This is a genomic window from Glycomyces paridis (assembly GCF_004912155.1).
Classification (GTDB): domain Bacteria; phylum Actinomycetota; class Actinomycetes; order Mycobacteriales; family Micromonosporaceae; genus Glycomyces; species Glycomyces paridis.
Window position 1 is genome coordinate 83,383 of record NZ_STGX01000010.1, and the last position, 57,671, is coordinate 141,053.

49 protein-coding genes, 1 tRNA gene and 2 pseudogenes (2 of these 52 only partly in view) are annotated in these 57,671 nt (G+C 70.7%); 36 read left to right on the plus strand and 16 right to left on the minus strand.

Translation table 11 applies throughout. The features are described from left to right. From E9998_RS14385 to E9998_RS14400, 4 genes are all read right to left on the minus strand, one after another. A protein-coding gene (locus E9998_RS14385) for a PIN domain-containing protein (protein WP_136530396.1) crosses the window boundary here: on the minus strand, positions 1-357 show its 5' portion. The gene continues 81 nt to the left of window position 1, outside the view; 357 of the gene's 438 nt are visible here — the first part of the coding sequence; it begins with the start codon at positions 355-357; the stop codon falls past the left edge of the window. Next, the gene (locus tag E9998_RS14390; protein WP_136530397.1) at positions 354-620 is read right to left on the minus strand and encodes a ribbon-helix-helix protein, CopG family; all 267 of its coding nucleotides are present in this window, start codon (positions 618-620) and stop codon (positions 354-356) included. The genes E9998_RS14385 and E9998_RS14390 overlap by 4 nt, the downstream gene beginning before the upstream one ends. Positions 621-714: 94 nt before the next feature. Beyond that, positions 715-1,032: an FmdB family zinc ribbon protein gene (locus tag E9998_RS14395; RefSeq protein WP_136530398.1), complete on the minus strand. Its 318-nt coding sequence runs from the start codon at positions 1,030-1,032 to the stop codon at positions 715-717. 110 nt (positions 1,033-1,142) lie between these two features. Next, positions 1,143-1,775: a 5-formyltetrahydrofolate cyclo-ligase gene (locus E9998_RS14400; protein ID WP_204745443.1), complete on the minus strand. Its 633-nt coding sequence runs from the start codon at positions 1,773-1,775 to the stop codon at positions 1,143-1,145. 158 nt (positions 1,776-1,933) lie between these two features. Between E9998_RS14400 and E9998_RS14405 the strand changes: the two genes are divergently transcribed. From E9998_RS14405 to E9998_RS14420, 4 genes are all read left to right on the plus strand, one after another. After that, positions 1,934-4,171, plus strand: coding sequence for a diguanylate cyclase (locus tag E9998_RS14405; protein WP_136530400.1), 2,238 nt, complete (start codon positions 1,934-1,936; stop codon positions 4,169-4,171). Positions 4,172-4,343: 172 nt separating this feature from the next. Continuing rightward, complete coding sequence (locus tag E9998_RS14410) at positions 4,344-5,234, plus strand: UTP--glucose-1-phosphate uridylyltransferase (protein WP_136530401.1); 891 nt, start codon at positions 4,344-4,346, stop codon at positions 5,232-5,234. A 54-nt stretch (positions 5,235-5,288) separates the two neighbouring features. Further along, positions 5,289-6,527 carry a molybdopterin molybdotransferase MoeA gene (locus tag E9998_RS14415; RefSeq protein WP_420842436.1) on the plus strand — a complete coding sequence of 413 codons (1,239 nt, stop codon included), beginning with the start codon at positions 5,289-5,291 and terminating at the stop codon, positions 6,525-6,527. A gap of 72 nt (positions 6,528-6,599) precedes the next feature. Further along, positions 6,600-7,250 (plus strand): GNAT family N-acetyltransferase, encoded by a 651-nt coding sequence (locus E9998_RS14420; protein ID WP_136530402.1) that lies wholly within the window; start codon positions 6,600-6,602, stop codon positions 7,248-7,250. Between the two features lie 4 nt (positions 7,251-7,254). Here E9998_RS14420 and map read toward each other — a convergent pair whose 3' ends face one another. Then, positions 7,255-8,022, minus strand: a complete 768-nt coding sequence (map, locus tag E9998_RS14425; RefSeq protein WP_136530403.1) for a type I methionyl aminopeptidase — start codon at positions 8,020-8,022, stop codon at positions 7,255-7,257. 177 nt (positions 8,023-8,199) lie between these two features. On the opposite strand from map, the gene E9998_RS14430 reads away from it, so the two are divergent. Together E9998_RS14430 and purE are read left to right on the plus strand one after the other, a co-directional pair. After that, positions 8,200-9,333 carry a 5-(carboxyamino)imidazole ribonucleotide synthase gene (locus tag E9998_RS14430; RefSeq protein WP_136530404.1) on the plus strand — a complete coding sequence of 378 codons (1,134 nt, stop codon included), beginning with the start codon at positions 8,200-8,202 and terminating at the stop codon, positions 9,331-9,333. A gap of 2 nt (positions 9,334-9,335) precedes the next feature. Further along, positions 9,336-9,851, plus strand: a complete 516-nt coding sequence (gene purE / locus E9998_RS14435; RefSeq protein WP_136530405.1) for a 5-(carboxyamino)imidazole ribonucleotide mutase — start codon at positions 9,336-9,338, stop codon at positions 9,849-9,851. 80 nt (positions 9,852-9,931) lie between these two features. Here purE and E9998_RS14440 read toward each other — a convergent pair whose 3' ends face one another. Continuing rightward, the gene (locus tag E9998_RS14440) at positions 9,932-10,651 is read right to left on the minus strand and encodes an N-acyl homoserine lactonase family protein (RefSeq protein ID WP_204745444.1); all 720 of its coding nucleotides are present in this window, start codon (positions 10,649-10,651) and stop codon (positions 9,932-9,934) included. A gap of 292 nt (positions 10,652-10,943) precedes the next feature. On the opposite strand from E9998_RS14440, the gene E9998_RS14445 reads away from it, so the two are divergent. The 5 genes from E9998_RS14445 to E9998_RS14465 all read left to right on the plus strand — a co-directional run bounded on the left by E9998_RS14445 (position 10,944) and on the right by E9998_RS14465 (position 12,558). After that, positions 10,944-11,348, plus strand: coding sequence for a RidA family protein (locus E9998_RS14445; protein ID WP_136530407.1), 405 nt, complete (start codon positions 10,944-10,946; stop codon positions 11,346-11,348). 21 nt (positions 11,349-11,369) lie between these two features. Beyond that, positions 11,370-11,657, plus strand: coding sequence for a hypothetical protein (locus tag E9998_RS14450; protein WP_136530408.1), 288 nt, complete (start codon positions 11,370-11,372; stop codon positions 11,655-11,657). A 65-nt stretch (positions 11,658-11,722) separates the two neighbouring features. After that, positions 11,723-12,049: a hypothetical protein gene (locus E9998_RS14455; protein ID WP_204745445.1), complete on the plus strand. Its 327-nt coding sequence runs from the start codon at positions 11,723-11,725 to the stop codon at positions 12,047-12,049. Positions 12,050-12,066: 17 nt separating this feature from the next. Further along, positions 12,067-12,270: a type II toxin-antitoxin system HicB family antitoxin gene (locus tag E9998_RS14460; protein WP_136530410.1), complete on the plus strand. Its 204-nt coding sequence runs from the start codon at positions 12,067-12,069 to the stop codon at positions 12,268-12,270. Positions 12,271-12,276: 6 nt separating this feature from the next. Further along, entirely contained in the window at positions 12,277-12,558 is a 282-nt protein-coding gene (locus E9998_RS14465) for a HigA family addiction module antitoxin (protein ID WP_136530411.1), read from the plus strand. Here E9998_RS14465 and E9998_RS14470 read toward each other — a convergent pair. After that, positions 12,555-13,709: a class I SAM-dependent methyltransferase gene (locus E9998_RS14470; protein ID WP_204745446.1), complete on the minus strand. Its 1,155-nt coding sequence runs from the start codon at positions 13,707-13,709 to the stop codon at positions 12,555-12,557. The two genes, E9998_RS14465 and E9998_RS14470, sit on opposite strands and share 4 nt — an antisense overlap. Positions 13,710-14,122: 413 nt before the next feature. Between E9998_RS14470 and groES the strand changes: the two genes are divergently transcribed. Both groES and groL read left to right on the plus strand, forming a co-directional pair. Continuing rightward, entirely contained in the window at positions 14,123-14,422 is a 300-nt protein-coding gene (groES, locus tag E9998_RS14475; RefSeq protein ID WP_136530413.1) for a co-chaperone GroES, read from the plus strand. Between the two features lie 61 nt (positions 14,423-14,483). Continuing rightward, on the plus strand, positions 14,484-16,121 hold the full coding sequence (gene groL, locus E9998_RS14480; protein WP_136530414.1) for a chaperonin GroEL: 1,638 nt from the start codon (positions 14,484-14,486) through the stop codon (positions 16,119-16,121). Between the two features lie 322 nt (positions 16,122-16,443). Here the strand turns inward: groL and E9998_RS14485 are convergent, their stop codons facing one another. Continuing rightward, entirely contained in the window at positions 16,444-18,180 is a 1,737-nt protein-coding gene (locus E9998_RS14485; RefSeq protein ID WP_136530415.1) for an ABC-ATPase domain-containing protein, read from the minus strand. A 187-nt stretch (positions 18,181-18,367) separates the two neighbouring features. Between E9998_RS14485 and E9998_RS26340 the strand changes: the two genes are divergently transcribed. Further along, on the plus strand, positions 18,368-18,988 hold the full coding sequence (locus E9998_RS26340) for a helix-turn-helix transcriptional regulator (RefSeq protein WP_081912923.1): 621 nt from the start codon (positions 18,368-18,370) through the stop codon (positions 18,986-18,988). Between the two features lie 352 nt (positions 18,989-19,340). Here E9998_RS26340 and E9998_RS14495 read toward each other — a convergent pair whose 3' ends face one another. Continuing rightward, positions 19,341-20,477, minus strand: a complete 1,137-nt coding sequence (locus tag E9998_RS14495; RefSeq protein WP_136530416.1) for an amidase — start codon at positions 20,475-20,477, stop codon at positions 19,341-19,343. A 120-nt stretch (positions 20,478-20,597) separates the two neighbouring features. After that, positions 20,598-20,975, minus strand: a complete 378-nt coding sequence (locus E9998_RS14500; RefSeq protein ID WP_136530417.1) for a DUF5319 family protein — start codon at positions 20,973-20,975, stop codon at positions 20,598-20,600. Positions 20,976-21,154: 179 nt separating this feature from the next. Here E9998_RS14500 and E9998_RS25380 point away from each other — a divergent pair, with 179 nt between their 5' ends. The 5 genes from E9998_RS25380 to E9998_RS26780 all read left to right on the plus strand — a co-directional run bounded on the left by E9998_RS25380 (position 21,155) and on the right by E9998_RS26780 (position 25,162). Further along, on the plus strand, positions 21,155-21,322 hold the full coding sequence (locus E9998_RS25380; RefSeq protein ID WP_158299808.1) for a hypothetical protein: 168 nt from the start codon (positions 21,155-21,157) through the stop codon (positions 21,320-21,322). Positions 21,323-21,553: 231 nt separating this feature from the next. Then, a complete protein-coding gene (gene guaB / locus E9998_RS14505) occupies positions 21,554-23,044 on the plus strand; it encodes an IMP dehydrogenase (protein ID WP_136530525.1) in 1,491 nt (496 codons plus the stop codon). A 57-nt stretch (positions 23,045-23,101) separates the two neighbouring features. Continuing rightward, on the plus strand, positions 23,102-24,223 hold the full coding sequence (locus E9998_RS14510; RefSeq protein WP_136530418.1) for a GuaB3 family IMP dehydrogenase-related protein: 1,122 nt from the start codon (positions 23,102-23,104) through the stop codon (positions 24,221-24,223). A 311-nt stretch (positions 24,224-24,534) separates the two neighbouring features. Continuing rightward, positions 24,535-24,750 carry a hypothetical protein gene (locus tag E9998_RS14515; protein ID WP_136530419.1) on the plus strand — a complete coding sequence of 72 codons (216 nt, stop codon included), beginning with the start codon at positions 24,535-24,537 and terminating at the stop codon, positions 24,748-24,750. Between the two features lie 289 nt (positions 24,751-25,039). Next, on the plus strand, positions 25,040-25,162 hold the full coding sequence (locus tag E9998_RS26780; protein WP_275669516.1) for a PIN domain-containing protein: 123 nt from the start codon (positions 25,040-25,042) through the stop codon (positions 25,160-25,162). Between the two features lie 50 nt (positions 25,163-25,212). Here the strand turns inward: E9998_RS26780 and E9998_RS14525 are convergent, their stop codons facing one another. Beyond that, positions 25,213-26,157, minus strand: a complete 945-nt coding sequence (locus E9998_RS14525; protein ID WP_136530420.1) for a hypothetical protein — start codon at positions 26,155-26,157, stop codon at positions 25,213-25,215. Then, on the minus strand, positions 26,154-26,747 hold the full coding sequence (locus E9998_RS25720; protein WP_192907096.1) for a hypothetical protein: 594 nt from the start codon (positions 26,745-26,747) through the stop codon (positions 26,154-26,156). The genes E9998_RS14525 and E9998_RS25720 overlap by 4 nt, the downstream gene beginning before the upstream one ends. Before the next feature lie 284 nt (positions 26,748-27,031). Here E9998_RS25720 and E9998_RS14535 point away from each other — a divergent pair, with 284 nt between their 5' ends. Together E9998_RS14535 and E9998_RS14540 are read left to right on the plus strand one after the other, a co-directional pair. Further along, on the plus strand, positions 27,032-30,421 hold the full coding sequence (locus tag E9998_RS14535; RefSeq protein ID WP_136530421.1) for an adenylate/guanylate cyclase domain-containing protein: 3,390 nt from the start codon (positions 27,032-27,034) through the stop codon (positions 30,419-30,421). Positions 30,422-30,869: 448 nt separating this feature from the next. Further along, positions 30,870-32,738, plus strand: a complete 1,869-nt coding sequence (locus tag E9998_RS14540) for a serine/threonine-protein kinase (protein ID WP_158299810.1) — start codon at positions 30,870-30,872, stop codon at positions 32,736-32,738. Positions 32,739-32,833: 95 nt separating this feature from the next. Here E9998_RS14540 and E9998_RS14545 read toward each other — a convergent pair whose 3' ends face one another. Together E9998_RS14545 and E9998_RS14550 are read right to left on the minus strand one after the other, a co-directional pair. After that, positions 32,834-33,829, minus strand: coding sequence for a ribonucleotide-diphosphate reductase subunit beta (locus E9998_RS14545; protein ID WP_136530423.1), 996 nt, complete (start codon positions 33,827-33,829; stop codon positions 32,834-32,836). A 99-nt stretch (positions 33,830-33,928) separates the two neighbouring features. After that, entirely contained in the window at positions 33,929-36,295 is a 2,367-nt protein-coding gene (locus E9998_RS14550) for a ribonucleoside-diphosphate reductase subunit alpha (RefSeq protein ID WP_136530424.1), read from the minus strand. A 396-nt stretch (positions 36,296-36,691) separates the two neighbouring features. Here E9998_RS14550 and E9998_RS14555 point away from each other — a divergent pair. The 15 genes and pseudogenes from E9998_RS14555 to E9998_RS14630 all read left to right on the plus strand — a co-directional run bounded on the left by E9998_RS14555 (position 36,692) and on the right by E9998_RS14630 (position 56,471). Next, a tRNA-Arg gene (locus tag E9998_RS14555) sits at positions 36,692-36,764 on the plus strand. A gap of 357 nt (positions 36,765-37,121) precedes the next feature. Then, entirely contained in the window at positions 37,122-38,123 is a 1,002-nt protein-coding gene (locus tag E9998_RS14560; protein WP_420842437.1) for a glycoside hydrolase family 11 protein, read from the plus strand. 197 nt (positions 38,124-38,320) lie between these two features. Continuing rightward, a pseudogene (locus E9998_RS14565) lies at positions 38,321-38,859 on the plus strand (LppX_LprAFG lipoprotein). Further along, positions 38,846-40,318 carry an MFS transporter gene (locus E9998_RS14570; RefSeq protein WP_136530427.1) on the plus strand — a complete coding sequence of 491 codons (1,473 nt, stop codon included), beginning with the start codon at positions 38,846-38,848 and terminating at the stop codon, positions 40,316-40,318. Before E9998_RS14565 ends, E9998_RS14570 begins: the two are co-directional and overlap by 14 nt. 28 nt (positions 40,319-40,346) lie before the next feature. After that, positions 40,347-40,637: a GNAT family N-acetyltransferase gene (locus tag E9998_RS14575; protein WP_136530428.1), complete on the plus strand. Its 291-nt coding sequence runs from the start codon at positions 40,347-40,349 to the stop codon at positions 40,635-40,637. Positions 40,638-40,821: 184 nt separating this feature from the next. Continuing rightward, positions 40,822-41,301 carry a hypothetical protein gene (locus tag E9998_RS14580; protein WP_136530429.1) on the plus strand — a complete coding sequence of 160 codons (480 nt, stop codon included), beginning with the start codon at positions 40,822-40,824 and terminating at the stop codon, positions 41,299-41,301. Positions 41,302-41,502: 201 nt separating this feature from the next. Beyond that, the gene (locus tag E9998_RS14585) at positions 41,503-43,500 is read left to right on the plus strand and encodes a HelD family protein (protein WP_136530526.1); all 1,998 of its coding nucleotides are present in this window, start codon (positions 41,503-41,505) and stop codon (positions 43,498-43,500) included. Positions 43,501-43,660: 160 nt separating this feature from the next. Next, on the plus strand, positions 43,661-45,349 hold the full coding sequence (locus tag E9998_RS14590; RefSeq protein ID WP_158299811.1) for an ABC transporter substrate-binding protein: 1,689 nt from the start codon (positions 43,661-43,663) through the stop codon (positions 45,347-45,349). 242 nt (positions 45,350-45,591) lie between these two features. Next, positions 45,592-47,292 carry an ABC transporter substrate-binding protein gene (locus tag E9998_RS14595; protein ID WP_136530431.1) on the plus strand — a complete coding sequence of 567 codons (1,701 nt, stop codon included), beginning with the start codon at positions 45,592-45,594 and terminating at the stop codon, positions 47,290-47,292. A gap of 330 nt (positions 47,293-47,622) precedes the next feature. Then, positions 47,623-49,317, plus strand: a complete 1,695-nt coding sequence (locus E9998_RS14600) for an ABC transporter substrate-binding protein (protein WP_136530432.1) — start codon at positions 47,623-47,625, stop codon at positions 49,315-49,317. A 462-nt stretch (positions 49,318-49,779) separates the two neighbouring features. Beyond that, positions 49,780-51,513, plus strand: coding sequence for an ABC transporter family substrate-binding protein (locus E9998_RS14605; RefSeq protein WP_136530433.1), 1,734 nt, complete (start codon positions 49,780-49,782; stop codon positions 51,511-51,513). Between the two features lie 237 nt (positions 51,514-51,750). Then, the gene (locus tag E9998_RS14610; RefSeq protein WP_136530434.1) at positions 51,751-52,776 is read left to right on the plus strand and encodes an ABC transporter permease; all 1,026 of its coding nucleotides are present in this window, start codon (positions 51,751-51,753) and stop codon (positions 52,774-52,776) included. Beyond that, complete coding sequence (locus E9998_RS14615; RefSeq protein WP_136530435.1) at positions 52,769-53,677, plus strand: ABC transporter permease; 909 nt, start codon at positions 52,769-52,771, stop codon at positions 53,675-53,677. The genes E9998_RS14610 and E9998_RS14615 overlap by 8 nt, the downstream gene beginning before the upstream one ends. Before the next feature lie 2 nt (positions 53,678-53,679). Beyond that, a pseudogene (locus E9998_RS27090) lies at positions 53,680-55,871 on the plus strand (ABC transporter ATP-binding protein). Between the two features lie 114 nt (positions 55,872-55,985). Beyond that, positions 55,986-56,471, plus strand: a complete 486-nt coding sequence (locus tag E9998_RS14630) for a hypothetical protein (RefSeq protein ID WP_136530437.1) — start codon at positions 55,986-55,988, stop codon at positions 56,469-56,471. A gap of 46 nt (positions 56,472-56,517) precedes the next feature. On the opposite strand, the gene E9998_RS14635 is transcribed toward E9998_RS14630, so the two are convergent. After that, the gene (locus E9998_RS14635) at positions 56,518-57,570 is read right to left on the minus strand and encodes a GrpB family protein (RefSeq protein ID WP_204745448.1); all 1,053 of its coding nucleotides are present in this window, start codon (positions 57,568-57,570) and stop codon (positions 56,518-56,520) included. Positions 57,571-57,589: 19 nt separating this feature from the next. Beyond that, a protein-coding gene (locus E9998_RS14640) for an HNH endonuclease signature motif containing protein (RefSeq protein ID WP_136530438.1) crosses the window boundary here: on the minus strand, positions 57,590-57,671 show its end. The gene runs 1,829 nt beyond the window's last position; only the last 82 of its 1,911 coding nucleotides appear in the window; its start codon lies off the right edge, out of view — the gene reads right to left on this strand; the stop codon is at positions 57,590-57,592.

Sequence of the window (57,671 nt, forward strand, 5' to 3'; positions counted from 1 at the left end):
CAGGATCGCGTCGGTCTCGTATTCGGCGGCGATCACCACGTTCACCGCATCGGTCAGGTCGAGGTCCAAGTCGCGGTACTGCCTGCGGATGTCCTGTGCGAGGGCGAGCATTCGCGAAGTGATGAGCGGCATCTCGGCGCGGCGGTCGTCCAGTCGAGCACGGAGGTCGTCGATCGCGTGCATCGCTTCGGGCCGACCGAACTCGCGAGTGGCCAGGTGGTCGAACTCCGAGAGCAGCAGCGGAGAGATCACCAGATGGCCTGCTTGCCGGAGCGCCTCCCGAGAGCCGGGGCCCGCCGGGTCGTCGGCGCTGCGTGCGGCGATGAGCCCCGAGGTGTCGGCGACTACGACGATCAACGCTCGTCCCGCATCCGCCGGTACTTCTCGTACTGCTCGTCCCAGACCGCTTCCCTGGCCTCGCTGAAGGTTTCGTCGCGCTCCACCAGCCGCTTGGACGTCCGGGTGAAGAACGGCTCCTCCCAGATGCGGCTCGACATCGCGGCGCGGTGGATCGCGTTGCGGATGATCTCCGCCTCGGACACGCCGTACCGCTTCGCGGCCTCCTTGATGATCGCGAGGTCTTCCTCGTCCGCGTAGACCATGGTGCGCTTCTTAGCCATATTCATATGCTACCACCGGCATACGTTGCCATGCTGCTTCTAAGACGCGAAAAGACCGGCCCCGCCAAGCGGGGCCGGTCGTGGTCTGAGGGTGCTACGCCGCCTTGGCGGCGCTGCCCGAGCCCGACTTCGCGTCGGACTTCGCGGCGGGCTTCGACTCGGACTTGGGCTTCGAGTCGGCCTTCGCGCCGTTCTTGGAGCCGTTCGAGCTGAGCGAGCTGGAACCGGTGGAGCGCGAGTCGGTGCGGTAGAAGCCGCTGCCCTTGAAGGTGACGCCGACGTTCCCGAAGACCTTGCGCAGCGAGTTCACGGCCTCGCAGCTCGGGCAGTCGGTGAGGCGGGCTTCCGAGAACGACTGGTGCTTGTCGAACTCGTAACCGCACTCCTTGCAGCGGTATTCGTAGACGGGCACGTCCAACCTCCAGCATTCAACACGGATCCCGATCGACATTAGCAGTCAACAACCGGGAGTGCTAATCCCATCCGTCCGGCTCACACGCGCCCCGCGATCCGCATCACCCCTCACCGCAGCGAGACGAAGCCCCGCCCGGGGGTGACCACGCCGGTGACCGGGCGGTCGTGCGGCTCGGCGGGGACCGGGACGCCGAACTCGTCGTCGCGCAGCAGCGCCACCACCGGCACCCCCGGACCGACCCGCGCCAGCGCCCGGTCGTACGAGCCCCCGCCGCGACCGAGCCGCATCCCGTCATGTGAGACGGCGAGCCCCGGGACGATCACCGCGGCGACCTCGCCGACCGCCTCGGGGGCCAGTCGAGCGTTCGAAGGACCGCCGTTCTCCCCGTCCGGCCCCGCGCCGCCCGCCGCGGGCCCCCCGAAGGGTGAATCCGCGCCCTCCTCCTGCGTCCCAAGCGGTCCGACAGCCTCCCAGGCGAGGTCGTTGTCGGGCAACAGCACTGGCAGCAGCACCTTGTAGACCACCGTGAGCCGTTCGGGCAGTTCGGGTTCCAGTGTCGCTCCCGGTTCCGCGCCGAAAGGCCGGTAGGCTGCGATGGTCGCACCCTCGTCGACCGATTCGATGAGGAAGGCCCGCAAGGCCTTCCAGGTCTCCAGGTCGGCCCGGCCGCGCTCGGCGCCGGGCGTCGAGGTGCGTGCGGCGAGCAGTCGCGTCCGCGTCGCGGGCTTCGTCTCCAGCATCGAAAATCCCTTCCTTGGCGTCATTTACCTGGGAGGATTCCACCGAACAGCCGACCATGATCGTACTTTCGGCCAGACCGTGGGAAAACCTCATGCCGGGTCGTATCCGATCGGTTGCTCTAGGTAGTCTTCTAAGCAGTGAACTTGAGGGGGCTTCGGTGTCGCTGCGCTCACGGCTCACCACGGCGTTCCTCGTCGTCGTGCTCGGGCCGGTCCTGGTGGGGGCCGTGTTCGTCGCTGCCGTCATGTCCCATCTGGCGGACTCCCGGGGCGAAGCGCTGGCGAACTCGGCGGTGACGATGGTCGATTCGACCCTCGGCACGGTGTGCGAGCGCATCCAGGCCTCGGCCGCGGCGGTCGCGCTCAATTACAGCAGCGGCGGCGAGCGGACCGCCGTGGAGATGGCGCAGCTCGTGGTCGGCCGCAAGGTCGTCGACGGCGTCGTCTTCACCAGCCTCGACGAGGCGGGCACCGACCCCGGCAAGGACGTCGGCGCGGAGGCCCCCGAGGGCGCCTGGGTCGACTGCGGCGAGTCGGCCGCCTACGCGGGCGAGGGCCCGATCGTGGCGCTCGGCGCGCAGGCCGAGGTCCAGGGCACCGACGGGACGACCGCCGTCTTCAGCGCCTTCCGGATCGTCGACCGCGAGTTCCTGGGCCGCCTGGCGCTGGTCGCCGACGCTGACCTGGTCCTCCAGGACAACCGCGAGCGTCCGCTCCACGCGGGCGCCGAGGAGGTCGGCCGCTGGGACTACACCGACTCCTTCCTTCCCCTGCGCATCGGCACCGTCGCCACCGACGTCACCCCCATGTACTGGACGCTCGCGGCCATGGTGACCGCCTCGACCATCCTCGCGATGGGCCTGGCGACCTGGCTCGCGCGCTCGACCACGCGCCCCCTGGCGGAGCTCTCGGCGGCGGCCGAGCGCGTCAGCGAAGGCGACCTTGACGTCCGGGTGCCGGTGCACGGGCGCGACGAGGTCGCGCAGCTCGCGCTCTCCTTCAACCGCATGACCGCCCAGACCCAGGCCTACGTCCAGGCCCTCACCTCCTCCCGCGACCAGATGCGCGGCCAGCTCGGCCGCCTCGGACAGACGTTGACGGCCACCCTCGACCTCGACCGCATCCTGGAGGTCATCCTCGACACGGCGATGGTCACCGCCGGCGCCGAGGCCGGCGCGATCCTCCTGGTCGACGTGGACGACGCCGACCAACTGCGCGAACGCGCCGGCGAAGGCGACCTCGGCCTGGACCAGCCCGCGACCATCCGCATCGGCGAGGGCATCCTCGGCTCCATCGCCGCCAGCGGCGTCCCCGCCCACGGCCGCATCGTCGACGGCCGCTTCGGCGAGTGGCACCGCGTCGACACCGAACCGGACGCCCGCACGGTCGTCGCGGTGCCGTTCAACGGGCGCCAGCCCGTTGACCATGAGCGCAGTAGCGGTCGCCAGTCAATCGACCAGGACCGCACCGGCCGCCAGTTCGTCGATCCTGACCGCACCACTGCGCGACCCGTCGACCGCGACCGCACCACCGGTCGCCACACCGTGGACGCCGACCGGGCCGGCCGCCAGTTCGCCGATCCCGACCGCACCACGGCCCGTCCGCCCTCGGGCGACCGGGCCGCGAGTCGCCTCATCGAAGCGGACCGCGACAACGGGGACCGGCCCGCCGAGCATCCCGCCGTCCCGTACGGCGACGGCCGTGCGCCCGGCGAGCCCGAGTTCGGGAGCGCGCCGCGGACCGACGGGGGCGTCCTCGGCGTCCTGGTCGTGTACAACCGGGTCGCGGGGGAGGACTTCGAGCCGGGGGACGTCGACACGCTCCGTACCTTCGCCGGTCAGGCCTCGGTCGCGGTCGAGAACGTCCTGCTGCACCGCCAGGCCCAGCGGCTGAGCCTCACCGACCCGCTCACGGGCCTGTGGAACTACCGGGTCATGCAGACCTCGCTGCGCCGCGAGGCCGAGCGCACCCGCCGCTACCAGCGGCCCTCGGCGCTGCTGGCGATCGACCTCGACCGCTTCAAGACCGTGAACGACACGTACGGCCACCCGGTCGGCGACCAGGTCCTCGTGGAGCTCGCCCGCCGCATCACCGCGCAGATCCGCGAGGTCGACCTGGCCTTCCGCCACGGCGGCGAGGAGTTCATGGTGCTGCTGCCCGAGACCGACGCGGTGGGCGCCGAGGTCGTGGCCGAGCGGCTCGGGCGCGCCGTGGCCGCCCGCCCGTTCAAGGTCCACGACGGCGCCGACACGCGCGAGCTGCGCATCAGCGTCTCGATCGGCATCGCCGTCCTCGGCGAGCACGCCGACACCGCGACCGCCGTTCTCGCCGCCGCCGACGAGGCCCTCTACGCCGCGAAGGCCGCCGGGCGCGGCACGTGGCGCGTCGCGGTCTGAACCCGCCGCCGGTCCCGCGACGCTCCGGAGCGGCACCTGGCACGTGGCCGTCTGAGCCCGCCACCGGCCCGCAATGCTCCTAACTCGACGGACGCTCGAACGCCGAAGGTTCACCCGCTGTTCGGCAGGGTGGCCGACATCTGACGGAGCGTGTGCACGATACCCTCGCGGTATGTCTGCAACCTCGCCTCGCGCCGTGAAAGCCGTCATCCCCGCGGCCGGCTTCGCCACCCGCTTCCTGCCGGTCACGAAGGCCATCCCCAAGGAACTCCTGCCGATCGTGGACAAGCCGGTCCTCCAGTACATCGTCGAAGAGGCCGCCGCCGCGGGCGCCGACGACGTCACCCTCGTCACCGCGCCGGGCAAGGACGCCATGGTCGACTACTTCGACGCGCGCGCCGACCTCGACAACGCCCTCCGCGCCAAGGGCAAGGACGCGATGCTCGCGACCGTCAAGGCCCCCGAGTCCATCGCCGAGATCACCGCGATCCGCCAGGGCGGCGCCAAGGGCCTCGGCCACGCCGTCGGCCGCGCCGCGTCCCATGTGGGCGACGAGCCCTTCGCGGTCCTCCTCGGCGACGAGTTCTACCCGCTCGAAGACCGCCTCCTGCCGCGCATGATCGACCTCCAGGCCGAGACCGGCGGGATCGTCCTCGCGCTCGTGGAGGTCCCCGACGACCAGGTCTCCCGCTACGGGGTCGCCGCCGTGCAGGCCACCGACGACCCCGACGTCGTCGAGGTCACCGGTTTGGTCGAAAAACCCGCCCTGGAGGACGCGCCCTCCAACCTCATCCTCATCGGACGCTACGTCCTGCCCGGCTCGATCTTCCCCGTCCTGGAGGGCACCGGCCCCGGATCGGGCGGCGAGATCCAACTCACCGACGCGATGGACACCATGCGCGCCAAGGGAACCCCCGTCCACGCGGTGGTCTACCGGGGTCGGCGGTACGACACCGGAGAACCCGTCGCGTACCTCCAGACCCTGGTGGAACTCGCCAGCGAGCGCGACGACTTGCCCGGCTTCAACGCCTGGCTGCGCGCATTCAGTGCGACACTTGACTGAGCCGGCGGCCGCGATGCGCCGCAGATGAGGAACTGACCGACGGGGGGAAGCGGAGTGAAGGGGACCGGCGAGGCGACGCCATTGGCCGACTTCCTGTCGAAGGCACTGGCCCTGGTCCGACCCCTGCCCCCGGTCGACATCGACATGACCCAGTCGACCGGGTCGGTGCTGGCCGAGAACGCGGTCAACCCCGGCCCGCTCCCCGCCTTCGACTACGCCGCCATCGACGGCTACGCGTGCGCCGCCGACGACATCGGCGGCGCCAGCGCCGAACGCGGCGTGGGCCTCAAAGTCCTCGGCGACCTCTCCGCCTCCTCCTGGCGCCCCGTGCGCCTGGTGGCCGGCACCTGCTTCTCCGTCGCCGCCGGGGCACCGCTCCCGGTCGGCGCCGACATCGTCGTGCCCCTCGCCTGGACCGACGAGGGCATGGCCACCGTCGAGGTCCGCCAGGTCCCGCGCCGCGGGCACGGCGTGCGCCGCATGGGCTCCGAGCGGCCCTCCGGAGAGATCCTCGCCTACGAGGGCCGCCGCGTCACCCCGCAGCTCGTCGGGCTCTTGGCCGCGGCCGGGATCGCCGACGTCGTGGTCCGCCCGACCCCGCGCGTCGTCGTCATCGCCACCGGCGACGAACTCGTCGACACCGGCCGGCCCTCCCAGCCCGGCCAGCTCATCGACGTCAACTCCCACCTCGTCACCGCCGCCGCCTCCGAGGCCGGCGCCCACGCCTACCGCGTCGGCATCTGCGACGACGAGCCCGACGCGCTCCGCTCGGTCCTCGACGACCAGATCCTGCGCGCCGACCTCGTCATCACGACCGGCGGCACCGGCACCGGCCCCGGCGACATGGTCCGGCGCACCTTCTCCCGGGACGGCGCCGTCGACTTCGCGCCGATCGCCGTGTACCTCTGCGAGACCATGGGCTTCGGCACCATCGGCCCCGAAGAGGTCCCCGTCGTGTGCCTGCCCGGCGACCCCGTCGCGGCCACGATCGCCTTCGAGGTGATCGCCCGGCCGCTCATCCAGCGCCTCGCCGGGGCCGAACCCGTTTTCCGGCCCAGCGTGCGCGCCAACCTGACCGAGCCCGTATCCTCACCGAGCGGGCTGCGGGAGTTCCGTCCCGTCCGCGTCGCCGAGCGGCGCGGCGGCGGCTACACCGTGGCGCCACTGGGATCCACCTCCTACACGCTCTCCGGACTCGCCGAGGCCACCGGCCTGATGACCGTCGGCGAGAACGCCACCCGGGTGCCCGCCGGGTCGACGGTCGACGTGCTGCTGCTGGATCGGAACCGATGACCCACCCCATAGACACGCAGGCGGACGGCCACTGATGGCCGGACGCCGTGAACCGCAGTTGGACCCAGACCGATGACCCTTTCCAACCCCGGATGGCCGGTGCACCTCGACCACGGCGACGTGAGCGTCAGGCCCTTTCGACGCTCCGACGCGGCCCGCTGGTCGAAACTGCGCCGCGCCAACGAAGCCTGGCTCGCCCCTTGGGAACCGGGCACCGGCACCACCTGGCACGAAGCCCACTCCCCGGCCGCCTTCCGCGCGATGGTCCGCGGCCTCAAACGCTCCGTCAAGGACGGCACTAGCTGGCCGCTCGCCGTCTGCTGGCAGGGCGACCTCGTCGGCGGGCTCACCGTCGGCAACATCGTGCGCCGCGCCTTCGGCTCGGCGTACGCCGGCTACTGGATCGACCGCGGCCACGCCGGGCGCAACATCACCGCGACCGCGCTGGCGCTCGTGGTCGACCACGCGCTCACCGTCGGGCGCCTGCACCGCGTCGAGGTGAACATCCGGCCCGAGAACGGTCCCTCGAACCGGGTCGCCGAGAAGCTCGGGCTGCGCCGCGAGGGCCTGCACAAGCGGTACCTGTACATCGACGGCGACTGGCGCGACCACTACGGGTACGCCGTCACCGCCGAGGAGATCGCGTCCGAGCGGATGATCGACCGCATGGAGCGCCTCAAACGCGCCGAGGCCGAACGGCCCCAGCACCAGAGCGACGTCTGAGCGCTCAGTCCCGCGCGGTGAGCACGATCGGGCCGTCCTCGGTGACCGCGATCGTGTGCTCCATGTGCGCGCCGCGCGAGCCGTCGGCGCTGCGCAGCGTCCACCCGTCCGGGTCGTAGCGGATCTCGTCGGTCGTGTGCAGGAACCACGGCTCGATCGCGATGACCAGGCCCGGCTTCAGCTTCATGCCCCGGCCCGGACGCCCGTCGTTGGGCACGTGCGGGTCCCCGTGCATGGTCCGGCCCACGCCGTGCCCGCCGAACTGGGTGTTCACGCCCAGGCCGTCGCCGCGCGCGACCGTGGCGATGGCGTGCCCGACGTCGCCGAGCTTGTTCCCGACCACGGCCGCGGCGATGCCCGCCTCCAGCGCCCGCGTGGTGGTGTCGATGAGCCGCAGGTCCTCGGGGCGCGGCGTGCCGACCACGACCGACAGGGCCGAGTCGGCCACCCAGCCGTCGACCTCGGCGGCGAAGTCGACGCTGAGCAGGTCGCCGTCCTGGAGCGCGTAGTCGAACGGCAGGCCGTGCAGGACCGCGTCGTTCACCGAGGTGCACAGCACCTTCCCGAACGGGCTCGCGCCGAACGACGGGTGGTAGTCGACGTAGCAGGAGACCGCCCCGGCCTCCTTGATGCGGCGGGCGACGAGTTCGTCGAGCTCCAGGAGGTTGACGCCCACGGCGGCGACCTTCGACAGCTCGGACAGCGTCGCGGCGACGAAGCGGCCGGCCGGTCGCATCGCCTCGATCTCGGCGGGGGAGTACAGCTCGATCATGGCGGCCCTTCGGGAGTCTGCGGCGGGTACGCCTCCATCATGGCCGCACCGGCCGCACCGCGTCGCCAGGCCCCGGAAACTGCGACCGCCGAGACATCCCATGATCCCCTCAGGGCCCAGGTCACGCCGCGTCCCGATGAGCCCGGCCCCCGCCCGCCCCCGCGTTAGGCTCTCGCCGTGGACGCCGCGACGCAACTTCCGACGGTGGGCATGATCGGCGCCGGTCAGCTCGCCCGCATGACCCACCAGGCCGCCATCGCCCTCGGCCAGAGCCTCAGAGTGCTCGCCGGCGACCCCGGCGAGAGCGCCGCCGTCGTCGCCCCCGCGACCACCCTCGGCGACTACCGCGACCTCGACGACCTCCGCGCCTTCGCCAAGGACTGCACCGTCGTCACCTTCGACCACGAGCACGTCCCCCAAGACGCCCTCCGCACCCTCGTCGCCGAAGGCGTCGACGTCCTGCCCCGGCCCGACGCCCTCCTCCACGCCCAGGACAAGCAGGCCATGCGCACCCGCCTCGGCGCCCTCGGCCTCCCCCAGCCCCGCTGGGCCCCCGTCGACTCCATCTCCGACGTCGAGGCCTTCGGCCTCCCCTGCGTCCTCAAGGCCGCCACCGGCGGCTACGACGGCAGAGGCGTCTGGATGATCGACACCCCCGCCGACGCCCAGACCGTCCTCGCCTCCGGCATCCGCCTCATCGCCGAAGAACGCATGGCCCTCCAACGCGAACTCGCCGTCCAGATCGCCCGCTCGCCCAGCGGCGAGACCGCCGTCTACCCCGTCGTCGAGACCGTCCAGACCGGCGGCATCTGCACCGAAGTCCTCGCCCCCGCACCGCACCTCGACCCCGCCACCGCCGACCAGGCCCGCCGCATCGCCGAGACCGTCGCGACCGAACTCGACGTCTGCGGGATGCTCGCCGTCGAACTCTTCCAGACCTCCAAGGGCCTCTTCGTCAACGAACTCGCCATGCGCGCCCACAACTCCGGCCACTGGACCATCGAAGGCGCCCGCACCAGCCAGTTCGAACAGCACCTGCGCGCCGTCCTCGACTACCCCCTCGGCGCCACCGACCTCGCCGCCCCCCACACCGTCATGGCCAACGTCCTCGGCGGCGCACCCGGCGGCCCCCGCCTCGACGAACGCCTCCAGCACCTCCTCGCCGACGACCCCGGCGCCCGCGTCCACCTCTACGGCAAGGCCGTCCGCCCCGGACGCAAGATCGGCCACGTCACCGTCTGCGGCGACGACCCCGACCTCCTGCGGCGCCGCGCCCTGCGCGCCGCCAAATGGCTCCAAGAAGGCGAATGAACATGGCAGAGCAGCACGCGCCGCGCGTCGGCGTCATCATGGGCTCCGACTCCGACTGGCCCACCATGGAACCGGCCACCACCGCGCTGGCCGAGTTCGGCATCCCCTACGAGGTCCGCGTCGTCTCGGCCCACCGCACCCCCCAGGGGATGCTCGCCTACGCCGAGTCGGCCGCCTCCCGCGGCCTCCAGGTCGTCATCGCCGGCGCGGGCGGCGCGGCCCACCTGCCCGGCATGGTCGCCTCCGCCACGACCCTCCCCGTCATCGGCGTCCCGGTGCCGCTCAAGCACCTCGACGGCATGGACTCGCTCCTGTCGATCGTCCAGATGCCCGCCGGCATCCCCGTCGCCACCGTCTCCATCGGCGGCGCCCGCAACGCCGGGCTCCTCGCCGTGCGCATCCTCGGCGCGAGCGACGAGGCCCTGCGCGAGCGGATCGCGAACTTCCAGGTCGACCTCGAACGCATGGTCGCCGACAAGGACGCGGCCCTGCGCCGCCGCATCGCCGACGCCGAGTAGCGCGGCGGGCGCTCAGCCTCCCCTTCCGGAGCGGTGTCACCGAAGCGGCGCCCCGCCCACGCGTTCCAGCAGCGCCGCCGTCAGCCTTCGCTTGCACGCTCCAGCAGCGCCGCCGCGTTCGGATCGTGCGCGGCGAGCACCGCCAGACCCGGCAGGCGCCGCCGCAGCTCGTTGACCTCCGCTGCGGCCCTTGCCATCCGCCGCCGGTCGCCCAGCCCCGGCAGCGCGCCCGCCGCCAGCAGTTCGGCGTCGTACGTCAAGTCGCCGACCATGAGCAGCGGGGCGCCGCCCTTGCGGCGCACCAGCATCGACATCGACCCCGGCGTGTGCCCCGGCGTCGGCAGCATCACGAGCGCGCCGTCCCCGAACAGGTCGAACCCGGCCGTGAACGGCGCCAGACCCGCATCGCCGAGCGGCTCGAAATCGACAGGGCGCCAACGCGCTCCATCATGGAGCCGCCCTGGCAGCAGCCCGCGCGCCACCGGGAACGGCGACGTCAGCGAGTCCAACTCCGCGCGGCTCACGAGGACCTCGGCCCGCGGGAGGTCCCGCAGCCCGCCGACATGGTCGTAGTGCAGATGCGACACGACCGCCTTCGCGACGTCCTCGGCGCGCAGCCCGAGCGCCGCGAGCCGCGCAGGCACGGTCTCCCCGGCCCCCATGCGGCCCTTCGCCACCCGTGTGAAGACGAGCCCCATCGGCCCGGCCGGAAAGTACGTCGGATCGACCGTCGCCGCCCGGTCCTGTCCGGTGTCGAAGAGCACCAGGCCCTCCCGGTGCTCCACGACGAACACGTTCACCGGCCGCGGCGCCGTCCACCTCCGCGACGTGAACAGCCACAGGTACGGGTGCTTGCGCGTCGGCCCGACATGTTCGGGCCGCACCGCGACCGAGCCGGTGCTGAAGACCGACACCCGGCCGACCGGGTCCTGCGATGCCACGGCCACTCCCCTCCATCACGCCCCGACCGCCCTGCGCCGCACCCGGAGCCGCCCGGCAAGTCTCCGCCATCGCCCGCACCCGCCCGCGCATCGACACCCGGCCCCCGCAAACCTCGTTGTGCCGCACCGACCCCCCGCCTACCCTCAGCCCATGCCGAACGACCAACTCCACCCGACCGGCGGCTACCGCCACGTCACCATCACCGAACCCGGCCGCACCGCCCACCTCGCCGGGCAGTGCCCCGTCGACCAGGACCAGCAGGTCGTCGGCATCGGCGACCTGGAGGCGCAGATCGAACAGGTCGCGGCGAACTGCATGGCGGCGCTGGCGGTCGCCGGAGCCGAACCAAAAGACGTGGTCCGCTCGGTCGTCTACGTCGTGAGCGCCGACAGCCGCACAATCGGCAACGCCTGGCACCGCCTCCACGACCACCCGAAGCTAGGCCCCGCATTCAACAGCGCCAGCACGGTCCTCGGCGTCACCGCTCTCGGCTACAAGGGCCAACTCGTGGAAGTAGACCTCACTGCCGAACTCCCCGACGAGCCCATTTGTTAAATAATTTGCTAAACTCGGACCATGAGTGACGACACGATCTCGGAAATGCGACGCGGGGAGGGCCCGGCGGTCAGTGTGAGCGCCTCCCTGCATCGGGGGACGGTCAACGAGGTTCGCCGTCGAGTCGGCAAGCGGGCCTTCTCGGCATACCTTGAAGATGCGCTGTTGAAGCAGATGCGTCGGGAAGACCTCCGCGAATTGCTGGACGACCACATTGAAAGGCACGGAGAGTTCAGTGCAGGGGAGCTCGCCGAGGCTCACGATGCGCTCTACGGTGAGGCCGACGAGATGCGAGGGCACGCCGCGTGAACCTTCGAACTGTCCTGCTCGACAGTGAAGGGCTGTCTCGACTGGTCCGCTACGACCGTCGAGTCATGGCGATCCTGGAACAGGCCTGGCGAGATGACCTCGTTGTGGCGGCCAGCGCGCTGACGCTGGTCGAAGCCCGCGATCCACGGCTCCAACAGGCGCGATTCGATTGGGCGGTGAGCCGAATCGACGTCATCCCTGTTTCCGAGGAGATCGCCCGGGCCGCTTCGAAACTGCTCGGACAGACCGGAAGACACGGCCATGCCGATGCAATCGACGCGGTTGTCGCTGCGACGGCGATTGCCGTCCCGGTCTCGACCGTGATTCTCACGAGCGACCCCGATGACATGGCGGCTCTGACCCAGGGCAAAGCTCGCATCGTCAAGCTCTGAGGTGAAGGGAAGTGCAGATGACGACCTACACCGCGATGGTCGGGCCCCGAGACGGCGACTGGTTCCCGGTCGAGATCCGCGAAATGCCGGGCGTGTTCACCCAGGGTCGGGATCTGGCCGAGGCCGAATCGATGGCCCGCGAGGCCATCGCCCTCATGCTCGATGTGCCGATCGGTGAGGTCGCCATTCGCATCGAGGACCGTCGCCTCCAGGTCGCGTAGGCGTTGATGCGGATTCATCCGGGGGAGATCCTGTCCGAGGAGTTCCTTGCGCCGCTCGGGATCTCGCAGTACCGGCTCGCGCTGGAGATCGGGGTGCCGGCGCGGCGGATCAATGAGATCGTGCACGGCAAGCGCCGCATCAGCGCCGATACGGCGCTGCGGCTCGCCCGCTACTTCGCGACTTCCGACAGGTTCTGGATGAACCTTCAGAACCGATACGACCTCGAGATCGAGCGCGACCGCCTCGCCGGTGACCTGCTTCGGATCAAGCCGTTCGCGGCGGCTTAGGCCTCGTTGCACAAGAGGGCCGCGTGGGCTTCTCCGATTCGGGTCGCTATGAGGGTCGCTTCATAGGGGCCCTTCAGTTTCAGCTGCTTTCGCAGGGCTGCGGGGTCGATGCCGGTGCCCCTCTGCTTGATGGTGAGGCGGCCGATGCCGCGTTCGGCGAGGAGCGCTTTGAGCTTCTTCGGGTGGAGCGGCCAGACCTCCTCGATTTTCCAGGCGCGTGCGAACGGGGTCTCGCGGAGGTCGTCGCCGTAGAGGTAGGCGATGCGCTCGCTGGCCGTGTGCGCGTCCAGCGAATCGGCGAGTTCCGCGACCAGGCCCGCCCTGATCACGGCGCCGTCGGGTTCGTAGAGGTAGTCGGCGACCGGGCCGACCTCGGCGAGGCGGTCGCCGGTGCCCGTCAGCTCGTGCCAGGTCCCGGCCTTGCAGACGCTCGCGCGCCGGGACACTTGCGCCGCCTCGCCGAGCCACAGGCACGCCTCGACCACGTCGCGGTCCACCGAGACCCACTCCGCTTCGGCGCCCTCCGGAATCCAGTCGTGGCCGATCCCCGGGCCGAGCTTGACGGCCGCGAAGCGGGCCCCGCCCAGGTGCGACAGGAGCGGGTCGAGCGGCGGCGAGTAGTCGGCGGGGTTGAAGTTCCTCGTGCCCCCTGAGCGCCGCGCCGGGTCGGCGAAGGCCGTGGGGGACAAGGGGGTCGTCAGGGCGTTGCCCACGCGCACCTCCACCGGGAGGCCGAGCGCCTCAGCGTTCGCGCTCGCGTACGCGGCCGTCGCCGGGTCCATGTCGACCGCCTCGACCGCCAGGCCCGCCTCGGCGAACGCCAGGGCCTCCGTACCGAGGCCGCAGCACAGGTCGGTGACGCGGTCACCGGCGGCGGCGAAGCGGGCCGCACGGCGCACCGCGACGGGCCAGCGCGTGGCCTGCTCCAGGCCCGCGCGGGTGAAGTACAGGCGGTCGGCGAGGTCGCCGAACTTGGCGCGGGCGCTGCGGCGCAGGTCGGCCAGCGTCAGGGCCGCCGCCGCCAGGGCCGGGTCCACGCCGGCCTTCCGCAGCGCGAGCGGCGCGCGGTCGCCCTCGCGCGACAGGGCCTCGGCGGCGGCCGACTGGAGGCCGGGATCGGCGCGGAGGGCTTCGAGCAGGCTGGGTTCCACGGCGTCCATGATCCCTCGGCGAGGGCGAGGGCGAGGGCGAGGGCGAGGGCGAGGGCGAGGGCGAGGGCGGAGGCCCTGCCCGGCCGCCGCCCGGCTCCCCGCGTCCCGGCTCTCCGCGTCCCGGCGCCGTCCGGGGCGTGCCGCCCGCGGCTCGCGGCCCCCGGGTTCGTGTTCGGCGGGTGTTCAGCGGCTTGCCGCTATGACGTCGGAGACCCGTCGTTGACGCTCCGACCTGGGCGAACTAACCTCTGGGTTAGCACTCGCAGAGTGAGATTGCCAAGCGCTATGATCGCTTTGGCACTCTCACCTGGAGAGTGCCAACAGCCACGGGCCGGTGCCTCGGCACCCGCGACGACGAGACCCGCGCTGTCGTGGCGGACAACCGTTCTGAACACCAGGTTTGGAGAAACCAAGTGAGCAAGGCTGCCATCAAGCCGCTGGGCGACCGCATCGTGGTCCAGGCGAACGAGGCCGAGACCACCACCGCCTCCGGTCTCGTCATCCCCGACACCGCCAAGGAGAAGCCCCAGGAGGGCACCGTCCTGGCCGTGGGCCCGGGCAACATCGACGACAAGGGCAACCGCATCCCGATCGACGTGAACGTCGGCGACGTGGTCATCTACTCGAAGTACGGCGGCACCGAGGTCAAGTACAACGGCGAGGAGTACCTCGTCCTGTCCTCGCGCGACGTTCTCGCGGTCGTCGAGAACTAGCACGCGTCGGGCCCTCAGCCGCATCGCCGAGGGCCCATTCGTGTCCTAGGAAGGGACTTTCATGCCGAAGATTCTCAACTTCGCCGAGGACGCGCGGCACAACCTGCTGCACGGCATCGACGCGCTCGCCGACACCGTCAAGGTCACGCTGGGCCCGAAGGGCCGCAACGTGGTCCTCCAGCGCTCCTTCGGCGCTCCGCTCATCACCAACGACGGTGTCACCATCGCCAAGGAGATCGAGCTCGCCGACCCGTACGCCAACCTGGGCGCGCAGCTGGTGAAGGAGGTCGCGACCAAGACGAACGACGTCGCGGGCGACGGCACCACCACCGCGACCGTGCTGGCCCAGAAGATGAGCCACGCCGGCATCAAGGCGGTCACGGCCGGGGGCAACCCGATCGCGATCCGCAAGGGCATCGAGGCGGCGGCGAACGCCGTGTCGGACGAGCTGCTGAGCCAGGCCATCGAGATCTCCGACCACGAGCACATCGCGCAGGTCGCGGCGGTCTCGGCGCAGGACCCGGAGATCGGCGAGCTCATCGCCAAGGCCATGGACGCCGTGGGCGTCGAGGGCGTCGTCTCCGTCGAGGACGGCTCCAGCCTGGAGACCGTGCTCGAGGTGACCGAGGGCATGCAGTTCGACAAGGGCTTCATCTCGCCGAACTTCATCACCGACCAGGACTCGCGCCAGACGGTGTTCGAGGACCCCTACATCCTCATCTCCAACTCCAAGGTCGGCTCGATCGAGGAGCTGCTGCCGGTGCTGGAGCGGGTCGTGGAGACCTCCAAGCCGCTCCTGATCATCGCCGAGGACGTCGAGGGCCAGGCCCTCGCGACCCTGTCGGTGAACGCCCTGCGCGGCACCCTGCGCGTGTGCGCCGTCAAGGCCCCGGCCTTCGGCGACCGCCGCAAGGCCATCCTGGGCGACATCGCGACCCTGACGGGCGCCGAGGTCATCTCCTCGGAGATCGGCCTGGAACTCAAGCAGGCCGACCTGTCGCACCTGGGCCGGGCCCGCCGGGTCACCGTGTCCAAGGACGCCACCACCATCGTCGACGGCGGGGGCACCAAGGACGAGGTCAACGCCCGCATCGCGCAGATCAAGCAGCAGGCCTCCACGACCGAGTCCTCCTGGGACCGCGAGAAGCTGGAGGAGCGTCTCGCGAAGCTCTCCGGCGGCGTCGCCGTCATCCAGGTCGGCGCGGCCACCGAGGTCGAGCTCAAGGAGCGCAAGCACCGCATCGAGGACGCGGTCAACGCGACCAAGGCCGCGGTCGAGGAGGGCATCGTCGCCGGCGGCGGCGCGGCCCTCGTGCACGCGATCGCCGGTCTCGACAAGATCGAGCTCGACGACGCCGAGGCCCTCGTGGGCGTCCGCATCCTCGCCGCCGCGCTCTCGGAGCCGCTGCGCCGCATCGCCCTCAACGCGGGCGAGTCGGGCGACGTGGTCGTGAACGCGGTCGCCGGCAAGGGCTGGCGCGAAGGCTGGAACGCCGCCACCGGCGAGTACGAGGACCTGGTCGCCGCCGGGATCATCGACCCGGTGAAGGTCACCCGCAACGCGCTGCTGAACGCCGGCTCGATCGTGGGCATGCTGCTCACGACCGAGGTGACGATCGTGGACAAGCCCGAGGAAGAGGAAGAGGCGGCCGGCCACGGCCACTCGCACTCCCACGGCGGGCACAGCCACTCGCACTAGCGTCGAGCCCCGGAGCACCGCTCGGGGACGAGACCCGAAGGGGCCGCCGACGGAAGTCGGCGGCCCCCTTCGCGTTTCGCCGCAGGTCAATCACGTGTCTGGAATTCGAAGTGTCAACATCCCGACAGTTACTCGCGCGACTGTCGGGAAACCGATAGAGTTCAAGTGCCTTCGCGGCCTTTGGGGATCGGAGCCGCGAAGGCACTTTTACGCCTGGATTCAGTCGATCCGGATTCAGATCGACCGGTTCGCAGTGATTCCGGTCTCAGACCGTACGGCACCACCGTGACGACACCGGTTGCGGCGCAACCGGCCCCGCCCTTCACTCCTCGCCCGGCGACACCCGCAGCTCCCGCATCCGGTTGAGCGTCGCCGCGATCTCGAACCGCCGCGGCACCGCGAGGTCCACGTCCCGCACCCGCAGCAGCTCGGCCGCGCCCTCGGTCCCGAGCCCCTCCTCGATGCGGTCCAGCGCCACCGCCACGGTCGCCTTCCCGTCGATCCAGCCGCGGCGCACCGCCGCCTCGATCGCCAGGCCGATCCCCGAGGTCATCGAGTGGTCGGTGATCTGCTCCACCGACCGAACATCCACTTCGGACTCGCCGAAGCGGAGCCCGTCCGTGCCGTCGGCGCGGATCTTCTGGCGCCCGCGCGACTCCGAGGACACCGACCGCGGATCCACCACCCGCGCCCGCGGCATCGCGAACCCCTCCGCCTCGACCCGCCGACCGGTCGGCCTGGCCGCCAGCGCCTTCGCCCGCTCCGTGACGTCCTCGGGCCGGTAGGCGTCCATCAAGACGACCCGGTCGGCCACGTCCATGTAGTCGCCCGAGCCGCCCATGACGAGCACCGTCGACACCCCGTGGTCGTCGGCCATCGACCGCACCAGGTCCACCAGCGGCGTGAGCGGCTCGCGGTCCTTGGCGACGAGCTCCTGCATCCGCGCGTCGCGGATCATGAGGTTCGTCGCGGCGGTGTCCTCGTCGATGAGCAGCACCCGCGCGCCCGCTTCGAGCGACTCGACCACGGCCGCGGCCTGCGAGGTCGAACCCGAGGCGTTCGCGGTCGTGAAACGCCGCGTGTCGTCGCCCGAAGGCAGGTGGTCCACGAAGGCGTGCACGTCGACGCCGGTGACCGCGCGCCCGTCCTCGGCGCGGACCTTCACCGCCGAGCGGTCGGCGACGACGAGCTCCCTGCCGTCGCCGGGCACGTGGTCCCACACCCCGGCCTCCAGGGCCCGCAGGAGCGTCGACTTGCCGTGGAAGCCGCCGCCGACGATGAGGGTGACGCCGGGCCCGATGCCCATGCCGCGCACCGTGCCCGCGTGCGGGAGCGTGAACTCCGCGGCCATCGACTCGGGGCCCGCGAACGGCACGCCGCCCTCCAGGGGCCGGTCGTCCACGCCCGAGCGTCGCGCGAGCATCGACCCGTCGGCGACGAACGCGACGAGGCCCGCCGCCGCGACGGCCTCGCGCAGCGCGGCGACGTCGTCGGCGTGTCGCGCCCAGCGCATCGCCTCGTCCTCGCCGACGGCGAGCGCCTCGTCTGCCGCGTCGGGCAGGAGCTCGCACAGCAGCCGCGCGGCCTGGCGCCCGGCGATGCGCCGCCCGTGCCCCGGCAGCTGCGCGCCGAGGCGGAAGACGACCGTGCCGTCGGCGCCGACCTCGCAGGAGCTGCGGCGCAGGATCTCCTGGCCGCCCGCGTCGATGCGCAGATCCCTTGTCTCGGCGGCCTTCTTGAAGCGCTTGACGAGGAGCACGGCGAGCGCCCGGCGGCGCTCGGCGGTGGCGTGCCACTCGGCGGGCAGGTCGGCGGCCTCGGCGTCGAAGTGGAGCGCGACGCGGCTCGGCGGGGCGTAGGGGTCGGACTGGACTTGCGAAATGTCCAGAACCGCCGGTCCTGTCCACCATTTGCCACGCAGGGATTTATATCGGCCGTAACTCGTACCTTCCAGGGCCGTTAGTTCGTTAGACAGTTCATGGCGAGGTGGATGTGAACGATGGTCACCAAAATCGCTGGACTCGGCCCGGTGCTGCCGTCCGCCTCTTCGCTGTGTCATGCCCCCAGTTTCCCACCGGCGACGAGGTTCTCGCGTCAGCGAACCGAACACCATCCGTCCGCGCCTCATCCCGGAAACCTCGAAAAGTCACTCGAAAAATTTGCGCGAACTCGCGTCATGGCGGCGGACCGCCTGCGTGCCGCATAGAGAGACACGCACGGCCTACCGCAGCGAAAGGTAGAACAAAGTGAGAACCGTACTGGTCTGTGTTAAGACTCCTCAAGCCGGACAGAAGATCTCGGCCTGCGCGACCCGCATGGGGTTGGCGCAGGCGGTCAAGTCCGTCGAGGGATCACCTGAGCTGTTCCTCGAACTCGGCCGACGCCAGGTGGACGTGGTGCTGGTCGATGTGGCCCTGGCCGCACCGGACCCGGTCAAGTTCGTCAAGACCGTCCGCGCCCGTTCGCCCCGGACCGGAGTCCTCCTGTCCGGCGCCGCCGACCCCCGCACGGCCGCCATGGTGGTCGCCGCGGGTGCGCGGGGTGTCATCCGCACCCCGTCCAACAACTCCGACGACCTCCTGGTCGCGCTGGCGCAGGCGATCATGTTCGCCTCGCCGACGCTCCAGCGCGTCACCGAGACCGTCCCCCGCCAGCGCTCGACCCTCCAGGGCATGAAGCTCACCGAACGCGAGCTCCAGGTCCTGCGCGGGATGAGCGAGGGCAAGTCGAACGCCGAGATCGGACGCGACCTGTTCGTCTCCGAGGACACCGTCAAGACCCATGCGCGCCGCATGTTCCGCAAGCTCGGCGCCCGCGACCGGGCCCACGCGGTGGCCGAGGCCTTCCGCTCGGGACTGGTCTGCTGAACACCGTCCGCTGAGGACCGGCACCGTTTCGGCAGGGACGGCACGGGACTCGGCATCGGGCGCGACCGCGCCGGGGAGCTGGCAGGCCCCTCGTTCGGCGGCGTCCGACCAGAAGCAGCGCAAGGCCTTCCGAGGGCCGCGACGGGAATCGAGCGTCCCGCGCGTCCGCTCGGCGGCCGTCGCCCGCAAGGACCGCGGCAGGCGGTTCCGGGGCACCGCGGCGGGCCGGCCAGGCGTCCTTGGGACGACCGGCCGGGAGCCGCACACGATAGACGAAGGCGGGCCGATCCTTCCCCGATCGGCCTGCGCGGGTTGCGTTCCGGTGCCGGCGTGAGCCGGCGCCGACCGGCCCTCAGGCCCGTTCGGCCAGCGCCAGCAGCGCCTCGTCGCCCCCCGGGGCGGCGACGAGCTGGAGCCCGACCGGCAGGTGCTCGACCCTGCCGGCGGGCACTGCCGCGCCCGGCGCGCCGGCGAGCCCGGCGATGCACGTGAGTCGCACGATGGCCTCCCGGTCCGGCGCCTCGCCGAGGCGCGGCGCCGGGGCCGGCGCGGCGGGGATCGCCAGTGCCGTGCCCTCGGGGAGCCGCTGGGCGACGAGCGCGCGCATGTGCTCGCGCACGAGTCCAGCCGCCGCGACCTCGGCGTCCCCGATGCCCGAGGCCGCCTTGAAGCGTGCGGCGACGCCGGGCCCGAACTCGGGGGCGGCCTCCTCGATCCACGCGCCGTGCGTCTCCCAGGCCTCGCGGGCCTGGAGCGTCGCGTAGGCGACCCTGGCCCGCTCCAGCGGCGCGGCCTCCTCGCCCGCCGCGAACAGCGGCGCGTCGTCCACGTCCAGTCCCAGCGACTCGACCGCGGGCCATACTGCCGCGCGCGTCGACTCGGGGATCTCGCCCCACACGTCGCGCGGCGCCAGCAGCCGCGTGATCGGGGCTGTCGCGGGCGCTTTGCCGAGGAGCGCCGTCATCGCCAGGCGCAGCGTGGCCGCGTCCCGCGTGAGGACGCCCGCGGTGTCGAAGCTCGCCGCGAGCGGCACGGCACCCTCCAGGTTCACCCGCCCGTGGGTCGGGCGCAGCCCGTAGAGCCCGCAGTAGGAGGCCGGGACGCGGATCGACCCGCCGGTGTCGGTGCCCAGGCCGATGTCGGCCAGGCCCAGTGCGACCGCCGAGGCCGAACCCGAGGAGGACCCGCCGGGCACGCGGCCGGGCGCGGCCGGGTTGTCGGGGGTCCCGTAGTGCCGGTTGGAGCCGTTGAGGCTCCACGCGAGCTCGTCGGTGATCGTCTTGCCGACCACTCGCGCGCCCGCGGCGCGCAGCAGCGCGACGGCCGCCGCGTCCTCGTCCGGCACCGGGTGGGTCTCGGCCCAGCGTGGGTTGCCTGCGCCGGTCGGGACGCCCGCGAGGTCGAACAGGTCCTTGACGGCCAGCCGCAGGCCCCCGAGGGGCCCTTCGCGGTCGGCGTCCTCGAAGGTCCGGATGAAGGGGTCGACCATGTGTCTCCTCGGGTTCGCGCCGGTGCGCCGGGCGCCCTCGGCAACGGGCGCGGCGCCTGCGCCGGTCCCGCGCCGTGGGGCCGGCCGCGGTCCAGTGTGCCCCGCCCCGGCGAGGCGCCCTCAGGCCCCCGCGGCGTCGCCGCCCTGGCGTCCGACCCAGCAGTCGGAGTACCCGCGGGCGTAGTCCCAGGTCACGTAGTGGGCCGGGTCGGGGTCGTAGGCGGGCTCGTGGACCTGCGCGCAGTTGGCCTCCAAGAGGCCGCGCAGGTTCGCCATGAGCAGGCCCCACGTGAAGTAGTGCGGCTCGTCGCAGTCGTCGCAGTCGACGACGACGCCGCGGAAACCCTGCGGATGCAGCACCCGCTCGAACAGCTCCAGTTCGTGGAGGTCTTCGAGGAGGTCGGCGCGGTCGTCGTCGTCCAGTTCGGGTTCGAACGTGGGATGCGCCTCCGCGTGGTCGGGATCGTCGGCGAACGGGTCGCGAGGCTCCTCATACACCCTTCAAGCCTAACGCCCGGTGACGACGGGACCGGGCCTGCGCGGTCGGCGGGCCGTCTTCCTCCCGGAAGCGTGCCAGCCTCGCCTCCGCCCGGTGACAGGGCGGCGCCCACTCATTAACATGGGCCGCAAGCCAACCGACCGGCCCCGCGCCGGCCAGTACACGCAAGGAGACGGCAATGGACGACTTCACCGAGGGCGCCGAGGAGATCTTCGACGACGCCGTGGACGGCATCGCCGACGCGATCGGGGACATCGACGCCGGGGAAGTGTGGGAGGACGTCACCGACGGCGCCACCGAGGCGTGGGACACCGTGTCCGACGAGGTCGGCGAGCTCCTGGAGTAGGCGACACGTACAGCTTCGCGTGCCCGGCCCCGCCACCTGGGGCCGGGCACGTCCCATGATCCCCTCACCGGCCCTCGGGGCCCGGTGCGAATCACACCGACAGGGGACGTGTGCGACTCGAAGCGACGCAGGTTACGGCACTACCATTGCCACATGGCGTTCTCAGGGGATTTCGGAATTCAGGGGCACGAGGGTGCTACCGGTGAGCGTGTCGGCGGGACCACGGTCCCCATGGGCTCGGCCGGTGCCATCCCGCTCGGCCTGACCTTCGACGACGTACTGCTCCTGCCCGGCGAATCCGACGTGATCCCCTCCGAGGTCGACACGTCCTCCCAGCTCACCCGTAACATCCGCATCTCGGTGCCGCTGCTGACCGCCGCGATGGACACCGTCACCGAGGCCCGCATGGCCATCGCGATGGCCCGCCTCGGCGGCCTGGGCATCCTGCACCGCAACATGTCCGCCGAAGAGCAGGCCCAGCAGGTCGACCTCGTCAAGCGCTCCGAGTCCGGCATGGTCGCCGACCCCGTCACCTGCTCCCCGCACGACACGCTCGAACAGGTCGACAAGCTCTGCGGCAAGTACCGCATCTCGGGGCTGCCGGTCACCGACGAGGACGGCAAGCTCATCGGCATCGTCACCAACCGCGACATGCGCTTCGAGAGCGACATGTCCGTGACCGTGGCCTCTGTCATGACCTCCCGCGACCTGGTCACCGCCCCCGAGGGCGTCTCCAGCGACGAGGCCCTGGAACTGCTCAAGCGCAACAAGATCGAGAAGCTCCCGATCGTCGACGCCGAGGGCCACCTGCGCGGCCTCATCACCGTCAAGGACTTCTCCAAGCGCGAGGAGTTCCCCAACGCCTCCAAGGACGACGTCGGGCGCCTGCGCGTCGGCGGCGCCATCGGCGTCGGCGACGACCAGTACTCCCGCGCCGGGCAGCTCGTCGAAGCCGGGATCGACCTGCTCTCCGTCGACTCCGCGCACGGCCACTCCCGTGGCGTGCTCGACATGATCGCCCGCGTCGCCAAGGACTTCGGCGACAGGGTCGACATCATCGGCGGCAACATCGTCACCGCCGCGGCCGCCAACGCCATGGCCGACGCGGGCGCCGATGCCGTCAAGGTCGGCGTCGGACCCGGCGCCATCTGCACCACCCGCGTCGTCGCCGGCGTGGGCGCCCCCCAGGTCTCGGCGATCATGGACACCGTGCGCGTCGCACGCCAGCGCGGCGTCCCGGTCATCGCCGACGGCGGCATCCAGTACTCCGGCGACATCGCCAAGGCCATCGTCGCCGGCGCCTCCTCGGTCATGATGGGACAGCTGTTCGCCGGCTGCGCCGAGAGCCCCGGCGACCTCATCTACATGAACGGCAAGCAGTTCAAGTCCTACCGCGGCATGGGCTCGCTGGGCGCCATGCAGTCCCGCGGCGAGGCCCGCTCCTACTCCAAGGACCGGTACTTCCAGGGCGGCGTCGAGTCCAACGACAAGCTCGTCCCCGAAGGCGTCGAGGGACAGGTGCCCTACCGCGGGACCCTCGCACAGGTGGTCTACCAGCTCGTCGGCGGACTGCGCAGTGCCATGGGCTACACCGGGGCCGGTACCATCGAAGCGATGCATGAGCGCGGGCGTCTGGTCCGGATCACCGCTGCGGGACTCAAGGAGAGCCACCCGCACGACATCCAGATGACCGTCGAAGCGCCCAACTACCACACGCGGTAGTCGGGACCGGTAGACCCACGGCGACGCTTGCTAGCCGTAACTTTGCGAGGTGTGACTGTGCGGGAATTGGTCGAGATCGGCCCCGGCAAGATCGTGGCGCGCGGGTGGCGCCTGTCCGAAGTGGCGCTCGTGCCGACCCGGCGGACCAGGGACATCGACGATGTCTCCACCGAATGGCAGCTCGACGCCTACCGCTTCGAGATCCCTGCCGTGGCGCACCCGTCCGACGCGACGATGAGCCCGGCCTCGGTGATCGAGATGGGCCGCCTCGGCGGCCTCGGCGTGCTCAACGCCGAAGGGCTGTGGTGCCGCTACGTCGACCCCACCTCGCTGCTCAAGGAACTCGCGGACACGCCCGCCGAGAACGCCATCGAGCGGCTCCAGGAGATCTACGCCGAACCGGTGAAGCCCGAGCTCATCACCGAGCGTATCGCCGAGATCCGCGCCGGCGGCGTCACCACCGCCCTGCGGATGAGCCCCCAGCACACCGCCGAGCTCGGCCCGATCGCCGTCGAAGCGGGCGTCGACCTGCTCGTCATCCAGGGCACCATCGTCTCCGCGGAGCACGTCTCCTCCGGCGGCGACGTGCTCAACCTCAAGCAGTTCATCGCCGACCTGGACGTCCCCGTCGTCGTCGGCGGAGCCACCAACTACAAGACCGCGATGCACCTCATGCGCACCGGCGCCGCGGGCGTCATCGTCGGCGTCGGCTCCGACGACTGGTCGACCACCGACACCGTGCTCGGCATCGACGTCCCGATGGCCTCGGCCGTCGTCGAGGCCGCCGCGGCCCGCCGCGACTACCTCGACGAGACCGGCGGACGCTACGTCCACCTCATCGCCGACGGCGAGATCACCAACTCCGGCGCCATCGCCAAGGCCATCGCCTGCGGCGCCGACGCGGTCATGCTCGGCTCCATCCTCGCCGACGCCGCCGAGTCCCCGGCCGCCGGCGCCTGGTGGCACTCCGCCGCCTCGCACCCCAAGCTCCCCCGCGGGCGCTTCCGCCCCGGCGACTCCGGCGACGTCGAGGTCCCCGACCTCGAAGCGATCCTCTACGGCCCCAGCAACTCCTCCGACGGCAGCCAGAACCTCTTCGGCGGCCTCCGCCGGGCCATGGCCAAGACCGGCTACACCACCGTCAAGGAATTCCAGAAGGCCAGCCTCGTCACCGCCTGACCGAGCCGCACCGAGGCCCGGCCCCCGCACCACGGGGACCGGGCCTCGGCCGTTTCCCCAAGCGCCCCTTCGCATCCGGTGGGATGCCATCGACTCGATCCCCACCCGCGACTTTCCCACGGCGCCGCGCCCGGCGCGCCGCTGCGCCCATGCCCCCGAGACACCGATGGCGACGATGACACCCTCCCTCCACGTGTCGGGCCTGCACTGCACGCTCGGCGACCGCGCCTCGGGCGATGACCGACCGTGAATCCAAGCCATAGGACCCCGACCCCGTACGTTTGGGATCGACGAGTACTGGAGGTGTCGAGATGACGAGCAAGGAGTTGCTCCATCGTCTGGTCGAGGACTTGGGCGAGCCGCAGGCCGCCGAGGCGCTCACCTGGATTCGCGCTCGATACGCCATGCCCGATCCCGCGCGCGACGAGGCGGCGCTGCCCGATTGGATCGGGTCCTTCTCCTCTGGCCGAGGCGACCTCGCCGAGCGCCACGAGGAGATCCTGCGCGACGAGGACGATGACCGTTGATCGTTGTCGACACGGGTCCCCTGCTGGCGCTCATGGACACCGACGACCACCATCACGCCCGCTGCGTCGCGTAGTTCCGCACGGTCCGAGTGCCGTTGCTGATTCCCTCGCCCGTGCTCACCGAGGTCTGCTGGCTCCTCGACCGCAACCGCGGCTCGAAGGCCGAGGCGGCCTTCCTGCGCGGGCTCGCCGACCCTCAGGGGCGCTGACGCTCAGCCCGACCACCGATGAGGAGCTGCTGCGCATCGCCGATCTGGTCGAGCAATACGCCGATCTGCCCCTCGGTGCCGTGGACGCGTCTGTCGTCGCGCTCGCCGAACGCCTACGCATCCGCGAGGTCGCCACGATCGACCACCGCCACTTCAACATCGTCCGACCCGCCCACGTCGACGCCTTCACACTCCTGCCCTAGTTCCTGCTGGAACCGGCTCACCGCCGACGGCCTCGGCCTGGGTCGTGCCCTCACCGGTGGTCCGTGCGGTCTTCGGCGGCATCCTCGCTGTCCGGCGACGACGTCAGGAGCGCATCGACCAGCGCCTTCCAGTCCGCCGGGTTCGCGGCCCAGCGGTAGAGCGGCAGGCGGTGCCGCTTTCCGGTGCGGACCTCGTACAGGCGGGCGTCGTACACGGAGTACTCGATCCGCGCGAAGCGGCCATGTGGCCAGGACTGCCACCAATGCTTGGCACCCGGGCCGTGGAGCCGCCCCGTCCGCAGGTCGAAGGACAGGTAGCGCTTCGACAGGGCAAACCTGACGAGCACCACCGAAATCCCGATGAGGAAGCCGCAGACGAAGCCCCGCAGCAGGTCCTCCAATCGGCTGTTGGCCTGGGGCAACAGATAAGAGGCCGCGACATACGCCGCGAACATGACCGTGCCGGTCACGAGGAGGCGAACTCGCCGCAGCCTGACCTCGACCGTCTCGACCCGGCGCTCAGTGGTCGGAGCCGGCAGGTCCCGCATGAGCAGGTCGACGAACCGTGCCCAATCGCGCCGGTCGGCGACCCGTCGTCGGATCGGCAGGCGGCGCCGTCTGCCGTCGGCGCTCACTTCGTAGACCCGGGAGTCGTAGACGGAGTACTCGATCCGCTCGTACCCGCGTGCCGGATAGGTCCCCTTATGCCGCCACCTGCCCGAGGCGGTGACCGTTCGACGCCTCGTGTCGAACGTGAAATACCAGCGGCGCACGACCAGTGCGATCCGGCCCAGCGCCCCCATACCGATCAGGATCCCGCCGAGGCGCAGCAGCCCGTCGACCGCCGCGCTCGGAGGATCGTGCAGCACGAGCACCGCAGCCACCGGCAGCCCTAGGGCTGCCGTGATCAGACAACGAACCAGGCTCGCCCGCACCACGATCCGAGCCGGATCGGGGGTTTCGCCGGGTGGTGCCGCCGCGTTCTCGCCGTTCATGCCGACTGCTTCGGAGCCGGGTGCTCGGCGGCGGCGCGGGCGTTCTGGTGGGCGAGGAACACGTCGACGAAGGCGGTCCAGTCCTGGCGGTTCAGCAGGGCCGAACCGCGCACGATCCGGCGCCGCCTGCCGTCGGGCCGCAGGATTTCCAAGGCGCCGAAGTGAACGGAGTACTCGATGCGGTCGCCCGCGCGCCACTTCCCGAGTCCCGACCGGGTCCAGCCCGAACCCCACAGGTGCCCGGTGCGCGTGTCGTAGTGCAGCGCCGGGCCCATGAACAGCAGCTGGGTCCCGAGGATCGCCGCGTAGATCGGCAGGAACATCTCGAACTGGAGCAGCGAGTCCTCCACGTCCAAGGCGAACACTCCCCAAGAGGAGAGGACCCACAGCGGCCACCCGATCGACGCCAGCCACCAGCCCAGGCGCCGGTTGTGGCGGACCGTAATCACCGTCCGCGGGTCCGGAGGCGGCGTCGGATCGGGGGCCGGGTTCTCGTCCGGAGGCGGCGGCATCGGCGGCAGGCCGTAGAGCAGGGTCCGCGGCGGGGGGTCCTCGGCCGGGGGCGGCGCCGAATCGGGGGCGGTGTTCATTTGGGTGTCTTTCGGGCTTCGGAGTCGCGAGGGGGGGGGGGGGGGGGGGGGGGGGGGGGGGGGGGGGGGNGGGTGTCGGCGGAGTACTGGCGGGGCGTCCGGTTTCAGTGAGGCGGGGGTCGTCTGTTCGGATGAGGGTTGGTCCGCTTCTCGGCGGTTTGTGGCTCCGCGCACAGGTATCTGTCAGCTAGGCCACGTATCCTTGCCAGCGTGAAGCGCGAGAAGCACCCCATTCCCACAAGGAGTGGGGAACAACACACCCGGCTTTCGGCGTTGGTGCTGCTGTGACCTGCCCGTTCTGTTCCGTACTCACCGTGCCCGGCGCGCGCTACTGCCACAACTGCGGCGCGCCGCTCTCTCCGGAGGCGACCGCCCCGCAGACCGAGCGCCGCTACGTCACGGTGCTGTTCTGCGACCTCTCCGACTTCACGACCTGGTCCGAGAGCCTCGACCCCGAACGGGTCTCGTCCGTCACCGACCGGCTCCTGGCGGAGTGCGTCTCCGCCGTCAACGAGTTCGGCGGGCACGTCGACAAGCTCACCGGGGACGGCCTCATGGCCGTGTTCGGTGCGCCGCTCTCGCACGAGGACGACGCCGAGCGGGCCGTGCGCGCCGCGCAGGCCATGCAGAAACGCGTCCGCAGGCTCCTCAAGGCCGAGTCCGGCGGCGGCCTGCCCATCGGGCTGCGCATCGGTCTCCGCTCGGGCCTGGTCGTCGCCGGGATGCAGGCGAACCTCGAGTACACCGTCATCGGCGACACCGTGAACACCGCCGCGCGCCTGTGCGACGTGGCCTCCGTCGGCACCGTCTGGGCCGGCGAGGAGACCATGCGCGCGACCAAGCACGCCGCCGCCTGGCGCCGCCTCACCCCCGTGCGCCTCAAGGGCAAGCGCGAGCCCGTCGAAGTGTTCCAGCTCCTCGGCCTCGAAGACGAGCCCGGCACCCGCGCCAGCCTCGGCGACACCGCGCCGTTCATCGGACGCGACGCCGAGATCGGCCGCGTCACCGGCCGCCTCGAAGCCGTCATCGACCGCGGCGAGCCGCTCGTGCTCATCCACACCGCCGAAGCCGGCATGGGCAAGACCCGCTTCGCCCGCGAAGTCCGCACCGTCGCCACCGAGCGCGGCGCCCGCGTCCTCACCGTCCGCGTCGCCCCCTACGGGGAGGGCCGCCGCTTCGGGCCCCTCGCCGACCTCGTGCGCAAAGCCGCCGGCCTGCGCTTCGACGACGACCGCGCCACCGCCGAGACGAAACTGCGCCGCATCGCCGACGGCCACGCCGACCACGGCGAATGCCGCCTCAACATCACGCTCCTGCTCGGCCTCCTCGGCCACGGCCGACCCGGCGCCACCGACCGCCCCGGCGGCTTCACCGGCCAGCAGTCCGACGCGTACACCATCCCCGAAGCCGTCGCCGAACTCATCACGCACATGGCCACCCACGGCCCCCTCGTGCTCAACATCGACGACCTTCACACCGCCTCCCTCGACGGCATCGACGCCCTCGGCGTCGCCCTCGCCAAGATCCACGGCCCCGTCCTCGTGATCCTCTACGGCCGCCCCGAACTCACCCGCTCCTCCGGCGTCCTCACCCGCATCTCCGAAGCCGAGGTCCACCCGCTCCCGCCGCTCGCCGGCGCCGACGCCGCCCGCCTCCTGCGCGAGTTCCTCGGCGGCGGCCGCATGCCCAAACCCGACGAGGACCGCCTCCTCGGCTTCGCCCAGGGCAACCCCTACTACCTCGCCGAACTCGTCACCCTCCTCACCGAGCAGGGCCTGCTTACCGCGGACGGCGACCAGTGGCGACTCGCCGCAGGGTCCCTCACCGGACGCGTCCTCTCCCGCGACCTCGCACAGGTCCTCGGCGCCCGCATCGACGCCCTCTCACCGGCCGCCCGCGCCCTCCTGCGCGCCGCCTCCATCTTCGGCGACGCCGTGCCCCCCGAGGCCACGCAACTGCTCGAGAAGGAGGTCCCCGGCGAGTTCGAACGCGCCCTCCAGGAACTCCTCGACCGCAGGATGCTGCGCCGCCGCTCCTACGGCGGCTACCGCTTCGTCACCCCGCTCCTGCGCCAGGCCGCCTACGCGCCCATCGGGAAAGCCGACGCCGCCCACGCCCACGCCGAGATCGCCCGCTGGGCCGCCGACACCGAACTCGAAGGCCAGAGCGCCGACGACCTCGTCGTCTTCCACGCCGAACAGGCCGTCACCCTCGCCCGCGAAGTCGAGATCGAAGCGCTCGACGAGGTCTGGAACGTCCTCCCGCTCGCCGTCGAAGCCGTCCGCAAGCAGGCCGTCCGCGCCATGGACGCCTCCGAGCCCGAACGCGCCGTCGCCCTCCTCAACGGCGTCGAACGCCTCGCCCCCCTGAGCGCCGACGACCGCCTCCTGCGCGGCCGCGCCCTCACCCGCCTCGGCCGCACCGTCGAAGCCGAGGCCGAGATCGAAGGCCTCGCCGTCGACATCGGCCTCATCCCCGCCGACGACCACGAGGACGACGAGCACCCCTCCGGGCGCCTCTTCGGCGACGACTTCCCCGAGGACGAGGCCGAACTCGTCGCCCAGCTGCTCCTGCTGCGCGGGCGCCTCCACCGCTACAAGGGCGAACTCCAGGCCGCCCGCGGCGCCTGGACGGCCGCGCTGGCGCTCTCGCGCCGCGAGGGCCTGGCCGGGCCGCGCTGCGACGCGCAGTGCCGCATCGGACTGCTCGACTTCCTCGCCGGGCACCTCTCCGAGGCCGAGGCCCGGTTCCTCGACGCCTACGACGTCGCCTACGGCGTCGGCGACGACAAGCGCCTGGCCTGGGCCCTCCAGCACCGCGCGTGGGTCCTGGTGGCCCGCGGCGACTTCGACGGCGCCGACGACGTGCTCCGCGAGGCCGCGAAGGCCTTCGCCCGCCAGATGGACCTCGTCGGGCGCGCCTGGGTCCGCGGCGTCTCCGCGTTCGCCCTGCTCATGGCCGGGCGCTTCACCGAGGCGAAGCGGCTGTCGGACGTGTTCATGCCGATCGGCGAGCGCTCGGGCGACGTGTTCGCCGTCGGGCTGCTGCGCGCGATCGGCGCCGCCGCCCAGATCGGGCTCGGCCTCCCCGCGGGCGCCGACGCGGCCGCCCGCAAGTCCTTCCGCGACTTCGAGCGCATCGACGACGACTGGGGCCGCGGCTTCGCCAAGTACGTGCGGGCCCTCGCGGCCCGCTCGATCGGCGCGCTCGACCACGCCCTCGACCTCGCCGCGACCGCCGAGGAGTACGGCGCCAAGACCGGCCACCCGCTCCTGATCTCCTTGGCGCACAACCTCAGAGGCCGCTGCGCACTCGAAGCGGGGGACCCGGCCACGGCCGAGGCCGCCGCGGAGGAGGCGCTCGCGCTGCTCACCGACGACGTGCTCGAACCCGGGCGCGCGGCCAACACCGCGCTCCTGGCGGACGTGCGCGCCGCCAAGGGCGACCGAGCCGAGGCCCTGCGGATGCTCGAACCCCTTGCGGCGCATTACGACGAGCCGGCCCTGGGTCGGCCCCGCCGCGCCATCGTGGCCCGCTACGCGCGCCTGCTCGACGAGGAGGGCCGCACCGACGAGGCCGCCGCGTGGGCCCGCACCGCTCTGAAGTCCTTCGGCGAGGACCCCGAGAGCACCGCCTGGGCCGAGTCCTACCTCGCGAACGCCCCGGTGGCCTGAGACCCTTCTCGATCGCACGCGCTGTGCGCCGCGACCTCGCCGCGCCCTGGGAACCTTGAGGGGTGCAGACGACGCAGCGGGTGGACGGACGGCCCTGCCGGAGGCGGCCCTCACGGACCGCGACCGGTTCCAGTCGGACCGTCCGCCCTCCCGCGCGCCGCACGGGGGATGCGTTCACTATGCGTCACCCGCTTCTGCCGCACGGGAAGCGACACCTCATCCGTTCGGCCAGTTGTCGGTGCCTTTTCGTCCAGGGGTATACAGAATCATGGACGCGTTGCCGTAACGTTATGCGTCAAAGGTCCCATGACTCGGATCCCCCAGGCCCGAGCGAAGGGACCGAGGTCAGGAACGCCCCCCACCGCAGACCGCGTTCCCACCTGCTCCAGGCTCGACACTAGGCTGATCGGCGGCTCGCGAGCGTCGCCGAGAACGGAGGCTGTACCCAGTGGACACCATCTCGTCCTACGGTGCTCCAACCGGTCCCCACCTCGCCCCTCCCGGATTCCGCCAGGAGGCCGACCCCGAATCGCTCCTCCAGGGGATCGAGCGCCTGACCGGCTTCACCGAGATCGACCGGGGCGCGTACTCCACGGTCTACAGCGCCACCCGGTACGACGACGGCACCGAGGTCGCCGTCAAGATCGAGGCCCGGCCGCTCACCGACGACGCCTCCCGCGAGCGCTTCCGCCGCGAGGTCCAGACCGCCGGGCGCGTCTCCGACCACCCGTGCGTGGTCAAGATGATCTCCGCGGGCCTCACCCACCAGGCCAACCCGTACGTGGTCATGGAGCGCTGCCGCGGCTCGGTCGCCGACCTGCTCGACCGGCACACCACGATCGCGCCGCAGCAGACCATCGCGATCGGCATCCGCATCGCCGACGCCCTCGCCGCCGCGCACGAGGCCGGGATCGTCCACCGCGACGTCAAGCCCGCGAACCTCCTGGTCAACCAGCAGGGCCACGCGGTCCTCGCCGACTTCGGCCTCTCCAGCCTCATCCCGGTCCCGCAGCCCGGCGAGCCCGTCTCGACCATGGCGACGCCCGCGTACGCGCCCCTGGAGATCTTCCAGATGCGCGAGGTCGGCCCCAGCGCCGACGTCTACTCGCTCGCGGCCACGCTCTACGCGATGCTCAGCGGCAACCCCCCGCGCTTCCCCTCGGACGGCGTGCTCGACATCAACGACGTCGCGGCCCTGTTCGACCGGCCGATCCCGGCGATCCCCGGCATATCGCCCCTCCTGCTCGAAATGCTGCGCACGGCCCTCATCAACAACCCCGACGGGCGCCCGACCGCCGTCGAGTTCCGGGAGTTCCTCGCGAGCATCCCCGAGGCCTCGACCGGCATCCTCCCGCGCGTCACCGACGGCCCCCCGCCCCAGCGCGAACCCGTCTCCCCGGCCCCCCAGGGCATGTACGGCGCCTACGCCTCCCCGCCGCGCCCCGAGGCCCGCGGTGCGGCCCCCGAGCCCGGCTACGCCGATCTGGGCGGCGCGGGCGAGTCGCCCTCCACGCTCCGCCTCGCGCCGAGCCGCCGCCGCGACCAGGCCCCCCGGCGCGCCCCCGAACCGCAAGCGCCCCAAGGCTTCAGGCCCTCCCCGCCTGAACGCGCCGCCGCGCCGCGCGTCTCCAGCCCGCCGCCGATGAGCCCGCCCTCGGGTGCGCCCTTCGACGAACCTGGCGGCTTCGCAGACGAGACCGCTAAGTGGCAGTCCTTCTCCTCAGGCGGCGCCCGCGACGACCACGACTCGCGCCTCCCCGTCCCGATCGCGCGCAACGAGACCGGCCTGACCCGCAAGGAACGGCGCCTGAAAGAAGGCGACACCGGCTCCAGCGTCGGGCGCCTCATCGGCATGGGCGCCGCGGGCCTCATCGTCCTCGCGCTGCTCATCACCGGCGGCGTCTGGCTCTTCGACTCCGAGGAGACCGCCGGGCTCGCCGAGCAGTCCGCGGCCGCCGACTACGTGAGCACCTGCACCCTGGAGACCGATGGCGCCGGGTGCGTCGCCGAGCCGACCTGCTTCGACGGCGACTTCGCCGCGGCCACCTGCGACGGCCCGCACCTGTGGGAGGCCTACGCGACCGGTCAGCTGCCCGAAGGGGTCGAGGACGCCGAGGCCGCAAGGGCCGACGCGACCGTCGCCGGCGCGTGCGTCGACGGCCAGCTCGAAGGCGGCCCGCTGTCGCAGCTCATCGCCGGCGACGCGATCGACTGGGTCACCGACGTCCACGTCCCCGGCGACGGCACGTTCCTGTGCGTCGCGCAGCTCAAGGACGGCCAGGAGGCCACGACGATGACCTTCGCCCGCGGCGAGTAGCGCAAGACACCGAGAGGGCCCGGCACCACAGGTGCCGGGCCCTCTTCGCCGTGGCGGGACTGGGTTCGCGGATCACCGCGGGCCACGGCCTCGGATCAGAACTCCTCGTCGAGGTCGACCTTGCCCTCCACGGCCACCTGGTAGGCGGTCGCCCTGCGCTCGAAGAAGTTCGTCAGCTCCTGCACGTCCTGGAGCGCCATGAACGGGAACGGGTTCTCCGAGCCCCACTTCTTGGGCATGCCGAGGCGCACCAGGCGCTGGTCGGCGGCGTACTCCAGGTACGACTTCATGTCCTTGACGGTCATGCCCGGCATCCCCTCGCCGATGAGGTCCTCGGCGAACTGGAGTTCGGCCTCCACGGCCTCCTCCAGCATGTCGGTGACCTGCTGGCGCATCCGGTCGTCGAACAGCTCGGGCTCCTCCTGGCGCACGATGTCGACGACGCTGAACGCGAAGTTCATGTGGCAGGACTCGTCGCGGAAGACCCAGTTGGTGCCGGTCGCGAGGCCGTCGAGCAGGCCCCGGCTGCGCAGCCAGTACACGTACGCGAAGGCGCCGTAGAAGAACAGGCCCTCGATGCACGCGGCGAAGCAGATGAGGTTGAGCAGGAAGGTCCGGCGGTCCTCGGCGGTCTTGAGCTCCTGCATGTCGAAGACCGAGTCGATCCACTTGAAGCAGAAGTCGGCCTTGCGCTTGATCGAGGGGATGTTGTTGACCGCGTCGAAGGCCTTGGCGCGCTCCTCGGGGTCGGGCAGGTAGGTGTCGAGCAGCGTCAGGTAGAACTGCACGTGCACGGCCTCCTCGAAGAGCTGGCGCGAGAGGTACAGGCGCCCTTCGGGGGAGTTGACGTGCTGGTACAGGTTGAGCACCAGGTTGTTCGCGACGATGGTGTCGCCGGTGGCGAAGAAGGCCACGAGGCGGTGGATGAGGTGCTGCTCCTGGGGCGTGAACCCGGCCAGGTCCGTCAGGTCGGAGGCGAGGTCGACCTCCTCGACGTGCCACGTGTTCTTGATGGCGTCCCGGTACTGCTCGTAGAAGTCCGGGTACTTCATCGGTCGCAGTGTCAGGTCCATACCTGGGTCGAGCAGCATGGGCGGGTCCTCTCGTGTCGCGGTGTGCTTGGGGCGCAGGGGCTTTGAGCGCAGGGGTGTGAGCAGGCGGCGGGGCGCTGGGCCCCGCCGCCCCGGGTCCTACTGGCAGGCCTCGCAGCTCTCCGGGTTCTCCAGGGAGCACGCGATGTCGGCAGGGATGACCTCCAGCTCGGTCGGCTGCGGCTCGGCCGCCTGGGCGCTGACCGTGGTCTGGTTGATGCGCGTGGCCGGGCGGCTGCGCAGGTAGTACGTGGTCTTCAGGCCCTGCTGCCAGGCGTAGCGGTACATCGAGGAGAGCTTGCCGATGGTCGGCGAGGCCTGGAACAGGTTGAGCGACTGGGCCTGGTCGATGAACGGCGTGCGGGCGGCGGCGAGGTCGATGAGCGCGCGCTGCGGCAGCTCCCAGGCGGTGCGGTAGCGCTCCTGGAGGTCGGCCGGGATCGCCGCGATGCCCTGGACGGAGCCCTCGGCGAGGACGATGGCCTGGCGCACCTGCTCGCTCCAGATGCCGCGCTCCTTGAGCTCGGCGATGAGGTGGCGGTTGACCTGGAGGAACTCGCCGGAGAGCGTCTCGCGCTTGAAGACGTTGGAGACGACCGGCTCGATGCACTCGGCGCACCCGGCGATCGAGGCGATGGTCGCGGTCGGCGCGATGGCGATCATGAGCGAGTTGCGCAGGCCGTGCTCGGCGATCCGCTCGCGGACGGCGTCCCAGCGCGCATCGAGCGTGATCCGCGCGTTCGGGTAGTGGTCGGTGTGGAGCACGCCGTCGGCGGCGCGGGTCTCGGCGAAGTTCGGGTGGGCCCCGAGCTCGGCGGCGAGACGCGCGGAGGTCTCGTAGGCCACGATCGCGATGCGCTCGGCGATCGCGGTCGAGAGCGCGAGCGCCTCCTCGGAGTCGAAGGCGAGCCCGAGCTTGAAGAACGCGTCGGCGAGGCCCATGCAGCCCAGGCCGATCGGGCGCCACTTGCGGTTGGCCTTCTCGGCCTCGGCGGTCGGGTAGAAGCCGAGGTCGATGGTGCGGTCGAGGAACTTGACGGCGGTGGCGACGGTGCGTTCGAGCCGCTCGAAGTCGAAGCCCTCGCTCGTGCAGTGCTCGGCGAGGTTCACCGATCCGAGGTTGCACACGGCGGTCTCGGAGTCGTTGGTGACCTCCAGGATCTCGGTGCACAGGTTCGAGAGGTGGATGACGTTCTCGTCGCGCGCGGTCTGGTTCGAGGTCCGGTTCGCGGTGTCGGAGAAGGTGATCCAGCCGTTGCCGGTCTGGGCGAGGGTGCGCATCATGCGCCCGTACAGCTCGCGGGCGGGGATGGTCTTGCGGGCCTTCCCGGCGGCCTCGGCGGCCCGGTAGGCCTCGTCGAAGCGCTCGCCCCACAGGTCGACCAGCTCGGGGGTCTCCTTGGGGTCGAACAGGGACCACTGGGCGTCGGCCTCGACCCGGCGCATGAACTCGTCGGGGATCCAGTTGGCGAGGTTGAGGTTGTGGGTGCGGCGCTCGGTGTCGCCGGTGTTGTCCCGCAGCTCCAGGAACTCCTCGATGTCGGCGTGCCAGGTCGCCAGGTACACGCACGCGGCGCCCTTGCGTCGCCCGCCCTGGTTCACCGCCGCCACGGACGAGTCGAGGGTGCGCAGCCACGGCACGATCCCGTTGGAGTGCCCGTTGGTGCCGCGGATGAGCGAGCCCCGCGAACGCACGCGCGACCACGCGATGCCGATGCCGCCGGCGTACTTCGACAGGCGTGCGACCTGGCTGTAGCGCTCGTAGATTGAGTCGAGCTCGTCCTTGGGGGAGTCGAGCAGGAAGCACGAGGACAGCTGCGGGCGGCGCGTCCCGGAGTTGAACAGCGTCGGCGAGGAGGGCAGGTACGCGAGGGCCGACATGAGCCGGTACAGTTCGGCGGCCTCCTCGACCGACTGGCTCAGGCCGCACGCGACGCGGAGCATGAAGTACTGCGGGCGTTCGAGGACCGTGCGGTGCTCGGGGTGGCGCAGCAGGTAGCGGTCGTAGACGGTGCGCAGCCCGAAGTACTCGAAGCGGTCGTCGGCGGTCTCGTCGATGACGGCGTCGAGCGCGGCGCCGTTGGCCTCCACGAACGCGACGAGGTCTTCGGAGAGCAGGCCGTTGTCGCGGCACGCCGCGATGGACGCGGTGAAGCTGGTGACGCCCTCGCCCGCGGTCTCGTCGGCGATGTGCTCGGCGAGGAGGCGGGCGGCGAGCTTGGAGTAGGTCGGCTCGGAGGCGACGCTCGACGAGGTGATCTCGACGGCCCGCTCGCGCAGGCCCTTCTCGGTCGCTCCCGGCCACAGGCCGGCCTCGATCTGGGCGATGACCTTCTCGGCGTCGACGTCGGGCAGCCCGACGGCGTGGACGCGGATGCGGTCGGCGACCCGGGCGGCGGGACCCTGGTCGTGGCTCCGCTGCTGCGGTGCGGTGGTGGCGGATGGCGTGGTGGCGAGCCCGGTCATCTCTGCATCCCCTCGTGCTGTGCTTGCTGTGGCGCCCGGCCCGCTGCGGGCCGCGCTCTGACGGCACGGCGGCGCGGCCCTCTCCATGCGATTACGGCATGTGATGGCAGTGGAGTTCGACAGCACCGACCTGACAGTGCAGAATCATACATGTTGTGGTCGGGCACTGGGGTGCCCCCAAGATGTTGCGTTTTTCCGGGGTTTCGGTCACTGAACTCCCAGCGTGTCCGCTAGGCTCGGGGGTTTCCGCGGAGTCAGCCTATGCCGCGCGTCCGACACTTCCGCCGCGAAACCGCCGCCGTCGCCCGGCTGTGATCCTCGCCGGCCAAACCGCCTGCGGGAAGCGGACGGGGCACTGGTAGCATCGTGGCGGCCGATCGATCCGTCGATCGCCGCGCCTCCGTAGCTCAGTGGATAGAGCACTGGTTTCCGGGACCAGGTGTCGCAGGTTCGAATCCTGCCGGGGGCACCGCAGACCCGCCCGATGTATCGGGCGGGTCTTTTCGTCTGTTCTGGAGGGTTTCGGGCGGAGGCCGGACTGCTGTTGATAGTTTCCGGAAGTTTCGGTACTGGAGTGGGAATCGGTGCGGTGGTTGGGCGCGGTCGGGTGGGCATCGGTGGCGCTTGGCGGCCGTGTGTGGCCGTGATCAGGGCATATGTACCAATTGTCTCCCTGTTATGGACCAAGAAAGTTCCGATAGTTTTCCGGAAGTCATTGACACCCTCGGTCGGCCGGTTCACGATGGTTCCATCGAGAGAGATAGACATCTTTCGATGCGGCTCGCCATCCCGCGGGCCGCTCGGCACCCGTCTCCTAGGAGGAAGGATGTCCATGGACAATCCGCCCCCCAGCATCTTCGGCCGCAGGAGCCTCCTGCTCGGCGGCGCGAGCGCCCTCGCCCTGGGCGGCGCCGGCCTGCTCATGCCCGGCCAGGCCCTCGCGCAGCAGACCATCACCACCAACCAGGAGGGCACCCACAACGGCTACTACTACTCGTTCTGGACCGACACCCAGGGCCGCGCCTCGATGACCCTCGGCGCGGGGGGCAACTACAGCTCCTCGTGGAACGGCGCCAACAACTGGGTCGGCGGCAAGGGCTGGGCCAACGGCGGACGCCGGACCGTCAACTACAGCGGTTCGGTCAACCACGGCAGCAACGGCTACCTCGCCCTCTATGGCTGGACCTCCAACCCGCTGGTCGAGTACTACATCGTCGAATCGCACGGCCCCTACAACCCCAGTAGCGGCGCCTCGGGCCGCGGCACGCTCAACACCAGCGGGGGCACCTACTGGCTCGGGGAGTCCACCCGGACCAACGCGCCGTCGGTCGAGGGCACCAGGACCTTCCAGCAGTACTGGAGCGTCCGCCAGGGCAACCGCACCTCCGGGACCATCAACACCGGCGAGCACTTCGACGCGTGGTCCCGGGCGGGCATGAACCTCGGCGCGTTCAGCTACTACATGATCATGGCGACCGAGGGCTACCAGTCCACCGGCAACTCGAACATCACGCTCGACAGCACCGGCGGCGGCGACCCCGACCCCGATCCCGACCCCGGTGGCGGCGGCGCCTGCACTGCCGCCCTGTCGGCGGGCCAGCGCTGGGGTGACCGGTACAACCTCAACGTCAACGTCTCGGGCAAGAGCGACTGGCGCGTCGTCCTCAACATGCAGGGCGCCGCCCGCGTCAGCTCCTTCTGGAACTGCAACGCCACCTGGCCGACCGCGACGCAGATGGTGTGCACGCCCAACGGCTCGGGCAACAACTTCGGCGTCACGATCATGGCCAACGGGAACTGGAACTGGCCTTCGGTCTCCTGCTCCTAGCGCCACCGGCGCAGCGGCGCGGCGGACCCCTCCGCCGCGCCGCTGCGCCCCGGCCGCCGGGCGCGGCGGCATAGGATCGGTCCATGCGACCAGTTCCCCTCGCGCTCAGCGGCCTCGCCCTCGTCCTCCTGACCGCCGCCTGCACCGGCGAGGAGTCGCCTCCGGCCGACGACGTCATCCCCGCCGCCGCCGCCGCGATGGCCGAGGTCGAGAGCGTCCGCTTCGACCTGACCGTCGACGGCTCGGTCGAGGGCCTGTCGGTCAAGGCCGCCGACGGCGTCGTCACCGCGGACGGCTCGGCCGAGGGCACCGGGACCATCACCGCCTTCGGCGTGGACGTCGAGGTCGAGTACGTGATCATCGGCGAGGACGCCTACGTCAAGGGCTTCACCGGCGGCTTCCAGCAGATCCCCGTCGGCGACGACATGCTCCCGTACGACCCGACGATCCTCCTGGCCCCGACCGGGGCATCGCCGCGCTCCTGGAGGCCGTCGACTCGGCCGAGCCCCAGGAGGCCGAGAAGGTCGACGGCGTCGACGCCTACCGGTACGAGGTCGTGTTCGACCCGGCCGTGTTCGGCGAGTTCATTCCGGCCGAAGGGGACTGGAACACCGCGACCGTCTGGTTCGACCAGGAGACCGCCCGCGTCGTCAAGGCCGAGTTCAGCCAAGGGGACGCGACCGTGGCGCTGCACCTGTCCGACTACGACGAACCGGTGACGGTTGAGGCGCCCTGAGGCGGCGCGCCGCCGCATCGCGATCGGCGCGGCCGGGGCCGCCGTCCTGATCGGATCGATCGACGCGTACGTGCTCGTGACGGTCCTGGTCGACATGATCGGCGAGTTCGGCATCCCCGCGAACCACCTGGAGCGGGCCACGCCCCTGGTCACCGGCTACCTCCTCGGCTACACGGCCGGGATGCCGCTGCTCGGGCGCCTCTCCGACCGCTTCGGACGCAAAGTGGTCATCCACGCGTGCCTGGCCGCCTTCGCGATCGGCTCGCTCGTCTCCGCCGTGTCCACCGAGCTCGCGCCGCTCGTGGCGGGCCGGGCCCTCCAGGGCCTCGCCGGCGGCGCGCTCCTGCCGGTGACGATGGCCCTCGCCGCCGACCTGTTCGCCGCCCGCCGCCGCCCCGTCGTCCTCGGCTGGGTCGGCGCCGCCCAGGAACTCGGCGCCGTCCTCGGGCCCCTGTTCGGCGCGGGCGTCGCCGCCCTCATCGGCTGGCGCGGCATCTTCTGGATCAACCTCCCCCTCGCTCTGCTCGCGGCCCTGGCGATCCAGTACGCGCTGCCGAAGACCGAGGCCCGCAGCAGCGCCCGCGTCGACGTCGTCGGCGGCCTCCTCCTCGCGATCGCCCTGGGGCTGTTCACCGTCGGGCTCTACAACCCCGACGCCCAGGCCGGGGTCCTGCCCTCCTGGGGACCCCCGGTCCTCCTCGCCGCCGCCGCAGCCCTGGCCGCGTTCGGCCTGCACCAGTGGCGGTCCCCGGTGCGCCTCCTCGACCCCGCCGGGGTCCGCGGCTTCCCCTTCGGCGCGACCCTGGCCGCGAGCCTCGCGGCCGGAGCCGTCCTCATGGTCACCCTCGTCGACGTCCAGCTCCTCGCCCAGACGCTCCGCGGCCTCGACGCCACCGGCGGAGCCCTCCTCCTCATGTGGTTCCTCGTCGGCCTGCCCGTCGGCGCGCTCGCCGGCGGCGCCCTCGCCTCCCGCTTCGGCGAGCGCCTCCCCGCCGTTGCCGGGTTCGCCGCCGCAGCCGCCGCCTACCTGTGGATCGGCCGCGCCGTCCCCGACGTCGAACCCGGCCTCGCCCTCGCCGGGGCCGCCCTCGGCGCCACCATCGCCCCCCTCTCCTCGGCCGCCCTGCGCACCACCCCCGAGGACGCCCACGGCACCGCCTCGGCCGCCGTCGTCGTCGCCCGCATGATGGGCATGCTCGTCGGTGTTGCCGCCCTCACCTCCTGGAGCCTCCACCGCTTCGCCGAATCCACCGCCGACCTCGACTCCCCCCTGCCCTTCGGCATCACCGAGGCCGAGTTCCTCCAGCGCCAGGCGGTCTACCGCGAAGCCCTCGACGCGGCCCTCGCCGCCCAGTACGCCGACGTCTTCACCGCCGCCGCCGCCATCTGCCTCGCCGCGGCCCTCGCCTCACTCCTCCTCCCCGGGCGTGTCGGAGCACGCACCGCTGGAGTCGCTTGAGGGCGGTGGGACTGGATAGGGTTGCGACATGGCGGATCTTTCAGTAGTCGAGAATGTCGACGAGCACCGGTACGAGCTGCGCGACGCGGCCGGGACGGTGCTCGGTTACCTGGAGTACCTCGTGCGGGAGGACTTCACGGTCCTGCCCCACACCGAAGTGGACCGTTCGCTGCGCGGGCGCGGATGGGGCGACCGGCTCGTGCGCCACGCCCTCGACGACCTGCGCGGCAAGGGCGCGAAGGCCTACCCGACCTGCCCGTTCGTGGACCGCTGGATGCAGCGCCACGAGGAGTACGAAGACCTGCGCTACCAGCCGTAGCGACGCGCCTAGACGGCACTGCCGCGGAGTGTTCACCTCCCCGCAAACTCCGGGTTCACTCGCCGTTCATCCGCCGATGAAGCATCGTCGGTATGCGTCTCTCGGTTGCACCGACCCGCCGGCCCGAACCCGTTCCGGGCCGGCGGCGGACAACGCCCCCCGCCCTCCGGAACGGGGAACGCTGATGCTCTCCGCGCTCATCCTCCTACGCCACCTCGCCCCCGCCGGCCAGACGCCGCCCACCGACGCCCAGGCCCGCCGCGCCCGCGCCCTCGCCGACTTCCTCCAGCTCTACAGCCCCACCGAACTGCTCTCCGGCCCCGGCTGCGCCGACACCCTCGCACCCCTTGCCAGCCGCCTCGACCTGCGCGTCACCGTCGCCGACGACCTCAGCGCCGCCGCCCCCGGCCTCCCCAGCGCCGCCCCCGCCGCCGTCTGGCTCGCCGCCCGCGCCCTGCGCACCCTCCCCGACTCCCGCCGCACCACCGTCGTCTGCGCCGAAGGCGCCGTCCTCGCCGCCCTCCTCGTCGCCGTCGCCGCCCGCGACGGCCACGACCTCACCGGGACCGCCGTCCCCCTCGACGGCACCGACGCCCAAGCCGGCTGGGTCCTCCACCGCGACGACGGCCGCCTCGTCGACGTCAAACCCCTCGCCGCCCGCTGACCCCGAACACACGCTAAATCGATTGCAACCCCAGGTCGGGCCCAGGTAGGGTCGACGGTTCGCCATCACCGCGCACGCCGCGAACGCGCGCCGAGTGAACCGTCTGACAAATCCACCGGGGAGACTCCTGTGTCAGCGAACGAACTCCAGACCGACGAGCTCAAGACCGAACTGGCCAACCACGAGCGCGCCCGGACCGAGATGGCCCGGATGCTCGCCGCGACCGAGGCCATCCACCGCACCTACGCCGGCGAGGTCGACGAGTCCGGCAAGAACATGGGCATCGGCGACGTCGGCCCCGACAAGCAGTTCGGCTGGGCCATGGCCAACTACACCGTCCCGCGCATGGCCGACCTCACCGACCGCGACATCGCCCTCTTCTTCGGCCGCATCTGGACCGACGACGACGAGGACTTCCACATCGGCCGCCGCCACATCCGCGACGAACACGGCGACCCCCTCGTCCTCGACTGGCGCGCCGCACTCTCCGAGCAGTACTACCGCGCCTCCGCCCACGACCGCCGCGGCATCGCCCGCCGCCGCCGCTTCGGCTTCCAAGGCGCCCGCATCACCGGCTTCGAAGACGAGAACCTCGCCTTCGGCGAAGAGATCTCATCCGACATCCTCACCGCCGAGATCGAACGCCCCCGCACCGGACCCATGCGCGACATCGTCGCCACCATCCAGCCCGAACAGGACGAACTCATCCGCCGCGACGCCGCCGTCGACCTCTGCGTCCAAGGCGCCCCCGGCACCGGCAAGACCGCCGTCGGCCTCCACCGCGCCGCCTGGCTCCTCTACACCTACACCGAGAAGCTCAACAAGTCCGGCGTCCTCGTCGTCGGCCCCAACGAAGGCTTCCTCGCCTACATCTCCGGCGTCCTCCCCACCCTCGGCGAGACCGCCGTCTGGCAGACCACCGTCCAGCAGCTCACCGGCGCCCACACCGCCACCGCCGCCGACGACCCCCAGACCGCCCTCCTCAAACACGACGAACGCATGGCCCTCGTCTGCGAACGCGCCGTCTGGGGCCACGTCGCCACCGCCGAGACCGGCCTCCGCGGCGCCGGAGCCGACCCCGCCGAAGGCCTCCTCATCGCCGACGGCGGCTGGCGCTGGCGCCTCGGCCTGCGCTACCTCGACGAAGCGCTCACCAACGCCCGCAAACACACCCGCACCTACACCGCCGGACGCAAAGCCCTCGAAGAGGCCATCGTCCAAGGCGTCCGCCGCCAGGCCGAGATCCGCTCCGGCCACTCCCCGGACGGCCGCTGGGCCACCAAACTCAAACGCGCCCCCGCCGTCCAGGCCTTCCTCGACGCCGCCTGGCCCAAACTCAACACCAAGACCGTCGTCAAGAAACTCCAACGCGACGAGGCCTTCCGCGCCGACGCCGCCCGCGGCGTCCTCACCGACGCCGAAACCGCCCTCCTCGCCCGCCCCGCCCGCGCCGCCGCCAAGCAGACCGCCGCCGACCTCCTCATCGCCGACGAGATCGAGGCCCACCTCAACCTCCGCGACCCCTCCGCCTCCTACGGCCACATCGTCATCGACGAAGCACAGGACCTCTCCCCGATGCAGTGCCGCGCCATCGCCCGCCGCTCCGGCAAAGGCTCGATCACCGTCCTCGGCGACCTCGCCCAAGGCACCACCCCCTGGGCCGCCTCCTCCTGGGACGACCAGATGCGCCACCTCGGCAAACCCGCCGCCGAGCACACCGAACTCACCACCGGCTTCCGCGTCCCCGCCGTCATCATCGAACTCGCCAACCGGGTCCTACCGCACCTCGGCGTCGACGTCGCCCCCGCCCGCTCCATCCGCTCCGACGGCGCCCTCGACCACCTGCACACCGACGACCTCGAAACGGGCGTCCGCACCGCCGTCGCCGCCGCACTCCGAGAAGAAGGCCTCGTCGGCGTCATCGCCGCCGACGACCGCGCCGCCGCACTCGCCCCGCTCCTCTCAGGCACCGACCGCGTCGAACTCGTCGCCGCCAGCCTCGCCAAAGGCCTCGAATACGACCACGTCGTGGTCGTCGAACCCGCCGAGATCGTCGAAGCCCCCGCCACCTGGCCCGACGGCCCCGCCGCCGCCGTCCCCGGCGTGGGCCTGCGCCACCTCTACGTCGCCCTCACCCGCGCCGTCTCCCGCCTCACCGTCGTCCACCGACGCCCACTCCCCGAAGCGATGACCGCCTGAACCACATCTACAGGGGACACCGCCGCTCCCTTCAGGAGGACGACCCCGCGCCGATTGCCGAAACTGCCCGAAACCGGCCCTTCCAGGTGTAACGATGATCCGAGCCGCGAATCCAACGCGCCGCGGCCCACAGGGGATCCACACACGGAGGAGTGGTCATATGCGACCTGCACAAGCGAGGGCGTACGCCCTCGCCGGCACGGCGGCGCTGGCCGCCGCGGGGCTCGCCGCCTGCGGCGGCGGAAGCGACTCGGGAGGCGACAGCGAGGCGACCTGGGCGATCAGCTCGGGCTGGGAGTCGTGGAACGAGAACACGGCGGACGGCAACAACTCGTACCTCCACCAGGTCCTGACGCCCGGCGCGACGCTCCTCGGCGACTTCGACCAGGACGGCCAGTGGGTCTTCAACGACGCCCTCCTGTCCAAGGCCCCCGAGCTCACGAGCGAGTCGCCGATGACGGTGGAGTACACGCTCAACGAGAACGCCCAGTGGTCCGACGGCGAGGACTTCGGCGCCGACGACTTCACCTACATCTGGTACCAGATGTCGGGCGACGAGGCCAAGTGCGCGCAGGACGCGTGCGTGCCCGCCTCCACCGACTGGGGCGCCAACGTCGCCTCCATCGAGGAGACCGCCGAGAACGTGGTCACCATGACCTACGTGGACGGCTACCTCGACCCCGAGTGGGAGTTCTTCGGCCTGTCGATGTACCCGGCCCACATCGCCGTGGACAACGGCTTCGCCGACTGGAAGACCGACCCGGCCGTCATGGGCGAGAGCGCCACCTGGTTCGCGCAGAACCCGCCGACCTGGTCGACCGGCCCCTACACGCCGACCGACGCGGTCGCGGGCGACTACGTCACCTACGAGCCCAACGACAAGTACCAGGGCACGGTCGACCCGGGCCTGGACAAGCTCACCCTCAAGGTCGTCGAGGGCACCGAGTCGATCGTCACCGAGCTGCGGCAGGGCTCGATCGACGGCGCGTGGCCCTCGGAGTTCAGCCAGGAGGAGCTCGACAAGGTCGCCGACGACTCGGCGATCACCACCGAGGTGTACGAGGGCTCGATCTGGCTCCACATCGACACCAACACGAACAACGAGTTCCTCGCCGACCAGGCCCTGCGCCAGGCCGTGTTCACCGCGATCGACAACGAGGACATCATCGCGAAGAACTACCCCGACACCGAGGTCGCGGCGCGCAAGAACCACTTCTTCAACGCCGCCTCGGAGTTCTTCGTCGACTCGCTGGGCGCGACCGACCCGCTCCAGGGCTCGGGCGACGCCGACGCGGCCAACGCCGCGCTCGAGGCCGCCGGGTACACCACCGGCGACACGCTCATGACGCCCGACGGCGACCCGGTCACGCTCGACTTCCGCTACGGCGAGGGCGACCTGACCCGCCAGACCACCGGCGAGCTCGTCCAGGCCTACCTGGCGGAGATCGGCATCGACGTCTCGCTGGAGGCGATTCCGGACGGCGACCTGGGCACCGTCCTCTCCGAGGGCAACTTCGACATGATCATCTTCGGCTGGTCGGGCACGCCGGCGTTCACGACCGCGCCGCAGCAGTACTTCGCCTCGGACTCGTCCTCGAACTTCGGCTCGTACACGCTCGACGGGCTCGACGAGGCCATCGCGAAGGTCCGCTCGACCACCGACATCGCCGAGTCGGCGCAGTTCGCCAACGACGTCGACGCGATGGTCATGCCCGCCGCGTTCACGCTGCCGCTCCTGGACGAGCCGCAGTCGACGCTGTACAACAACGGCACGCTCACCGGGATCGTGGCCAACGGCAACAGCCAGGCCGGTCCGCTGTGGAACGTGCGCGAATGGAAGCCCGCCTAGCGGCGGCGAGCACCAGGGGCGGTCCGGCCGGACCGCCCCTTTTCCGTATCGTTCGGATAACAATGGTCAGCCAAATGGGTACCGAGGCGTTCCCTTCGCCACTGTGACGTGGCACCGTGTGACGCAGCACTGCCGAGGCGGCCAACCGGCCCCTCTCCAGCGGCCCGGCACGGCGACGACGCCTCCCCGCGGCCCGCGACGGTGACCCCTCGCCTCGGCCCATCAATGGAGGAGACACAGCAATGGCTCTGACTCGTAGAGCGTTCGGCGGCCTGACGATCGGCGGCTCGTCCGCTCTGATGCTGGCGGCCTGCGGCGGCAACGACGACAACGAAGGCTCGTCGAGCGGCGGCGAACTCACCTGGGCGGTCTCGTCCAGCTGGTCGGCCTGGAACCAGAACACGGGCACCGGCAACGCCTCGGCGACCAACATCGCGACGACCCCGATGAACCCCGTCGGCCAGGTCGGCTACGACTTCGACCCCTCGGGCAAGGTCTTCTACGACGACGCGATCTTCGAGGGCGAGCCGGAGCTCCTCGCCGAGGCGCCGATGCAGGTCCAGGTCACCCTCAAAGAGGGTGCGCAGTGGTCGGACGGCAAGCCCGTGCGCCTCCAGGACTTCATCTTCCAGTGGTACAGCACCTCGACCGACCCGGCGCACGCCAACCAGGAGAAGGCGCTCCCCGCCGGCAACACCGGCGCGAACATCGCCAGCATCGAGGAGCCCGAGCCGGGCAAGATCGTCTTCACCTTCAAGGAGGGCACCACCGACCCCGAGTGGACCTTCACCGGCGGCGTCTACCTCCCGAGCCACTTCGCCGAGGAGAACGGCTTCGCCGACTGGGCGACCGACCCCGAGGTCATGGGCGACGCCATCGTCTTCTTCAACGACGACCTGTGGGACGTCGTGCTCGGCGCCTACAAGCCGACCAAGTGGAAGCTCGGCGAGTTCGTCGAGTACGTGCCCAACGACAAGTTCCAGGGCTCGGCGAAGGCCTCGTTCGACAAGCTCACCCTCAAGGCCATCGACGGCCTCGAAGCGCAGGTCACCGAGCTGCGCCAGGGCAACATCGCGGGCTGCTGGCCCAACGACTTCAGCATGGAGCAGATGGCGCCGCTCGACGAGCAGCCCGAGCTGAAGTACGAGGCCTACGCGGGCGCGACCTGGTCGCACTTCGACATGAACGTGGGCAACGAGTTCCTCAAGGACACGGCGCTGCGCCAGGCGGTCTTCACGATCATCGACATCGAGGAGATCAAGTCCAAGGCGTTCCCGGGCACCGAGGCGCCGTGGCTGGGCAACCACTTCTTCACCGAGGACAGCCCCTACTACGTCGACTACACCGGGCCCGCCAACTACGGCCAGGGCGACGTCGAGGCTGCCAAGACCCTCCTCAGCGGCGCCGGCTACACCTGGAACGGTGACGACAAGCTCGTCAACGCCGACGGCAAGGTCGTCGCGTTCAACTTCCGCTTCGCGGCCTCGAACGAGATCCGCAAGCTCACCGGCGAGATCATCCAGGCCCAGCTGGTCGCGGTCGGCATCGACCTCGAGCTCAAGGGCTTCGGCGACGACGAGCTGTCCTCGACGCTGTCCGCCGGGGACTTCGACCTCGTCGTCTACTCGTGGGTCGGCAGCCCCGCGTTCTCGACCTCCCCCGAGCAGTTCTTCTCCCCGGAGTCGGACTCGAACGCGGGCGGCTACGACGACCCGGTCATCAACGAGCTCCTGCCGAAGGTCCGCAGCACCCTCGACCTCGACGAGGCCGCGGACTTCGCGAACCAGATCAGCGCGCAGGCCGTGGCCGAGGCCTACACCCTGCCGCTGTACTCCAGCCCGATGGCGATCATGTGGAACACGAACCTCGTCGACGGTCCCGGCGTGAACCCGGCCAGCCAGGCCTCCGCGCTGTGGAACGTCCGCGAGTGGAAGAAGCCGTAACCGACCGCGAACGGACCGCGCCGAGCGGGTCGCCGATTGGCGACGGTCCGTCCCGATAATTCACTGAATTCCCCCGTGGGGCCGATGCCACATCGGCCCCACGGTCCATTCCGGGCACAGTCCGCAGGCGCAAAGTCACGAATACATCACGAATAAACTCCAGTTGGGGCCGTGGTCGTGTCAATCCCCTCACGTCTGTGCCAGTGTTTGTCACAACACCGCCGAGGGCAGCAAGCCTTCCCCATAACGACCGTCACCCGGACGCGAGGCATCGGCGCCTTCGCGGCCTCGCGAAGGCCCCTCGGCATCGATATCTGGAGGAGAACACTCATGGCTCTGACCCGTAGAGCTCTCGGAGGCCTGACCATCGGCGGCACCGCCGCCTTCACCCTCGCCGCCTGCGGCGGCAACGAGGGCAACGGCGGCTCCGGAAAGAAGGAACTCACCTGGGGCATCTCCTCCGCGTGGGAGTCCTGGAACGAGAACACCGGTGCGGGCAACAACTCGTACGGCCACCAGGCCATGTTCCCCAAGACCTTCGGCCTCGACGGCAACTCCTCCGGTGACTTCCAGGAGGACGGCAGCTTCGTGCTCAACGACGCCGTCTGGGCCGACGCCCAGGTCATCAGCGAAGAGCCGTTCCAGGTCGAGTACACCCTCACCGAGAACGCCCAGTGGTCCGACGGCGAGCCGATCCGCGTCGAGGACCTCATCTTCCAGTGGTACAGCATCTCGGGCAACGAGGCGCGCGCCGACCAGGAGAAGGCTCAGCCCGCCTCCACCACCTACGGCTCCAAGATCGCCTCGATCGAGCCGTCCGAGAAGGGCTTCGTCGTCACCTTCGTCGAGGGCCACAAGGACCCGGAGTGGCTCTACAGCCCCACCGTGTACCTGCCCTCGCACATCATCGAGGCCGAGTTCCCGACCTGGCAGACCGACCCCGCCGTCATGGGCGAGGCCATCGCCTGGACCGAGGCGAACCTCATCGAGGTCGTCACCGGCCCCTGGAAGCCCGTCGAGTACGAGATGGGCCAGTTCATCACGTACGAGATCAACGAGAACTACCAGGGCTCGGTCAAGCCGACCATCGAGAAGCTCACCATGCGCGTCGTCGAGGGCACCGAGTCGACCGTCACCGAGCTGCGCCAGGGCACCATCGCCGGCTCCTGGCCGACCCAGTTCATCCAGGAGGAGTTCGACAAGGCCGCCGAGGACCCGAACCTGGAGCAGGCCATCTACGAGGGCGGTGTCTGGATCCACCTCGACACCAACGTCAACTCGCCGTTCCTCAAGGACCAGGCCCTGCGCCAGGCGGTCTTCACCGCCGTCAACGTCAAGGACTCGATCGAGCGCATCTTCCCGGGCACCGACGTGTCCCAGCGCCTGAACCACTTCTTCGGCGTGAACAGCCCGTACTTCGTGGACTACCTGACCGAGACCGGCCAGGGCTCCGGCGACATCACCAAGGCCGCCGAGATCCTCACCACCGCCGGCTACACCGGTGTGGCCGAGGGCGAGACCTGCACGACGCCCGAGGGCGAGGCCGTCAAGCTCGTCATCCGCTACGGCGAAGGCGACGGCGCGCGGACGACCATCTCCGAGCTCGCCCAGGCCCAGCTCGCGCTCCTCGGCATCGAGCTCGAACTGAAGGCCATCCCCGACGGCGACCTCGGCTCGGTCCTCTCCGAGAGCGACTTCGACCTGGTCGTCTTCGGCTGGTCCGGCAGCCCGACCTTCGGCTCCGGCCCCGGCCAGTACTTCCTGACCGGCGTCGCCTACGGCAACTACTCCTTCCCGGAACTGGACGAGGCCATCGGCAAGGTCCAGACCACCATCGACGTGGAGGAGTCGGCCGGCTACGCCAACGACGTGGAGGCCCTCGCGGTCCCGCTCGCGCTGACCCTGCCGTTCTACGACGAGCCCCAGGGCATCATCTGGAACCCGAACCTGGTCGAGGGCGTCAAGGCCAACGGCAACAGCCAGGCCGGCCCGGTCTACAACGTGGTCGAGTGGAAGAACGCGTAAAGGCCCACTGAGCCGAGCGGCGGGGTCCCCCGGGACCCCGCCGCTTCAGTGTCCCGGCGCCGGAGGTTTCGCCGCGGTGACGCCGCCGTGAACAACAGCGGTCACTCCCGCATCACCGGCACCGGACGGCACCCCTCTCCAAGTCCCTCCCCGGCCGCAGTGTCGCGACGGGTTTTCCCTGGCAGACAGTGAAAAATCCGCCAATCGGCGGCATTCAGGGAATGAACGTCACGGGAACATAACGAACGAAGCTCATCTCTGGTTCGGTCGTTCGAAACCCACCGTTCCCGTGGAAGGCTGTACCTCGCGTCACTCGACCCGACCGCCCGTCGGCCGCGAGGACCGACCCGCCCGGTCGGTTCCCCCCGCCACCGCACCGGCACCGGCCCGGAGAGCCCACCGCCCCCAGCAGGGGCCCTCCTCGCCACCGCGGCCGAGCGACGCAAACCCACGAGAGGAACCATGAAGCGACACCACATGGCGGCCGTCGCCGCCTTCGCTTGCACGACCCTGGCCCTGGCAGGCTGCGGACAGGGCGGTACCTCGTCGTCCAGCCTGGACGACTGCGTCGAGGACCCGGCCGGGTGCAACACCGGCCAGCGGGCCGACGGCGGCGAGATCACCTGGGCCATCGACGGCTCGTGGGCCTCGTGGAACCAGAACACCGCCGAGGGCAACAACGCGTACATCAGCATCGCCCTCGTGGGCATGTGGCCCTACATCGGCCAGTTCGACCCCGAGGGCGACTTCGTCGTCAACGAGGGCGTCTTCGACGCCGAGCCCGTCCTCGTCAGCGAGGACCCCGTCACCGTCGAGTACACCCTCAAGGCCGGAGCGAACTGGGGCGACGGCACCCCCGTCACCGTCGACGACTTCGTCTACAACTGGTACGCCGTCTCCGGCGACGAGGCCAAGTGCGAGGGCTGCGCCCCCGCAACCACCACCTACGGCTCCCAGGTCGCCTCGATCACCGGCGAGGGCTCCACCGTCACCGTCGCCTACGTCGACGGCTACCACTCGGCCGAGTGGATGTACGAGGAAGTGCTCTCCCAGCCCGCCCACATCGCCGACGAGCAGGGCTTCGACTGGAGGAACGACCCGGCCGCGATGAAGGCCGCCGAGGACTACTTCTCCGAGACCGTCCCCGCCTGGACCACCGGGCCGTACAAGGTCGAGGACGCCGTCGCCGGCGACTACGTCGTCTACACCCCGAACGAGGACTGGGCCGGCGACACCGAGGTCACCCTCGACAAGATCACCTTCAAGGTCATCGACGGCCTCGACAACATCGTCACCGCGCTGCGCAACGGCGAGATCGACGGCTCCGCGCCCATGTCGGTCACCTCCGAGGCGATCACCCAGCTCGAAGGCACCGACAACGTGAACTACGCGGTCGCCGGCGGGCCCACCTGGGAGCACATCGACCTCAACACGCGCCAGGAGGACCTCCAGGACCCGGCGCTGCGCCAGGCCGTCCTCACCGCCATCGACGTCGAGAACATCATCTCGCGCACCTACGCCTTCGTGCAGTCCGACATCGAGCGCAAGGGCAACCACCTGTTCCGCAACGGCTCGGAGTACTTCACCGACTACCTCTCCGCCACCGGCCAGGGCTCGGGCGACATCGAGATGGCCCGCGGCATCCTCGAAGAGGCCGGGTACACCTGGGACGACTCGGACAACCTCCTGACCCCCGAGGGCGAGACCGTCGAACTCGACTTCCGCTACTCCGAGTCCAAGGAGTCGCGCCAGATCACCGCCGAACTCGGCCAGGCCAACCTCACCGACCTCGGCATCACGGTGAAGACCCGCGCGATCCCCGACGTCGACCTCGGCACCGTGCTCGCCGAGGGCGACTTCGACATCATCAACTACGGCTGGAGCTCGACCCCGCTGTTCGTCGGCGCGGCCTCCCAGTACTGGGAATCCGAGTCCGGCTCGAACTTCGGCGGGCTCGACGACGAGGCCCTCGACGGCCTCATCGCCGACATCAACGGCACCCTCGACTACGACGAGGCGGCGCGCCGGGCCAACGAGGCCGTCAAACAGGTCATCGCCGACGCGTACGTCCTGCCTATCGTGGACACACCGGTCGCGGTGATGGTCTCCGATAGGTTGGTCAACGTCCGGGACAATTGGGCTTCGCAGCAGCGCGCGGCCTACAACCTCGCAGAATGGGGGCTCATCGGTGAATGACCACCGCACGGCCCCCCTTCGCCGCGGCCTCCCGGCCGCGGCGGCGGGAGGGCCCCCCGCGCTCGCGCGGCCGGGCGGCGGAAGGGGAGTGGAGTGATTTCCGAAGAGTGCCAGGAGCTCACCGACCAGGCCGGAGAATGGGGAGTCAGTGAGCCGTAGGAGAGGGCGCGCACCAGCGCGTCCGGGCCGGTCGGCAGGCGGACCGGTCCACAGCAGAGAAACCGTTAACGAGGCATTATGGTTGTATTCATAATCCGGCGCACCCTGATGATGATCCCGGTGCTGCTGGGGGCCACTATCTTGTGTTTTGTCCTGGTCGACGTCTCGAACGACCCGGTCCAAGACAGGGTCTTCGAGATTCAGCAGTCCACCGGCGAGCCGGTGCCACAGTCGACCGTCGACGCGCTCGAATCGGCGTGGTACTACGACCGGTCCGTTCCCGAGCGGTACTGGATCTGGCTCACCGGCATCGGTGACACCAACGACGACATCGGCCTGCTCCAGGGCAAGTGGGGACCCTCCATCGAGGGCTCCGCCATGGACATCGGCTACGAGGTCTCCACCCGCTTCTGGATCACGCTCCGGCTGGTCCTGTTCGCCACGCTCGCCTCCATCGGCATCGCCATTCTCTCCGGTGTGGTCAGCGCGGTCAAGCAGTATTCCAAGACCGACTACACCCTGACCTTCCTCGGCTTCCTGTTCCTGGCCATGCCGATCTTCTGGCTCGGCTCGCTGTTCAAGGAAGGGGCCGTGCAGCTCAACAAGCTGCTCGGCACCAACCTGTTCCAGACCTACGGATCAGGGACCACCGGCTTCCAGGGGAACGGCTGGGAGGTCTTCGTCGACGCGCTGCCCTACCTCATCGTGCCCACACTGGTGCTCATGCTCGGCGGCTACGCCGCGATCTCGCGGTACCAGCGCGCCAGCATGCTGGAGGTCATGAACTCCGACTACGTGCGGCTCGCGCGCGCCAAGGGCGTCCGCAACCGCACCGTCATGCGCCGCCACGCGCTGCGGACCGCGCTCATCCCCGTGGCGACCTTCGCGCCCCTGTCGCTCTCGGCGGCCATGGGCGGCGCGATCGTCACCGAGCGCATCTTCGGCTGGCGGGGCCTGGGCGTCTACTCGCTCGACGCCATCAACGCCGGGGACACCTTCGCCGTCATGGCCTACCTGCTCATCTCCGGCGTCGTCGTGCTCGTCGGCGTCCTGATCTCCGACATCCTGTACGGCGTGCTCGACCCGAGGATCCGCTATGAGTAACACCGCACCCGCGCTGGACGCGGAAGCCATCACCACCAAGGAGCGCGGCCAGTGGGAGATGGTCGTGCGCCGATTCTTCCGCCACCGCGCGGCAGTGATCAGCCTCGTCGTCTTCGTGATCATCGTGCTCTTCGCCTACCTCGGCCCGTTCGTGTGGAAGTGGGACTACAAGATCCACTCGGAGATCCCCTCGTGGGCCGCCCCGAGCCTGGACCACCCGTTCGGCACCGACAAGGCCGGGCGCGACATGCTCGGCGCCATGATGCAGGCGACCAAGCAGTCGCTCAACGTGGCGCTCACCGTCGCCATCGGCTCGACCGTCATCGGCGCGCTGTACGGCGCCGTCGCCGGGTTCTACCGCGGGTGGGTCGACGCGGTGCTCATGCGCATCCTCGACGTCATGTTCGTGATCCCGTTCCTGGTCATCACCGGTGCGCTCGCGGGCGCCATCGACACCAGCGTCCGCTGGTACCACATGGCGTTCATCCTCGCGATCTTCGGCTGGACCTCGATCGCCCGCGCCGTGCGGGCCGAGGTGCTGAGCCTCCGCGAGAAGGAGTTCGTCGAGGCCGCAAAGTCCGTCGGCGGCTCCGACTGGCACATCATCGTCAAGCACCTCATCCCGAACACGATGAGCGTCATCATCGTCTCGGTGACCCTCCAGATCGCCTTCGCGATCCTGTCCGAGACGACCCTGTCGTTCCTCGGCCTGGGCATCCAGAGCCCCGACACCTCGCTCGGCCTCCTCATCGAGGCCGCGGGCGCGTCGGCGTTCAACGAGCACTGGTATCTGTTCTACATCCCGGGTCTCATGATCATCCTGATCGCGCTCACCATCAACTTCATCGGTGACGGCCTGCGCGACGCCATGGACCCGCGGCAGACGATGGTGAGGCGATAGCGATGTCGAACATCTCAGTCAGCGACGGCACCGGCTCCGGCCGCGCCGTCGGCACCAAGGGCGACGTGGTCCTCGAAGTCAAGGACCTCAACGTCTCGTTCCCGACCGAGGACGGGCTCGTGCACGCCGTCCGCGGCGTCTCCTACGAGCTGCGCCGGGGCCAGAGCCTCGGCATCGTCGGCGAGTCGGGCTCGGGCAAGTCGGTCACCTCGATGGCGGTCATGGGCCTGCTGCCCAAGACCGCGCAGATCACCGGGTCGGCGAAGCTGGAGGGCGAGGAGCTCCTCGGCCTCGGCGACGCCGAGCTCTCGCGGGTCCGCGGCAAGAAGATCTCCATGATCTTCCAGGACCCGCTGACCAGTCTCAACCCGGTGTACACGGTCGGCTTCCAGCTGGCCGAGGCCATCCGCGTCCACTTCCCGGACGTCAGCAAGGCCGAGGCCCGCACCCGCTGCATCGACCTGCTCGACTCGGTCGGCATCCCCAACCCGCAGCAGCGGGTGGACGCCTACCCGCACGAGCTGTCGGGCGGTATGCGCCAGCGCGTGGTCATCGCCATCGCCATGGCGAACAACCCGGACGTCATCATCGCCGACGAGCCCACCACGGCCCTCGACGTGACCGTCCAGGCGCAGGTGCTCGAAGCCTTGGAGAAGGCCCGCGAAGAGGTCAACGCGGCGCTCATCCTCATCACCCACGACCTGGGCGTCATCGCCGGCCACACCGACGAGGTCCTGGTCATGTACGCCGGGCGCCCCGTCGAGCAGGGCAGTGTGGACGAGATCTTCTACGAGCCGCGGATGCCCTACACGCTGGGCCTGATCGGTTCGCTCCCGCGCATGGACGAGTCGCGGGGCCACCGCCTCACGCCCGTCCACGGGACGCCGCCGTCGATGCTGAACATGCCGCCGGGCTGCCCGTTCCGCCCGCGCTGCCCGATGCACCAGGACATCTGCGCGGAGGTCGAGCCGGACCTGCTGCCCATCGACGGGACCGGGCACGTGGCGGCCTGCCACTTCTCGGACCAGTTGGAGGGCAAGCAGCCCGACGACGTGTTCGCCGCCGTCGCCACGGACCTCTCCGTGGAGGCCGAAGTCGAAGCCGCCGAAGCCGAGGGCGTCGCGATCGCCGAAGAGGAGGATGAGGCCAAGTGAACGCCATGCTCGACACGCCGCAGAACGCGGCGGAGCCGGTCATCGCCGGGAGGAACCTGGTCAAGGAGTTCCCGGTCCGCTCCAAGGGGATCCTGCGCCGCAAGGTGGGCGCGGTCCACGCCGTCTCGGGCGTGAGCCTGGACATCGGCGCGACCGAGACGCTCGCCCTGGTGGGCGAGTCCGGTTGCGGGAAGTCCACGACGGCGCGGCTGATGATGAACCTCATCCCGCCGACCTCCGGCGAGGTGGTGTACGAGGGCCGCGACCTGACGAAGCTCTCGCGCAACCAGATGCGCCCGGTCCGCCGTGACATCCAGCTGGTGTTCCAGGACCCGATGGCGTCCCTGGACCCGCGGCTGACGGTCTTCGAGATCATCGCCGAGCCGCTGCGGGTGCACGGCCTGTTCAAGAACGGCGGGCGCGACCGGGTGAACAGCCTGATCGAGATCGTCGGGCTGAACCCCGAGCACCGCAACCGGTACCCGCATGAGTTCTCGGGCGGGCAGCGCCAGCGCATCGGCATCGCCCGCGCGCTCGCGCTCCAGCCGCGGGTGCTCATGCTGGACGAGCCGGTGTCGGCGCTGGACGTCTCGATCCAGGCCGGCGTCATCAACCTGCTGGAGGACCTTCAGGACGAGCTCGGGCTGTCGTATCTGTTCGTGTCGCACGACCTTTCGGTGGTGCGCCACATCGCGGACAAGGTCGCGGTCATGTACCTGGGCAAGATCGTGGAGGAGGGGACGACCGACCAGCTCTTCGCCGGTCCGGCCCACCCTTACACGCAGGCGCTCATGTCGGCGATCCCGCTGCCGGACCCGCGCAAGGAGCGGGCCCGCGAGCGGATCGTGCTCCAGGGCGACGTCCCCAGCCCGTCGAACCCGCCTTCGGGCTGCCGCTTCCGCACCCGCTGCCCCTTGTTCAAGGAGCTGTCGGAGTCGCAGCAGTCGAAGTGCATCGACATCGAGCCGCTCCTGCGGTCCGACCACGCGGGCCTGACCCGCGCGGCCTGCCACTACGCCGAGCCGAAGCAGCTCGTCTAGCGGCACCTCTCTAGCGACGCCTCGGGGCCGCCGCACCGCATCCGCGGGCGGCGGCCCTTTCGCGTTCCCGGTAAGGGGTTTGCGTTCCCATGCGGGCGGTGCGAGACTGCGCCCATGACCGCACCCCCGTTCCCGTACGAGTATTCAGTGACCCTCGCCTTGGCCGAGCTTGGCGACACCTGGGCCTCGGTCGAGCAGATTGCCGCCGCCCGCGAGCACCTGTCCGCCGCGATCCCCGGCTGGCGTCCACCCGCGGCCTACGGGATCGGCGTCCTGGACGCGGCCGGGCGGATCGCCTTCGCCCGCGTCAACATCGGCGACCACCAGCTTCCCGCGGTCGTCATGGCCACCGTCCTCGGCCACCGCGGCGGCTCGGCCTCCTACCGCCTGCCGGCCCCGGTCCTCGAACAGGCCGTGCGCCTCCTGGCCCCCGCCGAGGCCTGCACCGCCTACGAGCATCCGAACCTCGCGGCCTGGCGCGCGGTCCTCGACCTGGTCCGCGAGGGCCGCGACGCCCGCATGGCCTACCTCGCCGACCTCGACGAGTCCCCCTCCGACGTGTACGCTCTAGCCTTGGCCCACACCGTCGCCGCCCGCTGAACACGGCGACGGCCGGGCCCCCGCGGGCCCGGCCGATCCCCGTTCGCTAGTGGACGTTGTACCGGTTCATGCAGCCGGTGTGCGCGTACCCGCTGTGGTCGCCCCAGATCGCCCAGACCCACACCTCGGACTCGTTCGTGCAGGTCTTGTGGTTCCCTCCGGCCTCGAACGGGATGCACCCGGTGCTCACCCACGTCTCGGCCGGGATCGTCGCGATCTGGTCGGCCCCTGCGTTCGGCGCCACCCGCAGCGCGGTCGGCGTGCTGAACGTCGCGTCGCAGTGCACGCTCTCGGCGACCTCGTCCCCGGCCATCGCCGGTGCGGCCCATACCGAGCCGATCGCGAATGCCAGTGCCGCGCTGGAAAGGATTCGGCGCATGTGACCACCTCTGTCTATGTCGACGGCGCCACCGGACGGCGCCACCGGACGGCGCCCCCCAAGAGCCGTTCCATGCTGGCAGCCCCACCGCCCCTCGGTGCCCGAACGCCGAGGTTGTCGGATTCGCGATAACCGCCCCCGCTTCTCCCACACCGACTCGGGCCCCAACCCCACCGCCGCCCGCGCCCGGTCGGTCAACTCCTGCACCAGTGCGGTCTTAGCCCGCGAGTACTCGCCCGGCGCGATCCCCGACGCCGCGATCTCCCGCTTGAGCCGCCCGTACCGCGCCGCATCCCCCGGATGAGCCCGAAGGTGATCCCGCAGCAACCGCTGATTCCGGGTCGGCCAGCTTTCGGCGCTCACCACATGAAGAATGTGCGTCCGCACTCCGTCCACACTTCGCACGAACAGCACCCGGTCATCCATGCCGTTCTCATGCGGAAGGAACCCCAGCCCCGCCATCGCCTCCCCATGCGCCCCAACGGCTTCCAACCTGTCCACGGCCGCCATCAGATCGATGACCGGCTTGGCCGCCAACCCGGGGACCGCCGTAGACCCGATGTGCTCCACCGCGACGAACAACCCGGTCGCGGCGGCCCGGATCGCCTCGATGGCCTCGGCTGCCTGACGAGCCCAGTCGGGGTCATAGTCGGCGATGTAGATGAGGGGCTGGGTGTTGGGCATGTCCATATCCTCGGTCAGCCGGTTGAGCTGCGCCACCGAGTTCCCGAACGGGGGTCTACCCGCGTTGCAATCCTCTGCGGTCAAAGCGGCGGCGACTACGAGGTGGGCCCAGGTCGGGGTCTGGACTTCGGCTTTCT

Excerpts from the sequence above, each read along its gene's own strand:
- E9998_RS14600 (WP_136530432.1), top strand. The coding sequence starts at position 47,623 with ATGGCTCTGACCCGTAGAGCTCTCGGAGGCCTGACCATCGGCGGCACC.
- E9998_RS14445 (WP_136530407.1), top strand. The coding sequence starts at position 10,944 with ATGCCGAACGACCAACTCCACCCGACCGGCGGCTACCGCCACGTCACC.
- E9998_RS14545 (WP_136530423.1), bottom strand. The coding sequence starts at position 33,829 with ATGCTGCTCGACCCAGGTATGGACCTGACACTGCGACCGATGAAGTAC.
- E9998_RS14495 (WP_136530416.1), bottom strand. The coding sequence starts at position 20,477 with ATGGTCGACCCCTTCATCCGGACCTTCGAGGACGCCGACCGCGAAGGG.
- E9998_RS14575 (WP_136530428.1), top strand. The coding sequence starts at position 40,347 with ATGGCGGATCTTTCAGTAGTCGAGAATGTCGACGAGCACCGGTACGAG.
- E9998_RS14400 (WP_204745443.1), bottom strand. The coding sequence starts at position 1,775 with ATGCTGGAGACGAAGCCCGCGACGCGGACGCGACTGCTCGCCGCACGC.
- map (WP_136530403.1), bottom strand. The coding sequence starts at position 8,022 with ATGATCGAGCTGTACTCCCCCGCCGAGATCGAGGCGATGCGACCGGCC.
- E9998_RS14515 (WP_136530419.1), top strand. The coding sequence starts at position 24,535 with ATGACGAGCAAGGAGTTGCTCCATCGTCTGGTCGAGGACTTGGGCGAG.
- groL (WP_136530414.1), top strand. The coding sequence starts at position 14,484 with ATGCCGAAGATTCTCAACTTCGCCGAGGACGCGCGGCACAACCTGCTG.
- E9998_RS25380 (WP_158299808.1), top strand. The coding sequence starts at position 21,155 with ATGGACGACTTCACCGAGGGCGCCGAGGAGATCTTCGACGACGCCGTG.
- E9998_RS14450 (WP_136530408.1), top strand. The coding sequence starts at position 11,370 with ATGAGTGACGACACGATCTCGGAAATGCGACGCGGGGAGGGCCCGGCG.
- E9998_RS14420 (WP_136530402.1), top strand. The coding sequence starts at position 6,600 with ATGACCCTTTCCAACCCCGGATGGCCGGTGCACCTCGACCACGGCGAC.
- E9998_RS14390 (WP_136530397.1), bottom strand. The coding sequence starts at position 620 with ATGGCTAAGAAGCGCACCATGGTCTACGCGGACGAGGAAGACCTCGCG.
- E9998_RS14460 (WP_136530410.1), top strand. The coding sequence starts at position 12,067 with ATGACGACCTACACCGCGATGGTCGGGCCCCGAGACGGCGACTGGTTC.
- E9998_RS14550 (WP_136530424.1), bottom strand. The coding sequence starts at position 36,295 with ATGACCGGGCTCGCCACCACGCCATCCGCCACCACCGCACCGCAGCAG.
- E9998_RS14590 (WP_158299811.1), top strand. The coding sequence starts at position 43,661 with ATGCGACCTGCACAAGCGAGGGCGTACGCCCTCGCCGGCACGGCGGCG.
- E9998_RS14465 (WP_136530411.1), top strand. The coding sequence starts at position 12,277 with ATGCGGATTCATCCGGGGGAGATCCTGTCCGAGGAGTTCCTTGCGCCG.
- E9998_RS14580 (WP_136530429.1), top strand. The coding sequence starts at position 40,822 with ATGCTCTCCGCGCTCATCCTCCTACGCCACCTCGCCCCCGCCGGCCAG.
- E9998_RS14455 (WP_204745445.1), top strand. The coding sequence starts at position 11,723 with ATGGCGATCCTGGAACAGGCCTGGCGAGATGACCTCGTTGTGGCGGCC.
- guaB (WP_136530525.1), top strand. The coding sequence starts at position 21,554 with ATGGGCTCGGCCGGTGCCATCCCGCTCGGCCTGACCTTCGACGACGTA.
- E9998_RS14610 (WP_136530434.1), top strand. The coding sequence starts at position 51,751 with ATGGTTGTATTCATAATCCGGCGCACCCTGATGATGATCCCGGTGCTG.
- purE (WP_136530405.1), top strand. The coding sequence starts at position 9,336 with ATGGCAGAGCAGCACGCGCCGCGCGTCGGCGTCATCATGGGCTCCGAC.
- E9998_RS14560 (WP_420842437.1), top strand. The coding sequence starts at position 37,122 with ATGTCCATGGACAATCCGCCCCCCAGCATCTTCGGCCGCAGGAGCCTC.
- E9998_RS14615 (WP_136530435.1), top strand. The coding sequence starts at position 52,769 with ATGAGTAACACCGCACCCGCGCTGGACGCGGAAGCCATCACCACCAAG.
- E9998_RS14605 (WP_136530433.1), top strand. The coding sequence starts at position 49,780 with ATGAAGCGACACCACATGGCGGCCGTCGCCGCCTTCGCTTGCACGACC.
- E9998_RS14595 (WP_136530431.1), top strand. The coding sequence starts at position 45,592 with ATGGCTCTGACTCGTAGAGCGTTCGGCGGCCTGACGATCGGCGGCTCG.
- E9998_RS25720 (WP_192907096.1), bottom strand. The coding sequence starts at position 26,747 with ATGAACACCGCCCCCGATTCGGCGCCGCCCCCGGCCGAGGACCCCCCG.
- E9998_RS14525 (WP_136530420.1), bottom strand. The coding sequence starts at position 26,157 with ATGAACGGCGAGAACGCGGCGGCACCACCCGGCGAAACCCCCGATCCG.
- E9998_RS14485 (WP_136530415.1), bottom strand. The coding sequence starts at position 18,180 with ATGACACAGCGAAGAGGCGGACGGCAGCACCGGGCCGAGTCCAGCGAT.
- E9998_RS14410 (WP_136530401.1), top strand. The coding sequence starts at position 4,344 with ATGTCTGCAACCTCGCCTCGCGCCGTGAAAGCCGTCATCCCCGCGGCC.
- E9998_RS14630 (WP_136530437.1), top strand. The coding sequence starts at position 55,986 with ATGACCGCACCCCCGTTCCCGTACGAGTATTCAGTGACCCTCGCCTTG.
- E9998_RS14585 (WP_136530526.1), top strand. The coding sequence starts at position 41,503 with ATGGCCCGGATGCTCGCCGCGACCGAGGCCATCCACCGCACCTACGCC.